We start from the raw sequence: 52,127 nt of genomic DNA, 5'->3' as shown, positions 1-52,127 counted from the left end.
GAGGAAGGAGTACGCAAAACAACTATTCTTCGGCATAATTATATTGCAATAACCACAAAAGATGATATTCCCGGAGAAGTGGAAGTGCATTATAGTATACTGGGCAATAATGGTCAAAATGAAGTCAAAACAGAGACCCTTTCATACTAATATTGCCGCGAATCGAAAATATATACACGTATGAAACTATTGAAATACGGCTTTTACTTACTTGCTATCGCAGCATCGGCAGTATCGTGTACACGCAAGGACGGCGATTGGGATCCGATCAAGACGGACTGTCGGGAAATAACCGTTCCGCCGCAGGGAGGCTCGGCCGTCGTGACGATGAAAAATTACAAAGGCTGGTGGATTTCCACCGTCCAATACGAAGCGAAGGGCGAAAACCTGATGATTCACGGCGAGGATTTCGGATTTATGAAGTTCGAAAACGAGTGGTGCGAAATCGTCGTGCCGTCCGAAAGTCCGAACAAATTGTATATCGCCCTGAAAGAGAACGATGGACGGGAGCCGAGGAAAATCGGTATAGGAATGACGGTCGGCGATGCTTTCACAAGTATCGATATTACACAGGGAAGTGCACTTCTGACCACTCCGAACGAATGATTCTGGCGTGCATTCTCTGCATCTTCCTGTCGTATCGGCGGCGAAGGCGGCTGTTCGGAAGCAAGTGAACGGATACCTCCGAAATTGTTTCGAAGGCGGATTCGGGCGATTGCGAAGCCGATTTCTCCGTTTCGGTAAGATTCTGATTGTATAGCCGTTTTATGCCAGATATTTTTGCGACAAAAAATATGAGCAAGATGATTATCGAAACGATCGAACGGCTGTCTATCGATGTATTCGTTACAGCCATGGCGATTACGGCGGTTGTCATTGCGACAATCGCTCTTTCGCTTTTGGCGAGTCCGTTTTGCCAATAATCCCAACAGTCATGGAACGAAAAGAAACATATATCGAAATCCTGCGATTGAATATATATTATGTGGAAACAAAAATTGAAAATCTGCGGCATCAATCTGACAGCATATAGTGTGGCTCTTGTCATCATGCTGCTGTTGTCTGTTTGCTCAAAATCATACGGGCAGGAAAAACGTGTACTTTCCTTTGACCGTACAAAACAGACCGTGACGGGCATAGACACGACCAAACTGTCGGTTTATGAACATGAGAAGGCATTTTTGTTTCCACATTTTGATGCCATTCCCCAAATGCCCGGAACGCTTTTGGACTTTCGTCCTGATTATACACGGAGTTTTCCCGTTGACCGTTCATCCCTGCATAAAGGTGAATACAATGTCGGCGGGATTATCCATCGGTTTAACAAAGTGGATGTTTGGGGGCGTGGCAGGCAGGAAAACATCATAGGAGTCGGCGTATCGAACTATGCCGAAGTCAAAACGGTGTATTCTCCAAACGAGAAATGGAAATTGGGGCTGTGCCTCTATGCGCATAAACTGAGCATTCCCCGTTCGAGTAGCAATACATTCGGAATCGGCACCGATGTTTCCTGTCAATTCCTCCCCCAAACATCACTCCATCTCTTTGGCACATATTATCGCATCTATTTGTCGGGAGTAAAACCGATGAAGAGGCTGGACGGCTACCATTATGGAGGTTACCTCTCTTTCGATTTGGCAGAACGGTGGGCAATGGACGTGGGCATGAGAAGCTATGGCGGCAATGGGTCTCACCAGCAATGGACTGTACCGATAATACGTCCGTCGTATAAGCACAACGGGCGCGAAATAAACGCGGATTTTGGTGGAATGTTCCAGCAAATCGTGAAAGGTCTATTCTTTAATCATTGATAATATGAAACAGAAAAAAAGCAAAATAACGACTGTTGCTATATGGATTCTGCTATGCGGATGGATAATGTGCATGAGTTCATGCGGGAGTCTGCTTTATAATCCATCCAACAAAGCGGAACAAGTGACAGTGACTATTAAACAGCCTATCAAATAGGCTTAAACCATAAGAAAAAGGATGAGAAATATTGTAACAATAATTTTAATCTGCTTTCTCTCTTTTCCTGCCTTTGGGCAAGAGATTGAGAATTCGCACAAAGATAAAACGTACAAGAACATTTATTTGGAACTATTGGGCGCTTCAAATATGATTGGTGTTTCTTATGACACAAGAATAAAGCCCGGTTCAGCTTTCGGCTATCGTGCCGGAATATCCTATTTTTATGGGACGAACTACAATTCCAATGAAGGACATGGTTTTTCCGTGCCATTGGAGTTTAATTGCATTTTAGGTAAACGGCGCAGCAAGTTTGAAGCCGGAACAGGCATCAATATGGGGCTGTATTCCATAAAGGAAACTTATTGGGTTAACAGCGAGGGAAATGTCAGCATTATCGAACCGGTTACTCAGATAGTTGAATCACGGAATACTTTCGGATACTATATCTTTTTAAATATCGGATACCGCTATCAACGGGAAAGTGGTTTTATGTTCCGTGCCGGCATCAGTCCTTCATTCAATTTTGGAGACAAATACGGATTGCGTAAAACCCCGCTATTGTATCCTTATCTGAGTTTTGGCTATACTTTCAAATAACGCCAATAGTTCAAAATGGAGAATCCGCTTTCTTTGAGACTTATAAAAGAAGAACAAGAGTCATCAGAAAAACTGTTGGAACTACTGGTGTCATCAACGCATTCTCCCAAAGGCAGATTTTCAAAAGAGGACAGTTACATTATGCTGAAAAGAAAGATGGAAACAACAAAAAAAGAAAACACCGTGAAACTGGTATTGCCATTTCCCCATTTCTTGTGGATGATTGGCACTAACCCCGGCATCTCCAAAGAGAAAGCAGTGCTGCATGAGCCGCAAACGGAACAAGAAAATATAAACAGAGAACATACAAATTATGAAGAAGACAAATGATGCAGATATGCTGGCCGCTATAGTCCGGGCATCGAACCGTTATGCCATGCGTCCGGCACTGGTTATTGACGACCGGACTTATACCTATCAGGAATTGTTTGGATTGGCAGGAAGCATTTGTGAAACGCTGAGGAATCTCAAAGAAGACATCATCGGCATCACGGCTGAAAACCGTATGGAAACCTACGCATCCATTTTGGCGGTGCTGCTTTCCGGAAAAACATACGTCATGTTGCATCCCGATTATCCGGCAGAACGCAACTGCCGGATAGCCCGGCAATCCGGCATCGGTCTGTTGCTTTACAGTGGAGAGAACGGCGATATACTTCCTCCTGACATCAGTGCCGGACGGGTGTGCGTCTCCTCACACCGGCAAACCTCGCATTCCGGCGTGGTGACGTATGACGTTAATCCCGACGTGCCTGCTTACATCATCTTCACGTCAGGAAGTACGGGCGAACCCAAAGGCGTTCCTATATCCCGAAGGAACTTGAATGCTTTCTATAAGGCTTATCGCGCTTTAGGATGGGAGTTGGACGAAAACGACCGTATGCTTCAGATGTTCGAACTGACATTCGATGTTTCAGTCGTCTCGTTCCTTTATCCCCTCACCTTCGGGGCGTGTGTCTATGCTGTTCCGCAGAAAGGAATGAAATACCTGAACGTACTGGACATCATGGAACGCCATCGCCTTACGTTTGCGGCAGTGGCACCTTCCGTACTTCGGTTATCACGCCCTTATTTCGGGGAAATCAGTTTTCCGGACTTACGCTATCTCATAGTCACAGCCGAAGCCACTGACGTGAATCTGCTTGATGAATTTCGCCCTTGCATACCCAATGCCACGGTAATCAACCTCTACGGACCGACCGAAGCCACCATCTACTGCACTTCGTATGTCATTCCGGCTGAAGGAGCCAAACACCATAACGGCATGGCGGCAATCGGGAAGCCTTTTCCGGGTATGGACTACATGATTGCATCCCCGTCGGGCAAGCAGCTTCCTGCCGGAGAGACCGGCGAACTGTGGATTGCCGGACCGCAACTCATGTGCGGATACTGGCGTACTCCCGAAAAGGCGGCCGGATGTTTTGTTACGACTCCCTTTGGAAAACTCTATTACCGTACCGGAGACCTCTGTCAAGTTGATGCTGACGGGGATATTATTTATTGCGGCCGTAAAGACACGCAGGTAAAGATACAAGGTTTCAGAATAGAATTGGGTGAGATTGAATACCACGTTAAAGCGTTTTACAAGCATGGCTGTAACGCTGTGGTATTGCCGGTTTATGCTACGGACGGAAGTTGTGAACTGCACCTTGCCGTAGAAAAGGAGGCGGAGGATACGGAAAGCCTCGAACGGTATATGCAAAGCCATCTGCCGCCTTATATGTTGCCCCGGCGCATCCACTTCATTCCTTGTTTCCCACAAAACAACAGCAACAAAATTGACCGGAACCAACTATTAAAGTACATCACTCAATAAATAAACAATCAAGTATATGGATACAACAGAATTATTGGAGATACTGAACGGAATATTCAGAAAAGTGTTAAAGAGAGACGACATTACATTGACCGAAAGCACTACTGCCCACGATGTGGACGGATGGGATTCGCTGACCAATATGGTACTAATCACAGAAATAGAGAATAAGTTCGGCGTGCGTTTCTCGTTCCGCGAGATAGTGAAACTGAAAAATGTGGGCGACCTTTGCCATACCATCAAGAATAAAGCCAAATAGGAATAGGAGGAAAAAGTAATGTCATTCATTTCCCTTGAATTTGTCCTGCTGTTCCTGCTCTGTTTCACATTATACCATTTTATCAGTGATAAAGGACGGAAGTTAGTTCTGCTTGCGGCAAGCGGAGTTTTCATCGGATACTTCAATCCCGCATTCCTTGTCACGGCACTGGTCGTAAGCCTTTTTACATACGGCGCCGCGATACTTATTGAGCAAGCCCGTGAAAAAGGAAGAGGTTTCCGTTTGATTTACTGGGGCGGCATATCCTGTCTTGTCCTCTGCTGGATTGGTTTCAGGTATGCCAACCGGCTAACCGGAGACTCAGGTTTTATTTTCCCATTGGGAATGTCTTTCTATACATTCCAGGCCATCGGTTACTTGACGGAAGTCTATTGGGAGGAGGAAAAGGCGGAACGCCGTCCGATAGATTTCCTGCTTTATATGCTTCTGTTCATGAAGTTCTTGTCAGGTCCCATTGAGCGGTCTGCCGATTTGCTTCCGCAAGTCCGGAAACTCTCTCCGGCATCCTATTCCATGATGACTTATGGTTTGAAACTGATTGTGGTGGGATTGGTGAAAAAATTGGTACTTGCCGACCATATAGCACCCTATATTGACGGTGTGTTCAGTTCGATGCACACCGCATCGGGTGTACAACTGCTTATGGCCTGCCTTCTCTATCCCATCGAACTTTATGCCGATTTCTCCGGCTACACGGATATGGCGATTGGAATAGGAATGTTGTTCGGATTGAAACTGTCATCCAACTTTGCGCATCCCTTCGCCGCCCAAACCACGGCTGAGTTCTGGCGCCGCTGGCACATCTCCCTTTCCTCCTGGGTACGGGATTACCTTTTTCTGCCCCTGTCATCGTTCACACGCCGTTGGGGACAGTGGGGTGTGGCGGCAAGCCTCATGGTGACATTTATCGCTTTGGGCGTATGGCACGGTGCAGGATGGACATTTGCCGTCTATGGATTTATACAGGGACTTGTGATTGTATGGGAGCTAAGGACTGAAAGAATACGGAATAAGGTAAGGAAACATATCGGGGGACGGCTGTTCGCCATGCTCTCGGTCATCCGCACCTACCTCATTTTTGCCGTATCGTTGGTGTTCTTCAAAGCAAAGTCCGTTTCCGACGCATTCTATTTCCTGCGGAATATCTCTTTTCAGACCCATGCGAGCTGGAAAGAAATCAATATCGGTATGTCAGACCACATCTGCATCGTGGCAGGTGCCGCGTTATTGCTGATGCTGCTTTATGATTTTTTTATGTCTAAAGGCGACTTGCACCGCCGTCTTGAAAGGCAGCCTATTCTGTTACGCTGGACTATCTACTATTTAATCGTATTCGCGCTGTTCGCCTATGGCAAGTTCGGCACGGAGAACTTCATATATCTGCAATTCTGATGGAAAATATACAGGAAACTATTACTGGCGAAAGCCTTCGCAAACGACAGGCTTTCCTTCGCCTTGTCCGAAAATCGGTACTGTTCGCCATGCCGTTTTGGGCTTTGATTGCCCTTTATGTTTACGATGACCCTTTCATGGTACTTCGCAAATATGAAGTATATGATTCGGATGTCATGCTCAACGAACAGCAGGTAGGTTGGCAGATATACCGGAACCATAAAGATAGTGTGCATTTCAATTCTTTTATCTTGGGCAATTCATGTGCGATGGCATTCCGATGTGGAGAATGGGAAAAATATCTTGCTCCCGGCGACCGTGCCATCCGCCTTTTCGGCAATGCAGAGAGTATGAAAGCGATAAGCCTCAAACTCCGTGCCCTTGACCGTGAAGGCGCGGAGATAAAGAATGTGCTGATGATTCTCGACCGGACTTCCCTTTCACGTTTTGAACTCCTGACGGGAGCCGGCCATATACTTCCGGCAACTGTATCGGGGCGTAATCCGCTTACCATGCAACTGGAGTTCTTACAGGCATTCGCAACGCCCGATTTCTTGTTCCCTTACTTGAAATACCGCATAACAGGAAATGTAGAACCGGACATGAAGCGGATGAATCCTCATGGAAGAATACGTGATTCGAAGAACAATGATGCGTTCAATCCCCGTGAGAAGCAGATAGAACAGGAAGGCGAGGCGTATTGGGAAAACCGCAAAAAAGAGTTTCCCGAACGGGATGGCACCGCTACGATAGCTGAACCTGCCATATTCCACAGGCAACGGATGGTGTTGGATGAAATCATGGAAGTCCTGCGCCGCCATGGCACTTCAATACGTGTCCTAATCAGTCCGGATTATAACCAGAAAAAACTGCACCCGGATGACAGAGACATCTTGCAAGGCATTTTCGGGAAAGAGAATGTGTATGATTTCAGCGGCATTAACGAATTTACAGAAGATTACCACAACTATTACGAAGCGGGACATTATCGTCCCTTGTTGGGCAATAAACTGTTGGAGAGAATATACAAACGTCAATGACAGCCGATAGACAAGAAAAGAAGAATGAAACGGGTAGCAGGATGCTATCTGAATAGAAAGAAAAAAAATGAAACCTACATTTAGGGTAAAATGTACATAAACACCTAATTTTTTTTGTTATTTTATTCAAAACGATAGCAGCGGCATTGTCAAAAGTATTACATTTGTTCTCCGAACCATATAAAGACAAAAAACATGCCTGCTCCCTCGCCATCACCTTTACATGATATTTTGCGTTACGATGATGTGGCGGTGAAGTTTTTGTTTGAGCATTACTATGTACCTCTGGTGATTTTTGCTAAAAACTATCTTCCGGATATAGAAGACTGCAAGGATGTCGTGCAGGGAATATTTCTCCATATCGTTGAAAACAGGGAGAAATTTACTTCCATAGACAACCTGAAAGCCTATCTCTACCAGACTACTCAAAACCGTTGCCTGAAACAACTACGGCATGAAGGGGTGAAGCAACGGTATATTTTCGAATCGCAGGCGATGGGGGAAGAAGCTTTTTATTTGGACCATATCTTAGAGGAAGAAGTGTATACACAACTCATCCGGGCCATCGATGCTTTGCCGGGGCAATGCCGGAAGGTTTTCCGGTTGGTACTCGAAAATAAAAGCAATCAGGAAATTGCCGAAATCCTTTCCCTTAGTGTGGAAACGGTCAAATCCTATAAAAAACAAGGAAAAGCTTTATTATACAAGCGTTTGAAAGACGTTATTCCTTTGGCCCTGCTGACTTCCATCCTACAATTTTAATTTTTTTCCGCATTTGTATACCCTCTTTTCGTTTCCTTAAGGGTCATTATATTGATTTGATAAAATTATGGAAACGAAAGAAATTGAAATATTCCGGCTATCGGAAATAATTGCCCGTTCGATGCGGGAAGAACTCTCTGACGATGAACGCCGGGTATTGGACGAATGGTTGGCCCAGGATGAACGCCATCGGACGATGTATGCCGCTTTTGGCCGGGAAGAGGTATTGGCGGAACAGGTGCGGTTGCGTCAAACGATTGACTGGCAGGGAGATTGCCGGATGTTTATGTCGAGACGGAAATCTTGGCGTCGCCGTAAGCTGTTGTATCGCTCTTTGCGTTATGCGGCCCTGTTTATTTTGTTGCTTTCCGGAGCGACAGTGTGGTGGGTGAATTCGTCCCGCACAGATGACCTGGAACAGGGGAGTCGATTGACAGATACCCGCCACCGGGCATTCTTGACTTTAGCGGGTGGCGAGCAGATTGTGTTATCGCAAAACGATACGCTAACCGTTCCCGTGCTTTCCCAAAAGGGTGCGAATATTGAAATCCGGGAAAACCAGATTACTTATTCCACAGTATCGGCTGTCAACGACAACATTCCCTGTAATACACTGACTACACCGCGGGGCAGAGAGTATCTGCTGACCCTCTCGGACGGTACCAGGGTGTGGCTTAATACCGAATCACAGCTGCGCTATCCGGTGCAATTTACCGGGGAACGACGCACGGTTTACTTAGTCGGGGAAGCCTATTTCGATGTACATCCCGACGCCTCACACCCGTTCACCGTTATTTCCGGTCCTGCCGAAGTCACGGTGTTGGGCACGAGTTTCAACCTGCGGGCTTATCCGGAAGAGGATATTGTCACGACATTGGTTTCCGGGGCCGTGCAGATGTCCGAAAAGGTCGGCGGACAAAGTGTGCGCCTGACACTCGGCGAACAGGGGTGTTTGGAGAAGACAAACGGTTACATGACCAAACGGGAGGTCGACACTTATCTGCATACCGCCTGGAAAGACGGGCGGATTGTTTTCCGCAATATGCGGTTGGAAGACCTTTTTACCACCCTTGCCCGTTGGTACGACTTGGAGGTGTTTTATCTGAATCCGGAGGTGAAGGACATCCGGTTTACGGGTGATATGGACAAAACCGAACGTTTCGGGGATATCCTCCGCATCATCGAACAAAACCGGCGTGTGCATTTTCACGTCAAAGGCCGGACGGTCTCCGTTTCATGGCAATAAATCATCAGTCAAAATAAAAGTCTAAATCAAATTCAATGGAAAACAGAACTGAAAACAGCCGTCGCTATGGTGGGCGATGGCGCAAAACACAAAAGATTATGAAACTTTGTATGTTGTTTCTGTGTGCTGCTTTTTTACAAGTCTCGGCCAACACATACTCGCAGGAGGCGAAATTAGACCTGAAAGTGAACAATGCTTCATTAGAGCAGGTGATGAACAACATCCGCCGGCAATCGGAGTTCAGTTTCTTCTTCGACGATGCTGCCGTAAAAAATATCTCCAACATCACGTTGGACGTGCGGAATGCCCGCATCGAAGAAGTGCTCGCTGCTTGCCTGAAAGGAACGGGTTTCTCTTTCCGCATTTTAGACAAAACCATCATTCTGTTTCGTGAACAACCGCAAACGGTGGAACAACAGAAGTTTTATAAAGTACAGGGAAAGGTGGTGGACGAAAAGAACCTGCCGATGCCGGGTGTTACCGTTCTGTTAGACGGTACGCAAATGGGGGTGTCCACGAATGTGGACGGAGATTTCACCTTATCGGTACCGCAGGAAAAAGGAAAATTGGTCTTTTCGTTCGTAGGCTACAAAACCGTAACGGTTAATTATACCGATGGAAAGGCCGTTTCCGTAAAGATGGAACTCGAAACGGCCAGCCTGGAAGAAGTGCAGGTAGTGGCCTACGGTGCACAAAAAAAACGTACCGTCGTCAGTGCAATCTCTTCCGTGAAAGCCGACGAACTCAAGGAATTGCCTACCCATAGCCTCGAAAACCTCTTGCAGGGACACATGGCGGGTGTGGAAATCAGCAACATTTCCGGTTCGCCGGGCGGTGGCGGTTCATTGGTAGCCATTCGGGGATATAACTCTTTGTTTGTGGAAGGAGAGGGCGATGACCGCAATTACGGCACCCCGCTTTACGTCATCGACGGCGTACCCATGCAGTCGTTTACTTCACCGGTCACCGGTTCGAATACGTTGTCCGACTTAGACCCGTCGATGATTGAATCCATCGAAGTACTGAAAGATGCCGCTTCTGCTGCTATTTACGGGTCGCGTGCAGGAAACGGTGTCATTCTCATCACGACGAAGAAAGGACAGGCTGGAAAGGCCCGCTTCTCCGCCAATTTTTCCTATTCGGCCTCCTGGTTGCCCGCAGCTCCCGACCAATGGGGCGGTAACTATGAACGCAGGTACCATTTAGAAGCGTTGTACAACACGCTGGCCCCTTATAAAACGGCCGACGGCACCTGGAAATTGCCGGAGTCGTATGAAGAGGTATACGAAAACCGCCAGGACAAGGGCCCCATGTACAACTGGTTTTGGGGTACTACCCGCCCGCAGAATGCCATTGCTTTGCAGGACAGTCTGAATTCGTTTTACAACAACTCCACCCATTGGTGGAAACAAAATTATCAGGTAGCTAAGGTGCTCAATGCCAATCTTCAAGCTTCCGGCGGAAATGAAAACGTACGCTATATGATTGGTGCCGGATATTACGACGAGGAAGGAATCGCCGTCAATACGGGGTTTACCCGCTTCAATGTATTGACGAACCTGACGGCCATGCCGGCTAAAAAATTGCGGATGGACGGCCAATTTTCACTGACCTACAGCGACCGGAGTCGTGGAAGCAATGCCGGAAGCAATGCCAGCAAGATGGAAAGCATTACTTCCGACCCGACGGATACGCCGACGCTGCTTCCCGGTGGCGGGGAGGTGGGGCGGATGATGCTCCAACAGTTGAATGAAACTTCGGAAAAGAATCAGAGCTATTCCGCCCGGTTCAATTTGGTGTTGGACTACGAAATTATCCGCAACCTGCACCTGAAACTATCGGCAGGCGTGGATTTCAACCAGCAGAATCAAAACATTTTCAAACCGAAGGCGTTGGACCCGACCTACCATTTTTCGACCTCGGAAGGAACCATTGCGCGGGATATTTCGCTGATAAACGAAAACCTGCTGAGCTATAATTTCTCTATCAAAAACCGGCACAATTTCGATGTGCTGCTGGGACTTTCTTTCCAGAAAGACCAGAGTTTCAACAATAAAGGTTCGGGTTCCAACGGACCGAACGATCACGTTCACTACGTCGGCGCGCAGGGCTGGGGTGGCGATAACGGTTTGAATAATGTGGGCGACGGCACGAAGGACTTGTTTATCTCCGCTTTCACTTACCTGTCCAATTTCGACGAAGAACGCCTCAACAGTTATTTCGGTCGTGTGACCTACAATTTCAAGGAAAAATACATGTTGGAAGCCACGTTGCGTCGTGACGGTTCCTCGGTGTTCGGCGAAAATGTACGCTGGGCCACCTTCCCCTCCGTTGCTTTGGGCTGGGCCTTTTCGGAAGAGCCGTTTATGAAACGCTTTTATTGGCTGAGCTTTGCTAAAATACGCGGTAGCTGGGGTGTCTCCGGACAGAAATTCCACCAACCTTACTTAGCTCACGGACTGTTGTCGCCCGACCGTTACACTTTTCACGGCAATGCGGGTATGTTGCCGAATACGAGTGCCGGCGTTATCAACAAAAACCTGAGTTGGGAAGAAACCAACCAATACGACGTCGGATTGGATATCAGTTTGTTAGACTATCGCTTTAAAGTCAATCTGGACTATTATTACCGCTACACCAAAGGCCAGTTGAACCGCATCACCCTGCCGGGAAACACACAATACCTCAATTTCCAGTGGCAAAACGGTATGGCCATTTCCAATCAGGGAATTGAACTGGAGCTCATAGCCGATATTTTCCGCGAAACAGCCGTGCAGTGGCGTATGAAATTCAATCTTTCGCGCAACTGGAACCGTTTTGAGAAGAGCGCGGACGGCTTCGATTTCAACAGCCAGATTATCGGCCGGCCGCTCCACCAGTTGATGGTGTTCAAAACCGACGGCTTCTACAACAGTATGGACGAAGTGCCCAAATATTATACGGCCAACAAGGAAGTGCAATTGATTTACGACAACGACACCCGGATGGTATACCTGCCGGGTGCGCGTAAACTCGTGGACCTCAACGGTGACGGACGCATCACTGCCGCCGATAAATATGCGGCTGCCAGTCCGCTGCCCAAAGCACACGGAGGATTCATCAATGAAATCCGCTGGAAGAATTTAGACCTGAACATCTTCTTCAATTATTCCATCGGTCGCCATGCGCTGAAAATCTACGATGATTTCAGCCTCAAACCCGATGCCTCTTCCGTTCCCCTCTTTGCCGACGTAACCAAACTGAACGCCTGGAGCAGTGCGGCAAGTACACAGGCGGCCTACCCGAAACCCCAGGGTTACGGGTTGCATTACCAATACTCCGGTCTGTTCGACTGCGACATCGAAAAAGTACATTTCCTGCGTTTGAAACAATTGACGTTAGGTTACAACTTAGAAGAGAAGATTGTCAGGAAAATCGGCATCAGTAGTGCGCGTTTCTTCGTGACGGCCGAAAACCTCTTCCTGCTGACCAATTATTCCGGTATCGACCCGGAGTTGATAGACCCGACCAACGGTATGGACAACCTTGCTTCCTATCCGTTGCCCCGTAAGTTTACCGTAGGATTGACCGTTAATTTTTAATATGCCGACGAGATGAAAAAGATATATCTGTTTTTGTTATTCCTGCCGCTTCTGTCTTGTAACGACTGGCTGGATATCTCTCCCGAAAATTCTGTGACGCTGACAAATTACTTTCAGAGTGAAGCCGATTTGGAGTCTCTTCACACTTCCATGATGGCCCGCATGAAGTCGGCTTGCAAGGGCAAACAACCCTATTATTATATGTCTGTCGATGCCGACGAGTTGAAACCCAACATTTCCGGTTTCCGCGAATTGGATGTGGCGACGCATACCACCCAGACCCTTATCGGCGGAATACTGAAAAGCACATGGCGTGACCATTATTCCCTGATAAGCCTGGCCGACCTGATGATTGACAACGAGTACCGCTTTCAGAATATTCCGGCGGAACGGGCGGCCTTTTGGCTCCGACAAGCCCATTTTGTCAAAGCGATAACCTATTTCCGGATAGCCCAGATTTGGGGGGATGCGCCCATTTCTCCGGGCTCGGAGTCGCTCATTGCCTTAGCTAAAAAACCGGCTCTCGAAGTGTTGCAATACGCTGCCGGAGAAGCGGAACAAGCCCTCGGTTTACCGGCACACGATAAAATGACGGATGCCGACGGCCGTACCATTACGTCCCGGCAATACGCCAGCCGAGGGTCGGTCAATACCCTTCTCGCCAATATCTATGCCTGGATGGGCGGACTGACGCAAGACGCCAAATACTGGGAACAGGCGGAACACTATGCCTCACAGGTTATCGACGAATTTGCCGGAGACTACGAACTCGAAAACATGACGGACTTAATCGGTAATGTGTTCGGCAAAAACCGCCACAGCAAGGAAACCATCCTCAGCATCGACAACGACATATTGGATGATGCCCATACCTACGATACCCGTTTTACGGGTGAACTGCCGGGACAGGAATTGATCGATTACCCTTATACCAATGTCAGTCCGCAATCCCTGTCCACCGATAAAAATCAGGAATACAACCGGATTTCAGTGAAAACGGTGAAAGAAATCTATCCCGAAGAGAATGATTTGAGGCGGAAAGAGTTCTGGTACGATTTGGGCCATGTCAGCTATACGGTGGAAGGAGAAGAGGTGACCTCTCCGTATGCTTTTATCCACAAATGGCGTGATTACCATTATCAAACCAATTCGGAGATGTTGGAAGGTCAGGGGAAAGTACCTGTAGCCACCGACTGCGATTATGTTTTCTGGCGGTTGGCCGACGTCGTGTTGCTGCGTGCCGAATGCCGCGCGCGGCTCCAAAAGACGACGGCGAAAGACGACCTCGACCGGATTCGGAAGAGGGCCGGATTGGAAGCATACGCCGGGAGTACCGAACCGGAAGCGCTGCGCCGGGAGATTTTCAACGAACGCCGGCGTGAATTGTTCGGCGAGGGGCAGTACTATTTCGACATTGTGCGCAACGGTTACTACCGGGAGATGCTGCGCGGTAAATTCAAAACCCTCACCGACGAAGAGGTCCGCAACGGTGCACTCTATACCTGGGTTAGCTCCGACGCTTTTGAAAAGAATACATTAATGACTCAAAATACATATTGGTTATGGCAAAAATAAAATCTTACATACATATAGCTCTTCTTTTGTGTATCGGTCTGGCTTTAGGCTCCTGCACAAAATGGAATTATCACGACGGTGGCGTTGCTTACGGCGTACACGACTGTTCCATGTGGGACTATTTCAAAAAACAGCCCCGTGACTGGGATTCCACCCGGGTGATGATTCAACATGCCGGGTTACAGGATTTGTTCGAGGGCAAAGGCGAATACGGTCAGATTACGTTTCTGGCTCCCAGCAATCTGGCCATCATGACTTATATGTTCAATAACAATTTCAGGCGGGTAAATGAAATTCCCGCCGCAGAGTGCCGGCGTCTGTTGGAAAAACTCATCATTCCGCAACGCATCCTGACGAGCGACGTACCCCGTGGTTCCCGTTCCGAGGCTACCGGCGAGAAGACAGGCGGCAAGACCTACACCCTGATGGACGGAAGTGAAGCCTTCTTGTGGACGTTTCAGGAGTCCTACTTGGGTGTTGGGAATGCAGGGGCCGTGCATCTGTGGTTCTTTATCGAAAAGTTTGCCACCTCCCGGAGAATCTACTCCAGCAACATTCAGACCGAAAACGGGGTGGTGCAGGCTTTAGGACATGATTTCTTATTTGAATAACCCTTAATTTATCGGACATGAATAAATATACCCTATATCTCCCTCTCTTTTTCGCCCTGTTCGCTTTGGCAGGATGCGAAAAGGAACACACGGGCTACCTGTTTACGGAAAATGCCCGCTATCCCATAGACAGTCTGAAAATTATCCGCTATGAGGATTATAACCAAGAAGTAATCCGCTTAGAAGAGCAACTCAACAGCTATTCCGGGGAGATTCTCGATTCCCTGAACGCTTACCGCACCATCGAAGCGGAAGAGGAGAAAATCATCGAAGAACTCGACCGTTTGGAGGGTATTATGAATAAACACGGAGAAAAGTTGAACGCCTATTTAGACCAGTTTGAGGATGAATCCGACGCCGACCCGGACCGGGTGCAGGAATTGACGGACAATTGCGAAAAAGCATACGAGGCTTGGGTGACATACGAGTTAGAGGTGTACCAGCCTGTATACCAGATTAGGGACCGGATAGAGAGAAAAATCAAAGCCCTCTGCCAGGAAGCCGGTTTGGAAACTCCTTTCACCATTGCCCGGGAATTAGAGAAATTGCAGAAACAGCAAGCTTTGGATATTCCCTGGACCACCTCGTGTATCGAGCAGTTGTTGGGAACGGAACCGATTACCTATACCTTGGTAAGCATCCGGAGCGACCGGGGAGAGGCGGCAGCAGCCGATTTCGGCCGTTACCTCTCCGTTATCGGAGGCGGACGGATGTATGTGGATGCCAAAGTCAACTCTCCGGCCGGGAAATACATGGTTTCTCTGCGGGTCAGCAACGAAGGCTATAGCGTAGTGCTCCCCGATATATTCACCTTTATCCTGCAATAAATCATTCCTGAAAATATGAAACAGTTGAAACTCTTGTTTGTTGGTCTGCTGCTTGTGGCGGCCAACGGTTTGTTTGCCCAAATCACGTTTACCGAGGGTACTTTTGAAGAGGCTTTGGCCAAAGCCAAGGCGGAAAAGAAGAACCTTTTCATTGATTTTTATGCCAATTGGTGCGGTCCCTGCAAGGTGATGGCCGCCCAGGTGTTCACCATTCCCCCGGTGGGAGACTACTTCAACGAACATTTCATCAATTGCAAATTAGACTGCGATGCGGCCGCCAATAAAGAGGTGGTGAAACGCTACAAAGTGGAATCCCTGCCCACCCTGATGTTCCTCGACAGTAAGGGGGAAGTATTGAGGACCCTTGTGGGTGCCGTCACTCCCGATGTGCTGATGCTTGAAGCGCAGATTGCGACAGGCGAGGAACTCCCTTTTGAGAAACTGTACGAAAAATCGCGCAAAGAAAAGAAAAACACCGAACTGCAACAAAAGTTGCTGATTCGTGCCCCCCATTTTATCGGCACCCAGAACGGGTATAATCAGGAAAAATGGAAAGTGCGCATCGATGCCCTTTTCCCGGAGTACCTCAAAACCAAGAAATTGGAGAACATGATTAACCCGACCGATTTTACCATCCTTTCGCTTTATCATCCCGAAATGGAAAAACAAGACGGGATATTCGATTTCGTGGTCAAAAATTACGACCGTTACGGCGAAGCGGTAGACAAGGAAACGGTGCAAAATTACCTTATCGGACTTTACAACACGTATATCCTGCGGCTTTGCAGTACCGGCAAGACCGACTACAGGCAGGCCCTCGGACGCATCGGCGGTGACCTCCGGGCCATTTATGCCGGCATGCCGTTCGGCGACCTGACGGCGGTTGAAGCGGTGACCCTGCTGGCAGACAGTTATTTCAACCTGTTCCGCCACAACCTGCCTCTCTTTTTTGAGAACATGGACAAATATTTCGCAGGAGCCGGAAAGGCGTTGAGTATTAACGATTACACTCAGCCCATCGAAGACCTCTACGGCATTTACCAAGGCAATCCGCCGGACAATACCCGTCCCATGCTGATTCAATGGTTGGACCGTGCGCTGACGTTTGACATGACCGCCCAACTGCGCGCCCGCCTGTTGATGTTATTAGCGGAAAACCAGCAGAAAACCGGCGATTCGGCCAAGGCGAAACAAAGCCTCAACCAGGCCTTTATCGTTTGTGCCGGCATTCCGGAAGAAGCCGTAAAAGTGCAGTTGCAGAATATGATTCGTGAAAAACTGAACGACCTATGAGAATATTCCTTCTGACATTTCTGACCGTCTGCGTCTTCCGCGTGTCGGCAGCCCCGGAAACGCCGTTCCGTCACGGGCGGTTGGATAACGGACTGACTTATTACATCCGTGCCACGGGTGCATCCGCAGGGAAAGCCGACTTCTATTTGGTGCAGAACGTGGGTGCCCTGATGGAAGAGGAACATCAAAACGGACTGGCCCACGTGCTGGAGCACATGGCTTTCCATGCTACGGAGCATTTCCCGGAAGGCGTACCCGCTTTCCTGAAACGCCGGGGCATTCAGGATTTGAATGCCTATACGGGTGCGGATGAAACCGTGTATCACATCGACGGCGTTCCCACGACGGACGGCGGGCTGGTAGATTCCTGCCTGCTTATCCTGCACGATTGGTCGGGCTTCCTGCAACTGCGCGCCGACGAAATGGAAATCGAGCGCAAAGTCATCCTCGAAGAACGCCGTCAGGGAATGGACCTTTCGCAACGGATGCAGAGCCAACTCAACGCTTATCTCTACAACCACAGCAAGTACGCCACCCACGACGTTATCGGTACTCCGGAAGTCCTGAACCACTTCACTGCCGACGAAGTGCGCGCCTATTATCACGATTTTTACCGTCCCGACCAGCAGGCGGTCATTGTCCTCGGCGACATCGACCCCGATGCCGTGGAGGCCGGAGTGAAACGCCTCTTTGCCGGCATTCCGAAGCGCGTGAATGCCAAACCGCGGGTGACATATGCCATTCCGGACAACGAAGAGCCCCAGTATTGCCGGCTTATCGACGAAGATATTCCCCAGAACGCCGTCGTACTGATGAAACGTTTCCGCAAGCCGGAATTCCGTACACTCGGCGAACAGGTGAAAGACCAGTTGTGCCGGGAGTTTTACAATCAAATCGTCGGCGAGCGCCTCAATGATTTTATTCAGGAAGAGGATGCCTTGTTCCTTAGTGCACAGGCCGGTGTACACGACCTTGTGCGTCATTACGAGGGGCAGAATATCGCCATTACCCCTCTGCCCGGCATGGAAAAGGAAGCGGTTCGGCAAGTGCTGGAACAGCTTGAACGCATTCATCGTTACGCCATCACGGACCAGAAGCTAAAGGAGTTGACGGACAACTATCGTCTCGGGTTGAAACAGTCTGCGGCTATGCTCCGTCGTATGCCCAACAGTGTCTACCTGAAAGTCTATCAGGACCATTTTCTGCTCGGTTATCCGCTGGCCGAAGTGGCTGAGAAATTAGACGCCGCCTGGCACCTGCTCGATTCCATTGACAGCCGCGCCGTACATGCCTGGCTCGACCGTTGGAATGCCGGAGACCTCAACCGCATTTATGCCGTACAGGGCAATAATCCGGATTATCCGTTCCCGGACAGCGAAACCTTGACACGACTGCTCCGCGAAGCCCGGCAATCCTCGCCGGCACCTTACGTGCAGGCTGTTGCCGATACGCTGCCGTCCCTGATGGATTTCACTCCTGTTGCCGGCCGCATTGTCAAGACCAAAAGGCTGAAAGGTCCCGGTGCGGAGGAATGGACCCTGAGCAACGGCGCCAAGGTCTACTACAAACACAACGATTATGAAAGCGGTGCTTTCAATCTCTTAGCTGGAAGTCCCGGAGGCCGCTCCCTGCTGCCGGCGGAAGACCTGCCCTCGGCCGATGCGTTGAATACCCTGTTCCTGCAATACGGGCTGTACAAATACCCCGCCCGGCTGCTCAACGCTATCATGCGCGGACACAATATCGACATCAATATCGACCTCGGCGAACGGTCGGAAAGTATCAGTTGCAGCAGTACACGCGACGATGCGGAGATTGCTTTCCAGTTTTTTCACCTGACCGTTGTACATCCCCGGTTCAGCCGTCCGGATTTCGACAAATATGTGCGTGCCAACAAAATTCAGCGCACCTACGCCAAACCGACGACCGACGACTCGATAGCCTCCGTCATGCAAGAGCTGCACACCCTGCCGTCGCCCCGCATCCGCAAAACGGATACGGCTTACTATGCGGCGATGGATTACGACCGGATGGTGGAAATTTACGACGAGCGTTTCCGCAACGCTGCCGATTTCGCTTTCTATCTCGTCGGTGACCTCCCCCGTGAAGAGGCCCGCAGGTTAGTGGAGCTTTACATCGCTTCCCTGCCGGCGCGCAACGTCCGCGAGACGCCGGTGCACCACCGGTATGCCAGCACGGCATCCGCTACACGCGACATCCGTTTAGGATTGCCCGAAGAGAAGTACATGGTCAGTATCGAATACAAAAACCACCTGAAAACCAAGGCGTCGGATAAAATCTGTTTCCACGTCCTGCAGAAGCATTTCGACAACCTCTTCCGGCAAATCATCCGCGAGGACGAGGGTGGTTCCTACGGGGTACAACTCCACACGGAAGCGGAGGATTACCCGTTCTACGACCAGACCTTTGCCGTGCAGTTCGAAAGCTCGCAGGCCAAAGGTCCCCGGATGCGCCAGATTGTCCACGACCAAATCCGGCAGTTCATAGAGGAAGGTATCTCCGAAGATGACGCCGAATACTATCTGTTGGTGCTTAAACAAGAACACCAAAAGGCGTTTGCCGAAAAGAATGTGGCCTACTGGACGGAAAACCTGCAATTTTACAACCGCACCCATACCCAGCTCGATGACCCCCGCTATTTCGACGGTATCATCGACCAAATCCGTGCGAAAGACATTGTGGCATTTGCCCGCAAATTTTTCGACACGGCACAATGTATCGATGTGGTAATTTATTAACCTTTTAAAATTTAAAGTTATGAAGAACATTTAGATTATGCTGCTGATGGTATGCAGCGCATGTGCTTTCACCGCCTGCTCGGACAATGACGACGAACCGACGCCTCCCGTTGCTCCGACCGCAACCCTGCCGGAAACCTTCACCGCCGGTGAGGAAGTCACCGTTAACGGCAAAGACTTTGTCACAGCTGCCAAACTCATTCTCAAAAACAGTGCGGATGCTACCAAAACCTTAGACATCGAAGGGGCAGCGTTCACGGCTACAAGCGTGACCTTTACCGTGCCTGCCGACGCAGAAGCCGGTAACTAGAAGGTCATCGTGCGCCAAAACAATGAGGAGTATGAATTGGGGACGGTGGAAGTGATTGTGAACAAAGTGGAGAAAACGCTCACCAAAGTCATCTTTTCGGATTATTTGGGCACGATAGAATATACCCTGACTTATGGAGAAGGCGGACAAATTGAGAAAATCGGATATACCGTAGAAGCAGAGGGCGAAACGCAAGAAATGATTTACAATGTAAAACGGGAAGGTGAACAGATTCTTATCGCTGATGAAGAAGAAGCCGAAACATTCACTTATGTCCTGAAAGACGGTAAAATAGCCAGTTATGTGGATGCTTACGGCACGTCGTTCAGATTGGAGTATACCGATAACTACCTTACTTCTGTGATCGGAGTATATGAGGGAGAGAATGAAGATGGAGAAATAGAAAAGGAGGAGTATCCGGTAGAATACAAATATACCGATAACAACTTGGTTGCCATCGACGGAGGCGGACTTAAATTCGGAGAACAAAAGAATATCACGAATGGCGTAGACCCCGTTATTTGTATTTACAAATTTATCCTTACGGCCATTACGGAAAATAGTGATTTTTTCCCGCACCTTTTAGGGCTTTGCGGAAACTCCTCTGCCAATCTTCCTACCTCTTCGGATGTAATCTACGGTAATTTACCGTTCACCTATACATACGAAGAATGGGGTGGCATAAAGTCGATTACCTGTACGGATGAAGAGGATGTATCCACCATCAGTTTCGAATACAAGGATTAATCGATAACAATTCAAACGTTCTTTCCTTAAAAAATCAGGATATCGAAAAATATTTGCCTGCACATCCTCCCGAAGTGAGATAAAAACTTTGGGGGGATGTTTTGAATAAAATAATAACTTTGCTTTCCATTAATCAAGCAACTTTATAACTATGGACATAACGACGATATTCTTTGATTTCGACGGTGTAGTGGCGGATACGGAGCCGCTCTACGATATTTTCTGGAGACAAGTGGCGGAAAAATATCATATCGGTATTCCGGATTTTCCGGCAAAAATAAAAGGGACGACTTTACAACGGATTTATGAACTTTATTTTTCGGATTATTCTTCCGAAGAACTCGGGAAGATTACCCGGGCCTGTGATGAATACGAAGAGACGATGGATTTTCCGGAAGTAAAAGGAGCCGTTCGGTTTTTGCATATGCTTAAAACAAAGGGATATCGGGTGGGCCTGGTAACCAGTTCTTATCGGATTAAAATAGAGCGTGCTTTAAAGCTCATGGACATAGAGAAGGTTTTCGATACGATTGTAACGGCCGATCGGATAACGTCCGGCAAACCCGATCCGATGTGCTATTTGCTGGCTGCCCGGGATTTGCAGGTGGATCCCGGAGAATGTGTCGTTTTCGAGGACTCCTTTTCCGGAATACAAGCGGGTACGGTTGCCGGGATGCGGGTGATCGGATTGGCGACGACGAATCCTGAAGAGGCCATTGGCGATAAAGTTTCAGCTGTCATTCCTGATTTTAGCCGGCCGGAAAAGGTTTTAGAGTTGTTGTCTTGAAATTTGCTTTAAGTTTATTTAAAAACCAAACTTTTTGCTTTCTCCTTTCGTTGAGTATGTACAATACGATAAAAACAAAAGATTATGAAAAGCGAGAATTCAAAACTATTGTTAGGTTTGGGGATTGGAGCACTTGTCGGAGCCGCTGTCGGCTACCTGATGACAGGTGAACATCGCCAGAAACTGGAGGAAGAGCTGCGGGAAGTGGGACATGGGATCAAAGACGGTGCCCGGTCGGTATTCTCAAAAGTAAAAGCAAAAGCTGAACATGCCGGTTCGAAGTTTGCCGGTAAGGCCGGGGAATGGTCCGAAGAGGCTGGCGATAAAGCACGCCAGTGGGCCGGTAAAGCCGGGGATAAAGCCGAAGAATGGGCTGAGGCCGCCGGTAATAAGGCTAGTGCTACCGCCGACGACCTTTCTCAGAAAGCAAATGATTTCCGGCAAACGATGGACAACAGGGCTGAGGCTGATGAACAAAAACAAGCCCAATATGCCGAAAGTTACCGGAAAGACGTGAATAACCTGAAAGATCGGGTAAAGAACTCTGAAAAGTCGGTTAACTGACCAGGGAGGTGATGGAGAATACTGCAGGGAAAATATTTACTGAATTGAAGGAAGATATTTCAACTTATGCCAGGTTGAAACTCCGTCTACTGAAATTAATGGCTATCGAGAGGACTGCTATCGTTCTTGCAGTTCTCTCACATAGCCTTATCTTGTTATTACTGTCCTTTTTTACGGTTCTGTTTCTGTTTGTCGCCTTAGGGTGCTATCTGGGGGAATTATTGGATAGTCCGGCGCTCGGTTTTCTGATTGTCGGAGGTTTTTACCTATTGTTCACTTTGATAGTCTGGGGAATGAAACATGGAATCCGGATCGGGATAATGAATATGGTTATCGAAGCTTTGCAAGCGAATGACGATGAAGACGACAAAGGTCAATCCCAAAACCCCTCTCGGCCAGGTTATCCTGGAGAAGCGGGAGATCCGACGGCTGTGTCAGGAAACGGAGGAGAAAATTTCCGCTGACTGGCAATATATCCGCTCTCATGCCGGACGGTTGATGTGGTCAGAAATTTCTGCCGTCCTTATGCCACACCGGAGGAATAATGGTGAAAAGCAGGGTGGCCCGGGCTTTGCGGGTAATCCATGGATCAATATGGCCTGGCAATTGGGAAAACCGATTCTTTACCGTTGGATGGGAGAAGTGGGATGGCAAGTCTTTAAAAGTATGTTCTGTCGTCGCCGCGCAGAGTGAAAACACTAAAAACGGATAAAGCGGATCAGATTTTTTTGTTTTTCCAGTTTCCTTTTTTCATATACCAATAGGTTAATGAAAACATACAAACCAGGTAGATGTATTCGGTTGTCCAGCAAATAGCGACGTCGGCTTTTAGGTAGATCACCAGATAGATCACCGACAGGACATAGGCCACCAAAGCGATCAGCTCGATAAAAAGTGCCGAACGGGTATTTCCTGTTCCGGATACGGTATTGAATAAAATATTAGCCGGTACACTGACCAGATAGACGAAGATCATCACATAATAGGCCGGTACCGCGCTTTGGATAAGAGCGGAGTTGTCTGTATAGATCCGCATGACGCTGTTGGGGAATAAAGCCATCACGAATATCAGGGGGAGGATAAAAACATAACATAGCCGGGACACTTTTTTGAAAGTATCCATTACCCTGCCGGAATCTCCGGACCCCATCAGGTTACTTACCAATGAACTGGCGGTAGTGGCGAAAGCACTGACGATAATAAAGAAAAGGGAGGAGATATTCCTTAACACATTGGTAATGGCTAAAGGCCGTTCTCCGAGGTGTTCGACAGCGATAAAAAATAAAAACCAGGTGCTGATAGAAATAAATGCCTGCACCATTGTCCAGATCGAGATACCCAAAATCCGTTTGAGTAAGTGGATTTCTATGCGGTGGAAACGGTAAAGACGATATTTCTGCCGGTCGATCTTCAAGCCGGTGTATACGATAAAAAAGAGCAACGACGTGACTTCTGCAAGGACGGAAGCAATCGCTGCCCCTGCAATTCCTAAAGCAGGAAAACCCAGTTTCCCGAATATCAGGATATAGTTGAGCACAACATTCGTACCGACCATCACCAGGGAGTTGGCGGTTAGTGTCCGCGTATCGGCAATTCCGACATAAAAGGCACGAAACATCAACGCCGTAAACGAAAAGAACAAACCGAAAATTCTCCGGTTCATATACTCTAAAGTAGCTTCGTATACCTGTGGCGAGTCGATCAGATGCCGGAGTAGCAAAGGAGAGCCGAAACGGGTAGCAAAAAAGATAAAAGTAGCCAGAAGAAATTGGAATACGAATCCCTGGTTGAACAGCTCGCCGATCGCCGTATAATTTCCTTCTCCGTTTCGCCGGCCGATCATAATCTGTACCCCTGTACTGAAACCGAAACCCAGCATGAAAATGGCCAGATAATACACTCCTGCCAGGGCTGAAGCTCCCAGTTCTACTTCTCCGACTCTTCCCAAAAAAGCGGTATCTGTCATTCCGATCAGATGTTCCATAAGGACACTGACGAGTATCGGACCTGCAATTTTTAAGATTTGACGATTTGTAAAACGCATATGGATTCTGTTTATATAAAACCAGGCGTATTTTTAAAGATCGGACCGGCAAAGATAGCAGAAAATTGTGTATTTTCGTCTGAATCTATCTATTCGTTATTTTATGAAAAGGCGTCTGGTGTTTTTGGTACTCTTGCTCTTTTTGGCGGCAGGCGGAATTTGGTATCTGGTTTTCCGTCAATCCGGTATGTATCGCGTCAGGGAAGGGATTCCTGAAGATGCGGTATTTATTGTCGAGACCCCTTCTTTTAATCGAATACGTGACAAATTATACCGGAATCGGATTTGGGCATCTCTGAAAGCATATCCTTACTTCGAAGAATATCATGCCAATCTGAATCTGGCCGATTCGTTGAGCGAGGTATATCCCGGATTGAGAAAATTACTGACAGACCGCCCTTTTGCGGTGTCCTGCCATTTGGTTTCTGCAACCGATTATGACTTATTGTATGTCTGCGATCTTGGGAAACTGAATGTTATCCAGGCATTCGACGGCTTGGTGGGAGGGGTGCTGGGCGACGGACAAATGAGCAGGAAGGGAGACGTTACCGGGATCAGGATCGGGGAGCTGAAATTATATTATGCGATTAAAGCCAATCTGTTGTTTATCTCCTTTTCTGAAAAATTAGTCACCCGGGCCTGGAAGACTTGTGGGCGACATCCGGCTTTCCAGGAACAAAGCAATACCGGGGATATCCGTCTGGAACTCGAACATACCCGGTTCGAAAAATGGATGAAGATGCTTTGGGGTGAAGCTGCCACCAATGCCGATTCTTCTGCTTTCGAGACGACAGCGTTAGCTTTGCAACTGCAGGATAAAGCGCTTGCCTTTTCGGGGAAAACCTATCCCAGCAGGCATAACTTTTCACTATGGAGTGCTTTAAATCTGGTGGAGGGTAATAAATCGTCGGTCAGAGAGATTATCGGTAATCATGTGGCGGCATACGTATCGGTATGTTACAGTTCGTTCGAAGAGCTTGAGAATATATTGCTGGAAGATTATAAGGTAAATAACCTGAAAGAATTTCAGGGATATGAAAAGACCGTAACCCGCTTGAATAAATTTCTGGGATTGGATCTGGCCGGATTATTCACTTCGTGGATGGGGAATGAAATAGCGATTGTCAAACCGGCAGTCGATCAGGAAAACCGGCTGGATAACCTGATACTGGCCATCCGGGCCAAAGATATCGATCTGGCTAAAGATCAGCTGGCTTATCTGGCTGAACAAATCGGGCGGAAGACCCCTGTGCGTTTCCGGAATATCGATTATAACGGACATACAATCGGTTATCTCAGCCTGAAAGGTTTTTTCAATATGTTTCTGGGGAAATGGTTCAGTAAGTTCGACAAGCCCTACTATACCTTTATCGGCGATTATGTGGTATTCAGTAATTCGTCGTCTACCCTGGCTGCTATGATAAAAGATTATTCCTTGGGGAATACCCTCGTTCAGGACGAAAAATACAATGATCTGATGAGTGAATTGGGTAACCGGAGTAATATATACGGATATGTCAGTTCGCCCGAGACCTACGAATATCTCTTTCGTTCTTTGCCACCGGAAGATCGTGCTGAATTTGTAAAGAATAAGGGGGCTTTTCAGAGTTTCGAGGCCATCGGTTTCACTTTGACCAATGCTGGAAGTGGGTATGAAACGCATTTGGTGGCTATTCACAATGTCGATGCTGCCCGGGATTACGAGATCCGCGAACTCAGTCGGTCACTCGAAAAACAGGCCGACTTGATCGAGTCCGGGTATTATCATGTGGTGATTCCCGATAGCATCGCCGTGAGTACCCGGGGAGATTATGCTTATCGGACTGAGCAACTGGACTATGCCGGCAAACTAAGTAACGGTGACCCGGAAGGCATTTGGAAGATTACCGATCGGCAGGGGCAGGTTGTCGCGCAGTTGCTCTACCGGGAAGGTAAGCTGCAGGGAGAATCCCGTTTTTTCTATCCGGATGGGGTAGTTGCTGTACAGGTGACATACGATAATGGTAAGATTACGGCTTATAAAGAATTTTTTTCCGATGGAACTTTGAAAACCGAGTTGGAGTATAATAGGGGGCTGAGGCACGGTGAGGCCCGTTTCTATTATTCTACCGGCCATCTCTTCGGAGAAGGAAAATATAAGAAAGGACGACGCACAGGAACCTGGAAATATTATAAAGTAACCGGGGAAATAGAAAAAAAATTGAAATTTTAATCCCCGACTAAATAACGCTCTATGACACAGACAAAAAATCCTCATGTACTTGAAACGGAATCCATCGGCAAGTTGTTGATACAATATTCGATACCTGCCATCATTGCGATGACCGTTACGTCTGTGTACAATATCGTAGACAGTATTTTTATCGGACATGGAGTGGGACCTCTGGCTATTTCGGGACTGGCCCTGACTTTTCCGCTGATGAATCTGATTATCGCTTTCAGTACACTCATCGGTGTCGGTGGCGCTGCGATCAGTTCTATTTACCTGGGACAGAAGGATGATCTGAAGGCGACCGAAGTGTTGCATAATGTTTTGATATTATGTATCCTGACAGGGATATGTTTCGGAGGAATCACCTATTATTTCCTGGATGAAATATTGATTTTTTTCGGAGCAAGTACTTCCACCTTACCCTATGCCCGCGATTTTATGCAGGTGTTGCTATTGGGAAATCCTGTTTCTTTTTTATTTATCGGTTTGAACAATGTGATGCGTGCAACGGGGTATCCTAAAAAAGCGATGTTATCGTCCCTGCTGACGGTAGGAGTAAACATCATTCTGGCTCCGATTTTTATCTTCCACCTCGATTGGGGAATCCGGGGAGCTGCGACGGCTACGATCCTGGCGCAGATGGGAGGGCTGGCATGGGTGTTGAACCATTTTCTACATAGTTCCAGCTACATCCATTTTCGAAGAGGGTTTTACCGCTTGAGAAAACATGTCATCATGAGTATTTTCTCGATCGGAATGGCTCCCTTCCTCCTGAATGTGTGTGCCAGTGGGATAGTGATCGTTCTGAATCATAACTTCAAGATTTATGGAGGAGATTTGGCCATCGGTGCTTATGGCATTGTCAACCGGGTGGCTACTTTATTTGTAATGGTGGTGATCGGATTGACGCAAGGAATGCAACCGGTCGTCGGATATAATTTCGGTGCGAGGCATTTTGAACGGGTTCAGAAAACGTTGAAGAAAGTGATCCGGATAGCTGTGACTATTATGGGATTAGGTTGGGTGTGCAGTGAGCTGTTGCCCGGGCATATCGTGGCGATGTTTTCGGACGATGCGGAACTGAATAAATTAGCGGAAGTCGGCCTGCGTATCACCATCTTGTCTTTCCCGATGGTAGGGGCACAGATTGTGATAACTAATTTTTTCCAGTCTATCGGGAAAGCAAAGATTTCTATTCTTTTGTCTTTGGCCCGGCAGTTACTGTTCTTAATCCCCTTGCTTTATACGCTGCCCCATATGGCCGGTTTGGATATTTACGGAGTTTGGGGAAGTATGCCGCTAGCCGATACATTGGCTTTTATAGCTGCTATTCTGACATTACGCTGGTATCTGAAGAAAACCCATGGCCTGCAGACGATAGCTTAATTGCAGGCTGAAACAAAGGGACGGGGGTAATGTTTCATATAAGTGTAAATATGTATATAACAGCCATCTTTTTTAGTAACATGGAAATCAGATAAAAATTATTTACTTGTTTAATAATTGTGTATCTTGCAAGCCCGGAGCAAATTTGCTCCGGGCTAAAAAACTGACAGGATAGAAGGATCTTGCCGATAAGGTAAAAAGAAATGAGACTTTTTAAAAGTAAAGAAAAATTATCCGAGAGTGAGTCTGTGTATTTGGCTGATATAGAACAAAAAATCAAGGCTTACAAAGCGAAGGGATACCGGGTCCCTACCCGTAAAATGATTAAAACGGCGGCCCAGATAAAAGGGATTCGCCGCAGTGCCGCTATCAATACGGCGGTTTTGGATTTGGTGGCTGCCCATATCCATGAAGGTATGACGACGGAAGAAATCGATACATTAGTCTACAATTTTACGATCGCTCACGGAGCTATTCCTGCTCCCTTGAATTATGAGGGATTTCCGAAGAGTGTGTGTACCTCGGTGAACGACGAAGTATGCCACGGTATTCCTTCCAAAGACGTTGTATTGAGAAATGGGGATATTATCAATGTAGATGTTTCTACGATTCTGGATGGTTATTTTTCGGACGCTTCGCGGATGTTTATGATCGGTAAAGTAAGTCCTGAAATGCAGCGTTTGGTGCAGGTAGCCCGAGAATGCCTGGAAGTCGGTTTGCAAGCCGCCCGTCCCTGGGGCTTCCTGGGGGATATCGGAGCTGCCGTTCAAGAACATGCTGAAGGCAACGGGTATTCTGTCGTACGGGAATTCGGCGGGCATGGGGTGGGACTCAAATTTCATGAAGATCCTTTTGTCAGCCATGTCGGACGCCGCGGTACCGGTGTTTTGCTGGTACCGGGAATGGTATTTACTATCGAACCGATGATCAATATGGGATCCCGCAAAATTTTTATCGATGCCGATAACGACTGGACGGTATTGACAGACGACGGCATGCCTTCTGCACAATGGGAGTATACGGTGCTGATCACCGATACCGGGGCGGAGATCATCACCGGATAGATCAGAGATAACGGATTATTTCTTCCGGACGGTCTACAATATGACAGGCTCCGTTTTCTGTCAGTTCCTGACGGGGACGGAAGCCCCAGCTGACGCCGATGGAAGTGATGCCACTGCGCCGGGCTGTTTGCATATCTACCCCCGAATCTCCGATATACAACGCATCCGCAGGAGTTATTCCGGTTAGGTGTAAGATCTCGTAGACAATTGCCGGATCGGGTTTTGCAGGTATGTGCCCGCGTTGTCCCAGTACAACCTTGAAAAGATCCGTGCCGAAATAATGCCGGATCAGCTCGACGGTCCCCTGATGATATTTATTGGAAGCAACAGCAAGCTGTATACCTTTGGCCGATAAGTGTGACAATAATTCCGGGATACCCGGATAAGGGCGGGTCAGGTCTGTCTTGTGTCGCTGATAATAGCCTACAAATTCTTCCCGTAACTGCAGGATAGTCGGTTCACAGCGTTCCGCTTCGGGTAAAGCCCGTTCGATCAATTTTGTAATACCGTTTCCGACAAAATAGCGATAAGCCGGCAAGTCATGTTCCGGATAGCCATGTTGCCGGAGAGCATAGTTGGCACTTACAGCGAGATCGTCGATGGTATTCAGTAGCGTCCCGTCTAAATCGAATATAACCAGTTTTTTATTCATCTTGTTTTCAATTCTTTATACATCATTTCATAAGTAGGTACAGGAAGGTGGAGGGCTTTACCGTTTTCAACCACATAACCGGTCAGCGTCTCTAGTTCTGTCGGTTTGTGCTTCCTGAAATCCGTATGCATCGAAGTGGTGGCGTCATAAGGCATTTTCTCCTGGTCGGCAATGACTTGCCGGATCATATCTTGAGGTAGATGTATCCCCTGTGCCTGTGCTATTGCATAAAGTTCTTCGCCCAGCTTTTCATAACCGGAACGATGAAATTCGAGTACTTCTCCTATGCTTTGATCGTAGTATGAAGTGAGGGTGGCACTCAGAGAGATCAGAAAGAATTTTCTCCAGATCCGGTCGTGTATGTCTGCGGGATTTAAAGCTGAGATACCTGCCCGGCTCATCAATTGCAGCAATTCGGCCTGACGCAGACGGTCGCCTTCCGGATCACCGAACCAAAGCCGGTCCTGTTCTGTAAATTTACTGACTGTTCCCGGAGCCGAAAGCCGGGCTCCGATATACACACAACCGTACCAAACCTGGTGTCCCGGGACTAGCCGCCGGATTTCTTCCGTAATATTCGCTCCGTTTAATAAAGGAATAATAACGGTCGACGGCCCGATAAGAGGACGTATTTCTTCAAGATTTCCGGCTAAATCATAGCTTTTGGTGGTACAGAACAGATAGTCGACCGGGCCGATGTCCTTCGGAGAATGAGTCGCCAGGGTCGGATGGACGATGATTTCTTCGTGCAGAGTCTGAATTTTCAGTCCTTTGCGTGAAATGATTTCCAGATTTTCCCCCCTCGAAATAAAGTAAATTTTAATGTTTTCTGATTGCCGGTAAAAATGAGCCAGTTTGCCCCCATAGTAACCCCCGACACCGCCGATCCCTGAAAATGCAATTTTAATCTCCATACTACTTTCTTTCCGATTCGACTCCAAAAGTATGTTTTTTGTCAGAAAGATCAAAAATGAGGGGGAATTAAATAATTGTAACGAATAAGTGACAGAATGATTCTATGATAAAGGATCCTGAGGGCGCTTTGTTTATGGCCCTATGTTGGCCGCCGGGGACTGTGTAAGTCCCGCGGACAAGGTGCCCGCAGGATCCGAAGACTTTATAAGCTAAAACGTTATGCCGAAGCTGAACATACCGATGTGTTCGTAAATTGTGCTGAGCAGGCCTAATATCAGAATACCTGCCGTGCAGACAATCAGGCTGAGACGGGTATAGATATCGGAACGGACAGGGGCGATAGCCTCTTCGGTTTTGTTGATAAACATGGCTTTGACAACCAGCAGATAGTAATAGAGGGAAATGATCGTATTCAGCAGGGCGATGAATACCAATACATAAAATCCCTGTTCGGCTGCGGCGGCAAAGATGAAAAATTTACTGAAAAAACCGGCAAACGGAGGAATCCCTGCTAAAGAGAATAAAGCCAGCATCATGACGATACTTAACTTCGGATTCGTGGAATACAGACCGTTGTAGTCGTCGATCGTGATCTTGCCTGTCCGGTTTTCGATGATGGCGATCACCCCGAAAGCAGCCAGGTTGGAGATCATATACACCAGGATATAATATACCAGTGACGTCATCCCGATAGCGCTCCCGCTGATCACTCCCAGCATAATATATCCGGCTTGTGAAACCGAAGAATAAGCCAGAAAACGCTTCAAATTCTGCTGGCGGATGGCAAACAGGTTGGCTACGGTGATGGTTGCGATAATGATTACATACAGGATTGCCTGCCATTCTGTCACCAGATTACCGAATACTTTAAATAATAGAGTCATCAGTACGAAAGCTGCCGACCCTTTGGAAATTACCGAAAAATAAGAAGTCACCGTAGTCGGTGCACCTTCATAAACGTCGGGTGTCCATTGGTGGAAAGGCACCAGTGAAATCTTAAAAAACAATCCCACGATAAAAAATCCGAAGGCCATATATTGGAGCGGATTCCCTGAAATTCCTGCCGGTATGTCGGCAAAATAAAGTGTGCCGACCGTCCCGTAGATCAGGGAAATACCGTAAAGCGACAATCCTGAAGCGAAAGTAGCCGAGAGAATATATTTAGCCCCGGCCTCTGCCGACTGGTGTTTGTATTTGTCGAATGCAGACAACACGGCCATCGGTATAGAGGCTGTCTCCAGACCGATGAAGAATAACAGAAAATTGCCCGCAGAAATCATGAAATACATACCCAGCAAGGAGGAGAACAGAATCAGGTAAAATTCTCCCCGGCGGATCAGTACCGACTCGCTGTTTACCCAATTGTAAGCCTGGAGCAGGACAATAAGCGTACCTGTGTTCAGGATAGTTTTTACGATCGAACCGATGGGGGTACACACATACATCCCTCCGAAAGCCTCTGCCGTCCCGGCAGGAAAAAGATTCAGCAGTGTATGGGCCAGAAACAATACACAGGCTACCGGATGAAAATATTTCAGGCTTTTCTGAGAGCCGAACAAGTCGTATACCAGCAGGATCAACATGACGGCGATCAGTGAAAGCTCTTCTTTTAGGAACAGAAAATTAGAATATCCCATATTTAATAATTTTACGATTTACGATATCTTAAAACGGCCACAATCCGTTTAAACTTTCCCGGATCATATCCGATATCCACAACGGAGCCAGCCCTATCCCTGCAATGGCGAGGATCAGGACGATGGCCGAAAAACGTTCGTACCATACGGCATCGGTCAGTTGCAGGTGGTGTTCGTCGACCACTTTACCATAGAGTAGTTTACCGACAACCCGCAGGATATAGACGGCAGTGATCACAATCGAAGTGCAGGCCAGGATAGTCATCACCCGGTGGAATACATCGGCATGCTGGAAGGAACCGACAAAAATAGTCATCTCGGCTACAAAACCGCTTAGACCGGGAAGTCCTAATGAAGCCAAACCGGCGATCACATAGCAGGCCCCCAGGAAGGGGATGATTTTCATCAGGCCTCCCATTTCCCGGATATCCCGGGTATGGGTCCGTCCGTAAATCATACCGATCAATGCGAAGAACAATGCTGTCATCAGTCCATGGCTCAGCATCTGCATAATGGCTCCTGTCACGGCCGTTTGATTAAGCATCAGGATTGCGAATAATACCAGACCGCAATGGCTGACCGAAGAATACGCATTGATGTATTTCAGGTCGGTTTGGACGATAGCCGAATAAGCACCGTAAACCACACTGATACCCGTCAGGATAATGAATATCCACGAAAGTTCTTTAGCTGCTTCGGGCATAAGGCAAATGGCCACCCGGAAACAACCGTAGCCTCCCAGTTTCATCAGCACGCCGGCATGAAGCATCGACACCGCTGTGGGCGCTGAAGCATGACCGTCGGGACTCCAGGTGTGGAAAGGAAAGAGAGCTCCCAGTACACCAAAACCGATAAAGGTAAGCGGGAAGAACCACCGTTGCAATTCGTCCGGAATATGCTGACGCGCAATGTCAAGAATGTTCATGCTTGTCGCTCCCGAATTGAAATAGATACCCAATATCCCGACGAGCAGCAGGGCCGAACCACCCATCAGCATCAGGGTCAGCTTCATGGCTGCATATTCTTTTTTACCGGTGCCCCAAACTCCGATCAACAGGTACATCGGGATGAGGGCGATCTCATAAAACATAAACATGGTGAAGAGGTCGGTGGAGATGAAAAAACCGAAGACACCGATACTCAACAGACAAAACCACATAAAGTATTCCCGGGGCAAGAGTTCCATCTTCCACGAAGTGAATATGCCGGTGAATACGATAATGGAAGATAATAATAACATAGCGACCGAAATGCCGTCGACCCCCACCGAATAATGAATATGAAACGGGGCATACCACACGCTGCTGGCGGTGAAAAGCATTTCTGCCGTATTTCCGCTGTTCCTTTCTCCCAGAAACAATACCGTCAGTGCTACGGCAAGAAGCAGCAGGAGGGAAGCTCCTGTCGCACAAACTGCACGAATTTGTTTGATGTCCGATGCCAAAAGTAAACCTCCTAACATCAAAACCGGGATCAGAACGAATAAGGATAAGAAATTCATAATGTTCAATTTTATAATTTACGATCCTATATCAACACCACTAATAAAACAAGCAATAAAGTGCCCACCAGGAAAACAAAAGCATATTGCTGGATTTGTCCCGACTGTAATCCGCGGATAGCGTACGACACCCGTTGGGTAATATAGGCCATTCCGTTCATGGTACCGTCGATGATGTGGCGGTCGAACCAGGCGATCGGGCGGGATACACCGTTGAAAATGATTCGTTTGGTGATAAACAGGTAAAACTCGTCGATGTAAAAACGGTGATAGGCTGCTTTATAGAAATGGGCATACATATGTTGCAGCCGGTCGGGAATATCGCACTTCGATTTGTAAAAGAAAGTGGCGATACCGATGGCGATTAAAGCGATTATAATGCTGGGAATGGCGACACTCCAATCCAGGTGGATGTGGTAAACCAATCCGTCGCTGCTCACAAAATGCCCGAACGGGATGAAACCTGCAAAAAGTGTGATCGCGGCAAGGATCATCAGGGGAATGGTCATCGAGCGGGGAGCTTCGTGGGGAGTATGTGCGTACTGTGACGGAGTGCCCCAGAAGATATTGTAGTAGAGCCGGAACATGTAAAAGGCTGTCAGACCGGCAATAAAACTCATCAGGATACCGAAATTCGGGTTGAAATCGAAAACGGCTGTCAGAATCTCGTCTTTACTGAAAAATCCGGAAAAAGGAGGAATTCCCGATATGGCCAGACAAGCGACGAGGAAGGTCAGATGCGTAAAAGGCATATATTTACGCAGACCACCCATGCGGCTCATTTCATTGCTGCCGATGGTATGGATGATGGCTCCTGCGCAAAGGAAGAGCAGGGCTTTGAACATGGCATGTGTGAAAAGGTGGAACATCGAAGCCATATAGCCGAGTCCCTGATGGCCTCCCATACCCGAGACTCCGAGCGCAACCATCATGAAACCGATCTGAGAGATGGTAGAAAAAGCCAGTACCCGTTTGATATCGGTTTGTACGCAGGCTACTACGGCTGCATACAACGAAGTAAAAGCCCCCACATAACCGATGCCGACCAACACATCCGGGGCTGCACTGACGTATACAGGGAACAGACGGGCCACGAGAAAAACGCCGGCAACCACCATCGTTGCTGCATGAATCAGAGCCGATACCGGGGTAGGACCTTCCATCGCGTCCGGTAACCAGATGTGTAATGGGAACATTGCCGATTTTCCGGCACCACCGATGAATATCAGAGCCAAGGCCCAGCTCATCACGGAAGCTCCCATGAAAGTGACACCTGCAGCTCCTGCAAAAACGGAAGCATCACCGGAAGTCAATAATTCGAAGCTGAATGTCTTGGTGAAATACGACAGCAACAGAATGCCCAGTAAAAAGCCCAGGTCGGCAAAACGGGTGACGATAAACGCTTTTTTCGAAGCTGCGATGGCTTCGGGTTTTGTATAGTAGAATCCGATCAGCAGGTAGGAAGAAACACCCACCAGCTCCCAGAAAATATACATCTGGAAAATATTGGGAGCTACTACCAGACCTAACATAGAAAAGGTGAACAAGGATAGAAAAGCGTAGTAACGCTGAAAACCGCGTTCGCCTTTCATATAGCCCATACTATAAATATGTACCATCAGCGATACTGTTGTGATGACCACCAGCATCATGACAGAAATCGGATCCAGCAATATACCCAGATCGATGTGGAGGGCTTCTGTGAAACGCAGCCATTCGAAATCGACAGGCATTATCCGGGCAAATACTCCGTCTACCCGGGGAGCTGAAAAATAAAGTCCTGCAGTGATATAGGCCAGGCCTGTTGTGACAGCCAGAGAGAGGCTGCCGATATAGCCGGCTGTGTTCGGACGGAGTTTCATCCCGAATAATCCGAGCACCAGGAAAGTGAGCATCGGAAGCAGGAGGATCGATATTGTATATTCCATAATCTGAAGTTTAGTCTTTCAATTTATTTAAATTCTTCACCTGAATATTCCGGATGTTCCGGTATATATTGATAATGATTGCTATGGCCACTGCTGTTTCACAGGCCGATATTCCGATAGCGAACAGGGTGAAGAAAAAACCTTCCAGTTGGTCCGGGAATAAAAAACGGTTGAAAGCCACAAAATTGATATCTACAGAATTCAGAATCAATTCAATAGAAATCAATACCGCTAACATATTCCTGCGGGTCATAAATCCGTAGATTCCGGCGAAAAACATGATCGTGCTGATCACCAGATAATATTCCATCGTTATTTCCATACTATTCAATTTTCATGTTTAACGTTTCCGGGCGATCAGGATACCCCCGATAATACAAGCCAACAACAAAACACTGATTACCTCGAAAGGTAACAGATACTGGTATTTCTCCGTCCCCATCAAAGCGGTTCCGATCACTTTCTGGTTGATCTCACCGGGTACGAAATGCGATACCGGGAACGAGTGGGTAAGTGTGATGAAGATACAGAGGGCTGCACCTCCTACCGCAGCCAGTATGCCGGCAAAAAATTTGCTGTTTTTGATCTTGTCGGCTTTCTTATTGTCGGAACTGGTCAGAAGAATCGAGAATACGTATAATACAATGATACCTCCGGCATATACAGTCAGCTGTACAGCTCCCAAAAAGGAATAGTTCAACTCGAAATATATACCTGCCGTAGCAAATAACACGAACAGCAGATAAGTCGCCGAACGCAATATCCGCTTCGTGGTGACGGTCAGTATGGAGCAGACGACGATCACTGCTGCCAAAAATAAAAAGACCGCTTGGGGGAGAGTTATATTCATAAGATTTCTTTTATAATATACTTAATTCAATCTTTTGCCGGTCAGGCTTCATTTTTGGTTTCCAACCTGGAACCTTCGTGGTTTAGTTGGAGTACCAGTTTCTCACGGGTAAAAACGGCGTGTTCGTAGGTCGGGATAAAAGTAATGGCCTGATGGGGACAGCTCCGCACACATAGCTGGCAATACAGACAGCTACCGTGGTCATACAGATACCGCACCAGTACCTTTTTCTTTTTTCCGTCTTCGGTAGTTACCATTTCCGATTCGACACGGATGGTATCGTTCGGACAATTCATTTCACAGATACCACAGGCGACGCAATGGTGTTCGTTGCGTTCGTTGTGGGGCATCGTCAGCTCACCCCGGAAACGGTCGAACATTTTCAGGGTAGCCCGGTTCTCCGGATATTTTTCAGTAGTCTTGGGGGTGAAAAATTCCCGGAGGGTAATGCTCATTCCTTTCAGTAATGAACCTAAACCATTGAAAAATGAACTGAAATATTCTTGTGTACTTCTCATAAATCTTGCTAAAAATGTAATTTGAATACCACCACAAAGACCATCAGGAACAGGTTACACAAATTAATGGGCAACAGGTATTTCCATTCCAGTGTCAGCAACTGGTCGATACGCAGGCGGGGGAATGTCCATTTAAACCACATGATGATAAATACCATAACGGCACTTTTTCCCAGAAACCAAAAGATCGAAGGGATGTAGTCCATCACGGTGTTGAAATTTTCCCAACCCGGTATATGTAAAGGCATCCAGCCGCCCCAGAATAAGGTAGTCGCTACGGCTGCCACAATAAACATATTGACGAATTCGGCCACGTAGAAGAAACCGAAGTGCATGCCCGAATATTCGGTATGGTAACCTGCCGTCAGTTCCGATTCGGCTTCGGGTAAGTCGAAGGGACCGCGGTTGGTTTCTGCCGTACCTGCGATCAGATAGACGATAAAAGCGATTAAAGCCGGGAGATGGCCTTTAAAGATAAACCAGCCGTCTGCCTGGCTTTCGACAATCGTCGAGAGCTGCATGCTGCCGGTAAGCACTACCATCGTCAGGATCGATAACCCGATCGATAACTCGTAGCTGATCATCTGGGCTCCGCTTCGCATGGCCCCGATCAGGGAGAATTTGTTGTTACTGGCCCAACCTGCCAGCAAAATACCGACAATACCGATGGAGGATACTGCGATCAGGAAAAATATCCCGACATTGAAATCGATAATCTCCAGCCCTTTGGCAAAAGGTATACAGCTAAAAGCCAATAAAGAGGCTATGATGACAATGTAAGGAGCCAGGTTGAACAGAAAACGGTCTACATGATTGATCTCGATGATCTCCTTGATCAGCATCTTGATCATATCGGTGACAGTTTGTATCATTCCGAAAGGACCTACCCGGTTCGGACCCAGACGGCATTGGAAGAAAGCACAGACTTTCCGCTCTGCATAAATCAGGCCGAGTGCCATGACTGCATAAGCGACCAATAAACAGACACCGACCAGGACAAATTCAGTGGTGGTGACCAGCGAGGCGGGCAGATATTGGTGTAGGGTGGCGTCGACCCATTGTGTTACTACTCTAAAATCAAACATATCTTATTCTCATTTATCTTTCATCTATCATCTTTCTTTTCTTATCGGTCGATGTCCGGAACGACATAGTCCAGTGAGCCGCCGATAGCGATCAGGTCGGCAATTTTGTTGTTGCTGGCGAGCAGATCGACTACCGATACCAGCGGAAGACCCGGCGAACGGAATTTCACCCGGTACGGGAATTTATCTCCGTGGCTTTCGATATATACACCGAATTCTCCCCGGGCGGCTTCGACACTTTTGTAGTATTGGCCTTCCGGAAGTTTGATGATCGGTTTGGTCTTAACGGCGAAATCTCCCTCCGGAATATTGTCGACCAGCTGCTCCAGGATGTGAAGCGATTCGACGATTTCATCCATACGCACCATGTAGCGGTTGAATGTATCTCCATGGTTGTAAGTGATTTCTTTGAAATCGACTTTATCGTATACCCCGTAAGGATGAATTTTACGGATATCGCATTTCCAGCCTGAGGCACGTCCTGAAGGACCGGTTACTCCATAGGAAATAGCATCTTCCAGAGAAAGAATACCGATGTCTTTCATCCGCTGCCGGGCGATAATATTACCGGTGAAAACACCATGATATTCTTTTAGCATAGGGGGCAGGTATCGGATGAAATCTTTGATCCTTGTGATCAGATTCGGATGGATGTCGGCCATGACTCCTCCGATGCAGTTGTAATTCTGAATCAAGCGGCCCCCACAGGTTTCTTCGAACATGTCCAGGATCTTTTCCCGGTCGCGGAATCCATAGAAGAAAGCGGTCAGGGCTCCCAGGTCCATACAGAAGGTGGACCAGAACAGAAGATGGGAAGCGATACGGGTCAGTTCGTCCATAATCGTCCGGATATATTTGGCCCGTTCCGGGATTTCCAGCCCCATCGCCTCTTCGATACACATACACAAGGCGTGACGGTTCATATGGGCCGAAAGGTAATCCAGCCGGTCGGTCAGTGCCAGAGTCTGGGGATAGGTGAGGGTTTCACACATTTTTTCGATTCCCCGGTGGATATATCCACAGTTGACATCCACTTTTTTTACGATTTCTCCTTCCAGGGATACCCGGAAACGGAGCACTCCATGTGTGGCAGGGTGTTGGGGGCCGATGTTTACGACGTATTCGTCATCTTCGAAAATAACGTTTTCCCTTTCTTCGATCGTCCCTTCTTTTGTCAATTCCAGGGTAGGGGTTGCATCCGGGCTGCTTTCACTTTCCAGACGGATGGGGTTGATCTTTTCGTCCGCATCGTAATCTTTACGCAACGGATAACCGATCCAGTCGTTCCGCAGGAATAACCGGCGCATGTCGGGATGGTTGATAAACCGGATACCATAAAAATCGAATACTTCACGTTCGTTGAGGTTGGCTGTAGCCCAAATGTCCGAGACACTCGGCAATTCGGGATTCTCCCGGTTTTCGGTTTCAACCCGTAAGGCCAGGTCGTGACCGTATTTGCTGGATCTCAGATGGTACATGACGCCCAGGGTTTCGCCCCAGTCCATACCGGTCATACATACCAGAAAATCGAACGAAGTATCCTCGTCATTGCGCAAACGAAGGGCCAGATCATGAAAAGAGGTACGTGGAACGCTAACGAACCATATTCCATGTTTTTCTTCCAGGATAGCTTCCGGTACAATACTTAATATCTTCTCTTTCATAAATTGTTCGGATTACATTGGGGGGTAGCTTCGTCATTACTGTTCCTGGGGTCTTGCTGTTTGTTGGCTCCTCCGAGGAATTTCTCGACTTTGATTTTCCGTTGCAGCTGCATCATGCCGTAAAGCAGCGATTCAGGACGGGGAGGACAACCGGGAACATAGACATCTACCGGTAATATTTGATTTACACCTTTTACGACATGGTAGGATTTCTTGAACGGTCCGCCCGATATGGCACATCCCCCCATAGCGATGACATATTTGGGTTCGGCCATCTGATCGTACAACCGCCGTAATACCGGAGCCATTTTGTAAACGATAGTACCGGCAACGATGATTACATCCGCTTGCCGGGGACTGGCCCGGGTGACTTCAAACCCGAAACGGGCAAAATCATAACGTGCCGCACCCACTGCCATAAATTCAATACCACAGCAGCTGGTGGCAAAAGTAAGAGGCCATACCGAATTCGAACGCCCCCAGTTGATGAGATCGTCCAGGCATCCCACAATGATGTCGGTGCCGTTGGCCCTAAGTTGTTCGAGGTACTCATTATCTTTAAAGTCCTCATATTTCATTGATTTTATCTTGGGTTGTTTCATCGTTTTTCCGTTATTTTTTGTTCTGACTTTCCCCTTCTCTTCCTCTCCAGCCTTTTGCTTTTAGCCTTTTACTTTTACCTTTTTTTACTTCCATTCCAGTGCCCCTTTTCTCCAGGCATAGGCTAATCCGAGGATCAGGATAACCATGAAAAACAAAATGTTGATCAATCCGTCGATACCTGCGTCCTGTACGGTGACGGCCCAGGGAAATAGAAATACCGCTTCTACATCGAACATCAGGAACAGGATCGCAAACAAATAATAACCGGCTTTGAACTGCATCCACGAACGGCCACGGGTTGGAATACCGCATTCATAAGCTTCTCCCTTTTGCCGGTTATAAGAACGGGGAGATACGATGCGGGCGACGCCAAGGGCAATCCCCACTAAAGCAATAGCCGTAAGAATTACGACAATTAATAAGGTCAAATTCATAACAGAATATGTTTAAAAAATACCTAAAATACTGAACTATCGCCGTCCGTTTCCAGACGACACTTTTTTATTTGAACGAATCGGCGATTTAAATAATAACTTTTTGTAGTGTATAGATGTAGTAGTCGGTGTGATCCGGTCCGGTGAAAACTGCTTGCCGGGGAATGAATTTATTCAAGGGATCTTCTGCCGGTGATTGTATTTTATTATGCCTGGCCTGAGTAAATAACCTGATAAAAGCTTTTTTATCCGGCATTTTTTTTGTGTGTTCTTCCGTAAGGTCACCTGCATTGAAATGCAGGAAAGATACGAGCGAGGCCAGCATATTATCCGCTTGATTAATAATCGTAGTGCAGGACTGGACAGGAAGACATACCTTGGAGGCATCGTTGGCTTTACAGGTCTCTGACAAACAGTTACCTGTTACGAATAATAATATGATCCATTTAATAATTTGCACACTCATTTTTTTGAACGTGCGAATATACGATTTAATTTTTAGGTTTGGGATACAATTTATATTAAAAAAAACTGAATTAATTCAGCAATATTCCTTTACCTTTGCCGGTGATTACTGAGTGGGAGGCCTATCTTCAATCCTCTGTTTAAATAAATCACTATGGATAAATTACTTTCTCCGATGCAGGATTTACAACAACAATCGGCCATGCTGCAAAAAGAATACGAATATGAAAAAGAGTTGTATCGTCAGCAGACCCGTGAGGCCGGTATTCCGAAGCGAATCCAGCAGGGAGTGTGTTGGTTTCCGGTGAAGCTGGGGGCCGATCGGTATAATTCACTCAACCAGCTGACAGTCGAAGTAACGCGTACAGAGACGGAAGAGACTGAACATAGCTTTGAATACGGATGTCCTGTTTGTTTTTTTAGGATTTCGGCTGATAGGCAGATCCGTTATTTCAACTTTTCTGCCGTGATCAGTTATGTACAGGATAATAAAATGGTAGTTGTACTTCCCGGACCGCAGGTATTGCCGGAATTAGTCGTTACGGGTGAGTTGGGGGTACAGTTGTATTTTGACGATACTTCGTATAAGACGATGTTCGCTGCCCTGCGTGAGGTGGCAGAGGCAAAGGGAAATCGTACGGCTCGTTTGCGGGAGGTATTGCTGGGTAAAGCACCTGCACTTCGGCGGGAGACCGGTCCGGTGCGTTTCCCTTGGCTGAATGTTTCGCAGGAGAAGGCAGTGAATCAGGTGTTGTGTGCAAAAGAGGTGGCTGTCGTACACGGACCTCCTGGAACCGGTAAGACGACGACATTGGTGGAGGCTGTTTATGAAACCCTTCACCGTGAAAATCAGGTGATGGTGTCTGCCCAGAGTAATACGGCGGTGGATTGGATTGCAGAAAAACTGGTCGATCGGGGTATCCCCGTGCTTCGTATCGGAAATCCTACCCGGGTAAACGATAAGATGCTCGCTTTTACTTACGAACGTCGTTTCGAGGCACATAGCGACTATCCGGAATTGTGGCAAATTAGAAAGACTATACGGGAGATGACCGGCCGTTTACGTAAAAGCGGGCGTGAAGACCGGGAGCGTTTGCATAATCAGCTGACTAAATTGCGGGTAAGGGCGACCGGCTTGGAGATACGTATCGATACGGAGTTGTTTACCGAAGCCAGGGTTATCGCCTGTACCTTGGTGGGTGCGGCTAGCCGGGTATTGGAGCGCAAACGCTTTTCTTCTTTGTTTATCGATGAGGCTGCCCAGGCGATCGAAGCGGCTTGTTGGATCGCGATCTCCCGGGCCGACCGGGTGATTCTGGCCGGCGATCATTGCCAGCTACCGCCGACGATCAAATGTATAGAGGCTGCCCGGGGAGGGCTCGGCCGTACTTTGCTGGAGAAGGTGGTGCTGCACAAACCGGAGACCGTGTCTTTGTTGAAAATCCAATACCGGATGCATGAAGATATTATGCGCTTCCCTTCCCGCTGGTTTTATCATGATGAGTTGGAAGCGGCACCGGAAGTGAAATACCGGGGTGTCCTCGATTTCGATACGCCTGCCAGCTGGATCGATACTTCCGAACTGGATTTACAGGAAAAAGCAGTGGCAGAAGGAACCGGACGTCTGAATACCGGAGAAGCCGAATTGTTAGTCCGGGAACTGAAAAATTATATGGAACGGATCGGAATCCGGCGTATTTTGGAGGAGCATATCGATTTCGGGGTGATATCACCTTATCGGGCACAAGTCCACTATTTAAGGCATCTGTTGAAAAAAGAGCCGTTCTTTCGTCCTTGCCGTCGCCTGATCACCGTGCATACGGTTGATGGTTTTCAAGGGCAAGAGCGGGATGTGATTATGATCAGTCTGGTCAGGGCCAACGAAAAAGGGCAGATCGGTTTCTTGCGGGATCTGCGGCGTATGAATGTAGCCATTACCCGGGCCCGGATGAAATTACTGATTTTGGGCGAAGCGGTGACGTTGACCAGACATCCTTTTTACCGCGAGTTGTATGAATATATCGGTGGGCTCCGGTGAGATCAGAATAATTCTTGCCGGATATGTTCGATATCTGCTTCGTCGATGGTGTCGATGATGTTATCGAATATCATGTGAAAGCCGAAAATACCTTCAACCATTTCATCGATGGCATGTTGTTTGGGAACATGCTGAAAAACCATTCGGTACATGGCTGCTACGGCTCCTGTCCGGTCGCTGCCATGCCAGCAATGAAAGAGTAGGGGACCTTTCCGGTCGCGGATGATCTGCATGGCAGTGACCAGATCGTCCAGCCTGAGCAATGTGGCCCGGGTGGGGAGGTGATGCAGGATCAGCGAGGTGCCCTGTGCTTCTTTGGTGTCGGTGTGGTAGCAACGGAGATTCAGTATTTCCCGCATACCGAATTTTTCCAATTCCCGGAAGCAAGCTGCGGACGGCTGGTCCGAACGATATACCCCGTCTCCGATCCGGTAGAAGTTTTTCAACCGGCATTTATTACCCAGGGTGATTTTCTCTGTCTTCAGGTCCGGTAGGTGAATGGTGTATGGATACATGGTTGGTTTGGATTTCATTTGTTTTTTTATTGATCAGAATAAATCCGGTCACGATCAGGGCCAAAGCAATCGGATCGTGCCACGAAAATTTCTGTAGTCCCATCAGGATGGAAACAGCAGCACCGGTGACCGGCAGGACGTATTTATAAGCACTTTCTACGAAGGGGGTGATGTAGTTTAGGGCGTAAACACTTAAAAAATAGCCGATCACGGTGGCAACGAAAAGTATATAACAAATTTCGAGCCAGATGTGAAGGGGTGCCTGGGCGGAAAATAAAGGTGATCTGACCAGATCTGACAGCCCGAAAGGTAAGCTGATGATCATCGAAGATAAGCTCATCCATTTCATGACGGTGACCGAATCGAATTTTTGGGTATAAGGTTTGATCAGGATCAGAAAGAAGGAGTAGGAAACCGAAGAGCAGAAAACCAGGACATCGCCTCCGAACGAGTCTTTCACCAGGCTTCCGGTGTGGGGCATAATGGAGGCATAAAGGGCGCCTGCAATACCGAGTAGAATACCGAAGGCTTTGTATTTGGTAAATACGGTATGCAGAAAAATAACCGCCAGGGCAATGACGATGATCGGTTGGGTGGTGCGGATGACAAAAGCATCGATAGGCCCGGTCAGTGAAAGTCCATTGATATAAAACAATAAGTTACCTCCTAAGCCGAGTATACCGCCCAGTATCATCATCCCGATTTCTTTTTTTTGGGGGTGCGGATGATCGGAAGAAGTCGGGAAATAAAGGCCGATTAGCCAGAAAACCAGGGTGCTGGCAGAGCAACGGAGTAACACCAACCCGTTGGGACCGATCCATTCGGGAATGATGACTTTCATAAAATTGGTGTTGAAACTATAAATGAAAGTGGTGGCCAGAATCATCAGATGACCGATATAAGCTTGGGATTTGGGCATATGTTTTTTTTAAGTTACTCAGCGATTCGGTAACTTTTTAAACGTTGGAAACTTTACTTTGTTACAGAACGTTTAATAAGCAATATACGATTTTATAAATAATAAAAATAAAACATATGAAGACAGTGATTGATAGGGCGAATACACGGGGACATGCTGATTACGGCTGGCTGAATACCTGGCATACTTTTAGTTTTGCAGACTATTATAACCCACAGCGGATTCATTTCGGGGCTTTACGGGTGCTGAACGACGATACCGTTACCCCCGGAATGGGGTTCGATACCCATCCCCACAAAAATATGGAGGTGATCTCGATTCCTTTGAAAGGTTACCTGAGGCATGGAGATAGTCTGGAGCACAGTGAGGTGATTAGTCCCGGGGATATTCAGGTGATGAGTACAGGTAGCGGGATTTATCATAGTGAATTCAACGATAGTAAAACTGAAAATCTGGAGTTTTTACAGATTTGGGTTATTCCTCGTGTAAACAATACTAAGCCGGTCTATAAAAGCTATGATATCCGCCAGGTAGACATGAAAAATCGTTTTGGCTATATAGTGGCTCCTGATGGCACTGCTCCTGGCGGTATTTTACAGGATGCCTGGTTTGCATTGGGAAAGTTAGAGAAAGGTAAAAAGATCGGGTATCATCTGCACCAGAAGAATACAGGCGTTTATTGTTTTGTCATCGAAGGTGAAATCTGTATCGAAGGTACTGATTTGTCGCGGCGCGATGGTATGGGTATCACGGAGACAGACCATTTTCAGGTGGAGGCACGGAGTGAGGCTTATGTGTTGTTGATAGAAGTGGCTATGATTTAGCGTTCATCGAAGACTAAAGTTTGTAAAAATGATTTTCTTGTAAAGAAAAAACTTTATTTTTGAATGAAGAAAATGGAAAACAGGAAAATCATACACATCGATATGGATGCATTTTATGCTTCTGTCGAGCAGCGTGATCATCCCGAATACCGGGGAAAACCTTTGGCCGTAGGACGCCCGGAGGAGCGGGGTGTGGTGGCTGCTGCCAGTTATGAAGCCCGTAAGTTCGGTATTCGTTCGGCAATGTCTTCTATGCAAGCTCTTAAATTGTGTCCTGATTTAATTTTTGTACGGGGACGTATGGAAGATTATAAAGCCGTGTCGGAAGAGATCCATCGGATCTTTCATGAATACACGGACCTGATAGAACCTTTAGCTTTGGACGAAGCTTTTTTGGATGTCACCGAAAATAAAAAGAATATTCCTTTAGCCGTAGATATTGCCCGGGCTATTAAAAAAGAGATTCGCGAGAAATTGGGGTTGGTGGCTTCGGCCGGAGTCTCTTATAATAAATTCCTGGCGAAGATTGCTTCGGATTATCGCAAACCGGACGGTCTTTTTGTTATCCATCCCCGTAAAGCAGCTGCTTTTATCGCTCGTTTGCCTATCGAAGTATTTTGGGGGATTGGTAAAGTGACTGCCCATAAAATGCATGCACTGGGGATACATAACGGAGCACAACTCCGCAATTGTTCGTTGGAATTTCTTAACCGGAATTTTGGGAAGGCCGGCCAGTTGTATTACGATTTCTCGCATGGGGTAGATCTTCGTCCTGTGGAGGTGGTCCGGATACGTAAATCGGTTGGGTGTGAGAATACTTTCGAAAAAGATCTGACAACCCATACTGCACTGATTATTGAGCTGTGGCATGTGGCCGATGAATTGATCCGGCGTTTAGGGAAAGCCGGATTCAAAGGACATACGTTGACGCTGAAAATCAAATTCCACGATTTTACACAGAAGACCCGTAGCATCAGTGTAGGACACGAATTGTATACAATGAAAGAAATTCTGCCTTTAGCCAAGCAGTTGTTAGCCGGTTTGCAGCTGACTCATTACCGTATCCGGTTGATGGGACTTACCGTATCTAATCCGGTTTCTTCTCCCGATGATCCGGAACAAGGGATTCCGACCCAGTTGGAAATTAATTTTTAACCGCTAGCAGTAAGGTAACCGATTTACGCATTTTCAATGCGGATGGGAGAATCGTCCGGCCGGTCTGGGACCGGAGTCTTGTGGATCTGCATCGGAAATGCGTTGGTCAGAAGGGGAAAAGGCCGCTTACACTTTGTAGCTATAAGTCAGTCCTTTGTTGGGAGCAGCATATAAGTTAGTGATTTCAAAATTAATATCGCCTCCCTGGATATTGTTTTCTAAACGGATTTCGATACGATGGCGGCACTGAGGTTGGATGGTATATTCCCTGAAATAAACGAGACCGGGATTATGCCGGGTCTTTTTGAGATGGAAGGTCAGATCGGAATTGTTTTTCAGGGTAATAACGATGCTTTTTTCATTTCGTTTTATATCCTCGATGTCGATCGATTTTTCGAATAACTCTTTCAGCCATTGTTCTTCGGCGATAACTTTCTCATCCATATATACTGCAGTCCTGCGATGTAATAAAGCTTCACGGATTCCTTCAGCCGAACGTTCCCGGACAAATACGAAGGTCATCGTACGGTGTTGGCCCCGTGCAAAATCGATATCTGTCTGGATGGGTTGATGGATATCCGATGTACCGATCATGGTCAGTTTCTTTTCCATACACCAGCGTTGTGCTTCCGGGGAGTATTTTTTTCCATTAGCGACTTCTATACCCTGCATATATCCTTCTTCATACAGACGGGTATGTTCATTCCACCAGAGGGTCGTATCGGGTTGTTGACGGTCCCAACCCGGATGATTCCAGAAAATGAATGCATTTTGCCGGCGTGCTGCTTTGAACGAATCCATATATTCCTTTTGTTCCAGGGCGTCGCAGTCGCTTAGAAAAATGGCATTGAAATGTCCGGGAGCCATCGGGCGGGTAATTTCGCTTCCTCTGATTAAAATTACCTGGTTATTCCGGGCTGTTTTCTCTGCAATTTCATAGGATCGGTTGTGCGAAGCAATAATATCCTGGCGATGGGGACGGTACTCCAGGTGTTCGGTCAGGGCGATCGCATCCAACCCCTCCCGGTAAGCTTCGTCGACACGTACCGTCGGCCAGACCAAACCATCGGAAAATACTGTATGTATATGGAAATCACATTTCAATGTCCGGTATCCTTCCGGATCGGGTACACGAATTTCATTTCTGACTTGAGCTTTACCCCAAAAAGCAAAACAGAGAATTAACACACCGATAATACTACTTTTTTTCATAATAGAGTTATTTAATCATTTATCCGGTTTCAAAAGTAAATCCTGGAAATGACAGAGTGGTTGCCAAAAAGTGAAGAAAATAATAAGTAAGGCAGTTATATACATATTTACACTTATAAGCGTACAGTTAGGATAAACATGTATATAAACACCATAAGTAAATATTAGCTTGGTGGTCAATGATATGGGAGAATAAGTAGAGTTTTCACAGATTATTCATTGTATTTTTGTGTTTAAAATTTTGCAGCGAATAGAAAATGTCCTATATTTGTACCCGCAAAACAAAAGAGAGTTCTTTAAAACAAGGGCAGTTACCAGAGTGGCCAAATGGGGCTGACTGTAACTCAGCTGGCGTAGCCTTCGGTGGTTCGAATCCATCACTGCCCACAGATTTTAAATTGCGACTGTTTCTGACAGTCGTTAATTAAAAAAAGCTTTTATCGTCAGAAGTTTGATTTTGTAAGGTAAAAACTTTTTTAATCAGTAAGAAAGACAATGTCTTTCGTAATTTAAGGTTTGTTTATGCCTCTCCCTTCGGATCGGCGGGCATAGCGAGTCCATCCAGTGTGTGAGGGAAATATTTTGCGGAAATAGCTCAGTCGATAGAGCACTAGCCTTCCAAGCTGGGGGTCGCGGGTTTGAGTCCCGTTTTCCGCTCTCATTTTAAAGCACTTACGAAGGTAGGTGCTTTTTTGTTTTAGGTGGTTTTAGTGGGGTTTCGGACATTTGTTTAAACCAAGGTTTAAACCGAAATTTAAACATGAATGCTTCTATTTCAGTAGTTTACTACACTTCAAAGACTTTAAAGAATGGAAATCATCCGTTAATGCTTAGAATTGCCAAAGGAGGTAAACTTAAATACCGTAGTATAGGTATCGACCTTCATCCTGATTTTTGGGATTTGGGGAAGAAGTGTCCCCAAAAGAGCTGTCCCAATAAAGAACTTATAAATAAAATTATTGCGGATAAAATCGCAGAATACAACCAGCAAGCACTTGAATTTAAAGCAGAGCAAAAAGAATTCACCGCAGCTTCATTAATCGAAAGTAAGCAATCCAAACTACAATTAAAGACGATTCGTGAATTTTACACCCAACTAATAAAGGAGTTCAAAGAAACTGAACAAGTTGGCAACAGGCTCATCTATAAAAACTCCTTCAACTCTTTAAAAACTTATACTAACAATAAACTTGATATATATTTCAGCGATATTGACGTTGAATGGTTGAAAGCATACGAGAAATGGCAACGTAAAAGAGGAAACAAAGAAACTACCATCAGTTTACAATTCAGAACTTTAAGAAGTGCTTATAACAAAGCTATTGATGCAAAAGCAGCAAACCAAAAGTACTACCCGTTTGATGAGTATAAAGTGAGCAAATTCAACACCAAGACAAGAAAGAGGGCTATAACGAAAGAAGAGGTAATGAAGATTATCACAACAGAAACAATAAACGCAACCAAATTGAGGGTACTCACCCGTGATGTTTTCACTTTCGCTTACTTGAGTGGTGGAATTTCATTTGTAGATATAGCAAACTTGACATCCAACAATATTTATAGAGGGAGATTACGGTACTCTCGTCAAAAAACACACCAAGATATTAATATCAAATTGCGTGAGCAAGCCAAAGAGATTATAGAAAAGTACACTTACCACAGGAAAAAGGCAACCTACCTCTTCCCTATTCTAAATGCGCAATCACATAAAACTGCCATGCAGAAACAAAACAGGATTCATAAAGTACTGGGACAAATCAATGGAGAATTGAAAGTACTTGCTTCTGAATTGGAAATTGAAGCAGACATGACTACTTACGTTGCAAGGCATTCATTTGCTTCGATATTGAAAAACTATGGGGTCAATGTTTCTCTTATCAGCGAAATGTTGGGACATACAGATTTGAAAACAACTCAAATTTATCTCGATAGTTTTGAGAATGAGCAGTTAGATTATCTCACTTTTATCAATCACTTTTTCAACCACGGTTTTAGGTTTCTTGGCAGTACTTTGGTTGCGTATGTACTGGTAAGCAAAAAACTCCGCAACTTTTTTATCTAGCGTCCAACTAACTCCTTGGTGTTCTTTCGTGCTTTCCTCTACTGTCATTCCCCTGTAAATAGTTACTTTATCGGGAAGATTCTTCAAGAACTCTAATTCTTCCGTGGTCATTAACCTTTCCTTCCGCAGAGAGGCATACGTGAAAGCTTTTCTTACAACCCCACGGTAATAATATAAATTATACGAAGGCTTAAAGAAACCTCTAACCTCTAATAATCTAGATTGGATATTAAGAAAGTGTGAACTTAGGCAATTTAACGTATCTATTATAGGACAAGAAACATATGACCTTTTGTACAATTTTAGAGAAAAATACAAGCCAACAGTATCAGAATGGGCAAATACTTTGAAACATCGAAGAATGATTAAATACGAAGAATTATCAAAACAAAAGTATAGAGCTTGCTTTCAACAAATAATTACAAAAAAAGATGAAAGTATATTGGATGCAATGAAAAGAGGGGCTGATTGTACTTACAATTCATCAAAGACTCTGAATATGTATAAAATCAATGACGTAATAAACAAATTATTTGAATATCACAAAGATATTTGTGTATTATCCAAGATGATTTTTGATAAGATAGAAATATAATGGCATAATTAATTGGTTTTACTGCTAGATAGAATTATGCAGACCATAGAAAAATCATCAATTAACTAATTATCAAAATTATATGCAAATTGTTTTAATACAATCATATATACAGGGTTAGCTTGGAGAAAAGCAAGCCCTTTTATATTCTATGTGAGTTTGATGTGTAATATTTCAATAGGTGAGGAATTATAAAGTATTAAGATTTATATGCCAGCTCTGAGGAAAAGTCACCAACTCAAATATTTAACCATTAGTTGCTCATAACATCATGGTTTTCTTGTCAACATTCATTATTTTTGCAAAAAGAAAATAACTATATAAATTTATTTGATTGAATTAATATTGATAGGATAACTATTTTTGATGCATATTTTATAAATTAAAGCCATAGGATCATATCAAATATGTGAGTGGGAAAATAATGTTTCGATTAAATATGTTATAATTCAAAAATTGCAACCCAATAATGAAAAAATAAAGATAATATTAATGCTAATATTTGTAGCCTTTAACTTATGTGTTAAAGCGCAGACTATTGGCTACACGTATAAGGCACTTGCTGCAGAAGGTTGTAGTATAAAATATAGTGTCACTAAGCAAGATTCAGTATATTACATAATAGTAATTGTAAGGTCAGACAGGTTAAACTTCTTAAAAGAATCTACTTTTTGGCTTAAAACTTTTGATGGTGATATAATAAAGTTAAGAGGTGAAGTTATTAGTAATGGCTCGGAAACTGGAGGAATTATTTCAGGTAACATTGTAATCCCAGTGACAGCAATCTATTCTACTGCACAATTTAAGATTACCCCAGAGCAGTTTGAGTTACTAAATAAAGGAATTTCAAAAGTTCGTTTGTCTACAACTCCCATTGAACACGAACGCACATTCAAAAAGGACAAAATAGGCAAAAAACTCTATCACTTCTATTTGAAAAAGAAGAGTCAAGATAATGAGTTTTAATGATAAATAAAGTTCTTATATCTCATTTAAAAAGAAAAGTATCCAGAAATTGAATGGAAAGTTATAATTGGAATGCGCCATGTTCTAGTATATGGTTATTATCAAATCAGTGATGAAATTGGTGTGGGCTACAATTCAAACAGAACTATTGCCATTAAAAGAGAAGGTTGAGTTATACAAACGTAAATTAGAATAAAATATCATCATAGATAAAATATACTGGCAATGGATTCATTTCTATTGCTTTTTTTATTTGGTGGAGAATTATAGCAAATTTAGTTATATATACCCAACAGAAATATTATTCACTAACAACAATATTACAAATAGAGATACAAATTAAGTTGGAATTTAATGTACAACCAATTAATAACAGAAAGTATGTGTATAAAAATCATATCCCAACTACCATAATTTAGTGGTAAGTTGCTTGTATATAAGCTATATGTTGCTTATATTTGAGTATAAAATAAGAGTGAGTTCATTAATAGTATTAATCAGCCTTGAACAAATAAATGTTTAAACCAACATTTAAACCATAACTAAAAATAAAGGCATTTTTGCAAGTGCAAAAGAGGGAATAGCTCAGTCGAAGCAAGGGAAAGCGAAGCTTTTCATTGCCGAAGTAGAGCACTAGCCTTCCAAGCTGGGGGTCGCGGGTTTGAGTCCCGTTTTCCGCTCTCTGAATGAGGTAGTTACGAAAGTAGCTACCTTTTTTATTTTGT

Annotated in this window: 50 protein-coding genes and 3 tRNA genes; 36 read left to right on the top strand and 17 right to left on the bottom strand. The window is 46.3% G+C overall.

From position 1 onward, the window contains the following. Positions 1-180 precede the first annotated feature (180 nt). From AC5RDS_RS14655 to AC5RDS_RS14545, 23 genes are all read left to right on the top strand, one after another. Positions 181-606 carry a hypothetical protein gene (locus tag AC5RDS_RS14655; protein ID WP_013611731.1) on the top strand — a complete coding sequence of 142 codons (426 nt, stop codon included), beginning with the start codon at positions 181-183 and terminating at the stop codon, positions 604-606. A 188-nt stretch (positions 607-794) separates the two neighbouring features. Next, the gene (locus AC5RDS_RS14650) at positions 795-923 is read left to right on the top strand and encodes a hypothetical protein (RefSeq protein WP_256316197.1); all 129 of its coding nucleotides are present in this window, start codon (positions 795-797) and stop codon (positions 921-923) included. A 60-nt stretch (positions 924-983) separates the two neighbouring features. After that, positions 984-1,811 (top strand): hypothetical protein, encoded by an 828-nt coding sequence (locus tag AC5RDS_RS14645; RefSeq protein WP_118944663.1) that lies wholly within the window; start codon positions 984-986, stop codon positions 1,809-1,811. Between the two features lie 307 nt (positions 1,812-2,118). Next, complete coding sequence (locus AC5RDS_RS14640; RefSeq protein WP_229039676.1) at positions 2,119-2,568, top strand: hypothetical protein; 450 nt, start codon at positions 2,119-2,121, stop codon at positions 2,566-2,568. 15 nt (positions 2,569-2,583) lie between these two features. Continuing rightward, complete coding sequence (locus tag AC5RDS_RS14635; protein ID WP_306443790.1) at positions 2,584-2,898, top strand: hypothetical protein; 315 nt, start codon at positions 2,584-2,586, stop codon at positions 2,896-2,898. Further along, on the top strand, positions 2,882-4,384 hold the full coding sequence (locus tag AC5RDS_RS14630; protein WP_368323669.1) for an amino acid adenylation domain-containing protein: 1,503 nt from the start codon (positions 2,882-2,884) through the stop codon (positions 4,382-4,384). The genes AC5RDS_RS14635 and AC5RDS_RS14630 overlap by 17 nt, the downstream gene beginning before the upstream one ends. A 16-nt stretch (positions 4,385-4,400) precedes the next feature. Further along, positions 4,401-4,643 carry an acyl carrier protein gene (locus AC5RDS_RS14625; protein WP_013611724.1) on the top strand — a complete coding sequence of 81 codons (243 nt, stop codon included), beginning with the start codon at positions 4,401-4,403 and terminating at the stop codon, positions 4,641-4,643. An 18-nt stretch (positions 4,644-4,661) separates the two neighbouring features. Further along, on the top strand, positions 4,662-6,056 hold the full coding sequence (locus AC5RDS_RS14620; protein ID WP_013611723.1) for an MBOAT family O-acyltransferase: 1,395 nt from the start codon (positions 4,662-4,664) through the stop codon (positions 6,054-6,056). Beyond that, positions 6,056-7,096 (top strand): histidine kinase, encoded by a 1,041-nt coding sequence (locus AC5RDS_RS14615; protein ID WP_494222387.1) that lies wholly within the window; start codon positions 6,056-6,058, stop codon positions 7,094-7,096. The genes AC5RDS_RS14620 and AC5RDS_RS14615 overlap by 1 nt, the downstream gene beginning before the upstream one ends. 195 nt (positions 7,097-7,291) lie before the next feature. Continuing rightward, entirely contained in the window at positions 7,292-7,858 is a 567-nt protein-coding gene (locus AC5RDS_RS14610; protein WP_013611721.1) for an RNA polymerase sigma-70 factor, read from the top strand. 67 nt (positions 7,859-7,925) lie between these two features. Beyond that, positions 7,926-9,104, top strand: coding sequence for a FecR family protein (locus tag AC5RDS_RS14605; protein WP_494222386.1), 1,179 nt, complete (start codon positions 7,926-7,928; stop codon positions 9,102-9,104). 35 nt (positions 9,105-9,139) lie between these two features. Continuing rightward, positions 9,140-12,685: a SusC/RagA family TonB-linked outer membrane protein gene (locus AC5RDS_RS14600; RefSeq protein WP_087381831.1), complete on the top strand. Its 3,546-nt coding sequence runs from the start codon at positions 9,140-9,142 to the stop codon at positions 12,683-12,685. 12 nt (positions 12,686-12,697) lie between these two features. Continuing rightward, on the top strand, positions 12,698-14,260 hold the full coding sequence (locus AC5RDS_RS14595; RefSeq protein WP_337778816.1) for a RagB/SusD family nutrient uptake outer membrane protein: 1,563 nt from the start codon (positions 12,698-12,700) through the stop codon (positions 14,258-14,260). Beyond that, entirely contained in the window at positions 14,248-14,871 is a 624-nt protein-coding gene (locus AC5RDS_RS14590; RefSeq protein ID WP_013611717.1) for a fasciclin domain-containing protein, read from the top strand. Before AC5RDS_RS14595 ends, AC5RDS_RS14590 begins: the two co-directional genes overlap by 13 nt. Positions 14,872-14,888: 17 nt before the next feature. Then, on the top strand, positions 14,889-15,698 hold the full coding sequence (locus tag AC5RDS_RS14585; RefSeq protein WP_013611716.1) for a hypothetical protein: 810 nt from the start codon (positions 14,889-14,891) through the stop codon (positions 15,696-15,698). A gap of 15 nt (positions 15,699-15,713) precedes the next feature. After that, entirely contained in the window at positions 15,714-16,991 is a 1,278-nt protein-coding gene (locus AC5RDS_RS14580) for a thioredoxin family protein (protein ID WP_118122254.1), read from the top strand. Next, the gene (locus tag AC5RDS_RS14575) at positions 16,988-19,750 is read left to right on the top strand and encodes a M16 family metallopeptidase (RefSeq protein ID WP_087381840.1); all 2,763 of its coding nucleotides are present in this window, start codon (positions 16,988-16,990) and stop codon (positions 19,748-19,750) included. The genes AC5RDS_RS14580 and AC5RDS_RS14575 overlap by 4 nt, the downstream gene beginning before the upstream one ends. 37 nt (positions 19,751-19,787) lie before the next feature. Beyond that, positions 19,788-20,060: a hypothetical protein gene (locus AC5RDS_RS14570; protein WP_087381843.1), complete on the top strand. Its 273-nt coding sequence runs from the start codon at positions 19,788-19,790 to the stop codon at positions 20,058-20,060. 9 nt (positions 20,061-20,069) lie between these two features. Continuing rightward, positions 20,070-20,807, top strand: a complete 738-nt coding sequence (locus AC5RDS_RS14565) for a hypothetical protein (protein ID WP_013611712.1) — start codon at positions 20,070-20,072, stop codon at positions 20,805-20,807. Between the two features lie 151 nt (positions 20,808-20,958). Then, positions 20,959-21,594 carry an HAD family hydrolase gene (locus AC5RDS_RS14560; RefSeq protein WP_013611711.1) on the top strand — a complete coding sequence of 212 codons (636 nt, stop codon included), beginning with the start codon at positions 20,959-20,961 and terminating at the stop codon, positions 21,592-21,594. 84 nt (positions 21,595-21,678) lie between these two features. After that, positions 21,679-22,158: a hypothetical protein gene (locus tag AC5RDS_RS14555; protein ID WP_013611710.1), complete on the top strand. Its 480-nt coding sequence runs from the start codon at positions 21,679-21,681 to the stop codon at positions 22,156-22,158. A gap of 8 nt (positions 22,159-22,166) precedes the next feature. Next, complete coding sequence (locus tag AC5RDS_RS14550) at positions 22,167-22,622, top strand: hypothetical protein (RefSeq protein ID WP_370751983.1); 456 nt, start codon at positions 22,167-22,169, stop codon at positions 22,620-22,622. Then, positions 22,516-22,851, top strand: coding sequence for a hypothetical protein (locus tag AC5RDS_RS14545; RefSeq protein ID WP_147349921.1), 336 nt, complete (start codon positions 22,516-22,518; stop codon positions 22,849-22,851). The genes AC5RDS_RS14550 and AC5RDS_RS14545 overlap by 107 nt, the downstream gene beginning before the upstream one ends. A gap of 25 nt (positions 22,852-22,876) precedes the next feature. On the opposite strand, the gene AC5RDS_RS14540 is transcribed toward AC5RDS_RS14545, so the two are convergent. Next, positions 22,877-24,202 (bottom strand): MATE family efflux transporter, encoded by a 1,326-nt coding sequence (locus AC5RDS_RS14540; protein ID WP_013611708.1) that lies wholly within the window; start codon positions 24,200-24,202, stop codon positions 22,877-22,879. Between the two features lie 103 nt (positions 24,203-24,305). Here AC5RDS_RS14540 and AC5RDS_RS14535 point away from each other — a divergent pair, with 103 nt between their 5' ends. The 3 genes from AC5RDS_RS14535 to map all read left to right on the top strand — a co-directional run bounded on the left by AC5RDS_RS14535 (position 24,306) and on the right by map (position 28,864). Next, entirely contained in the window at positions 24,306-26,414 is a 2,109-nt protein-coding gene (locus AC5RDS_RS14535) for a DUF3352 domain-containing protein (protein WP_046405367.1), read from the top strand. A 21-nt stretch (positions 26,415-26,435) separates the two neighbouring features. Beyond that, entirely contained in the window at positions 26,436-27,800 is a 1,365-nt protein-coding gene (locus AC5RDS_RS14530) for an MATE family efflux transporter (RefSeq protein WP_046451002.1), read from the top strand. 203 nt (positions 27,801-28,003) lie between these two features. Next, the gene (gene map / locus AC5RDS_RS14525) at positions 28,004-28,864 is read left to right on the top strand and encodes a type I methionyl aminopeptidase (protein ID WP_022161440.1); all 861 of its coding nucleotides are present in this window, start codon (positions 28,004-28,006) and stop codon (positions 28,862-28,864) included. Between the two features lies 1 nt (position 28,865). Here the strand turns inward: map and AC5RDS_RS14520 are convergent, their stop codons facing one another. The 13 genes from AC5RDS_RS14520 to AC5RDS_RS14460 form a co-directional block, all read right to left on the bottom strand. Beyond that, the gene (locus AC5RDS_RS14520) at positions 28,866-29,516 is read right to left on the bottom strand and encodes an HAD family hydrolase (protein ID WP_013611704.1); all 651 of its coding nucleotides are present in this window, start codon (positions 29,514-29,516) and stop codon (positions 28,866-28,868) included. After that, positions 29,513-30,430 (bottom strand): ketopantoate reductase family protein, encoded by a 918-nt coding sequence (locus tag AC5RDS_RS14515; protein ID WP_494222385.1) that lies wholly within the window; start codon positions 30,428-30,430, stop codon positions 29,513-29,515. The genes AC5RDS_RS14520 and AC5RDS_RS14515 overlap by 4 nt, the downstream gene beginning before the upstream one ends. A 210-nt stretch (positions 30,431-30,640) precedes the next feature. Further along, a complete protein-coding gene (locus AC5RDS_RS14510; protein WP_046404773.1) occupies positions 30,641-32,068 on the bottom strand; it encodes an NADH-quinone oxidoreductase subunit N in 1,428 nt (475 codons plus the stop codon). Between the two features lie 28 nt (positions 32,069-32,096). Next, positions 32,097-33,569 carry a complex I subunit 4 family protein gene (locus AC5RDS_RS14505; RefSeq protein WP_022161437.1) on the bottom strand — a complete coding sequence of 491 codons (1,473 nt, stop codon included), beginning with the start codon at positions 33,567-33,569 and terminating at the stop codon, positions 32,097-32,099. A 26-nt stretch (positions 33,570-33,595) separates the two neighbouring features. Beyond that, positions 33,596-35,497: an NADH-quinone oxidoreductase subunit L gene (nuoL, locus tag AC5RDS_RS14500; protein WP_013611700.1), complete on the bottom strand. Its 1,902-nt coding sequence runs from the start codon at positions 35,495-35,497 to the stop codon at positions 33,596-33,598. 10 nt (positions 35,498-35,507) lie between these two features. Further along, a complete protein-coding gene (gene nuoK, locus AC5RDS_RS14495; protein ID WP_041557249.1) occupies positions 35,508-35,807 on the bottom strand; it encodes an NADH-quinone oxidoreductase subunit NuoK in 300 nt (99 codons plus the stop codon). Between the two features lie 30 nt (positions 35,808-35,837). Next, complete coding sequence (locus tag AC5RDS_RS14490; protein ID WP_013611698.1) at positions 35,838-36,347, bottom strand: NADH-quinone oxidoreductase subunit J family protein; 510 nt, start codon at positions 36,345-36,347, stop codon at positions 35,838-35,840. Positions 36,348-36,388: 41 nt separating this feature from the next. Further along, positions 36,389-36,865 carry a 4Fe-4S binding protein gene (locus AC5RDS_RS14485; protein WP_013611697.1) on the bottom strand — a complete coding sequence of 159 codons (477 nt, stop codon included), beginning with the start codon at positions 36,863-36,865 and terminating at the stop codon, positions 36,389-36,391. A gap of 8 nt (positions 36,866-36,873) precedes the next feature. Next, the gene (nuoH, locus tag AC5RDS_RS14480) at positions 36,874-37,950 is read right to left on the bottom strand and encodes an NADH-quinone oxidoreductase subunit NuoH (RefSeq protein WP_013611696.1); all 1,077 of its coding nucleotides are present in this window, start codon (positions 37,948-37,950) and stop codon (positions 36,874-36,876) included. Between the two features lie 41 nt (positions 37,951-37,991). Next, positions 37,992-39,614 (bottom strand): NADH-quinone oxidoreductase subunit D, encoded by a 1,623-nt coding sequence (locus AC5RDS_RS14475; protein WP_013611695.1) that lies wholly within the window; start codon positions 39,612-39,614, stop codon positions 37,992-37,994. Next, on the bottom strand, positions 39,611-40,216 hold the full coding sequence (locus tag AC5RDS_RS14470) for an NADH-quinone oxidoreductase subunit B (RefSeq protein ID WP_013611694.1): 606 nt from the start codon (positions 40,214-40,216) through the stop codon (positions 39,611-39,613). Before AC5RDS_RS14470 ends, AC5RDS_RS14475 begins: the two co-directional genes overlap by 4 nt. 84 nt (positions 40,217-40,300) lie before the next feature. Then, on the bottom strand, positions 40,301-40,651 hold the full coding sequence (locus AC5RDS_RS14465) for an NADH-quinone oxidoreductase subunit A (protein WP_013611693.1): 351 nt from the start codon (positions 40,649-40,651) through the stop codon (positions 40,301-40,303). Between the two features lie 88 nt (positions 40,652-40,739). Beyond that, positions 40,740-41,111 (bottom strand): hypothetical protein, encoded by a 372-nt coding sequence (locus AC5RDS_RS14460; RefSeq protein ID WP_147347708.1) that lies wholly within the window; start codon positions 41,109-41,111, stop codon positions 40,740-40,742. A gap of 159 nt (positions 41,112-41,270) precedes the next feature. Between AC5RDS_RS14460 and AC5RDS_RS14455 the strand changes: the two genes are divergently transcribed. Next, positions 41,271-43,154: an AAA domain-containing protein gene (locus AC5RDS_RS14455; RefSeq protein WP_494222384.1), complete on the top strand. Its 1,884-nt coding sequence runs from the start codon at positions 41,271-41,273 to the stop codon at positions 43,152-43,154. Positions 43,155-43,156: 2 nt separating this feature from the next. Here AC5RDS_RS14455 and AC5RDS_RS14450 read toward each other — a convergent pair whose 3' ends face one another. Together AC5RDS_RS14450 and AC5RDS_RS14445 are read right to left on the bottom strand one after the other, a co-directional pair. Further along, positions 43,157-43,669, bottom strand: coding sequence for a tyrosine-protein phosphatase (locus AC5RDS_RS14450; protein WP_013611690.1), 513 nt, complete (start codon positions 43,667-43,669; stop codon positions 43,157-43,159). After that, positions 43,611-44,588, bottom strand: coding sequence for a DMT family transporter (locus AC5RDS_RS14445; RefSeq protein WP_113028657.1), 978 nt, complete (start codon positions 44,586-44,588; stop codon positions 43,611-43,613). The genes AC5RDS_RS14450 and AC5RDS_RS14445 overlap by 59 nt, the downstream gene beginning before the upstream one ends. Before the next feature lie 116 nt (positions 44,589-44,704). On the opposite strand from AC5RDS_RS14445, the gene AC5RDS_RS14440 reads away from it, so the two are divergent. Continuing rightward, a complete protein-coding gene (locus AC5RDS_RS14440) occupies positions 44,705-45,412 on the top strand; it encodes a pirin family protein (RefSeq protein WP_022161428.1) in 708 nt (235 codons plus the stop codon). A gap of 72 nt (positions 45,413-45,484) precedes the next feature. Continuing rightward, on the top strand, positions 45,485-46,567 hold the full coding sequence (dinB, locus tag AC5RDS_RS14435) for a DNA polymerase IV (RefSeq protein WP_046451007.1): 1,083 nt from the start codon (positions 45,485-45,487) through the stop codon (positions 46,565-46,567). Positions 46,568-46,693: 126 nt separating this feature from the next. Here dinB and AC5RDS_RS14430 read toward each other — a convergent pair whose 3' ends face one another. Further along, a complete protein-coding gene (locus AC5RDS_RS14430; RefSeq protein WP_046404765.1) occupies positions 46,694-47,779 on the bottom strand; it encodes an Sb-PDE family phosphodiesterase in 1,086 nt (361 codons plus the stop codon). Between the two features lie 305 nt (positions 47,780-48,084). Between AC5RDS_RS14430 and AC5RDS_RS14425 the strand changes: the two genes are divergently transcribed. The 7 genes from AC5RDS_RS14425 (at position 48,085) to AC5RDS_RS14395 (ending at position 52,082) form a co-directional block, all read left to right on the top strand. After that, a tRNA-Tyr gene (locus AC5RDS_RS14425) sits at positions 48,085-48,166 on the top strand. A gap of 197 nt (positions 48,167-48,363) precedes the next feature. Further along, positions 48,364-48,436: transfer RNA gene (locus tag AC5RDS_RS14420), tRNA-Gly, on the top strand. Positions 48,437-48,539: 103 nt separating this feature from the next. Continuing rightward, positions 48,540-49,841, top strand: a complete 1,302-nt coding sequence (locus AC5RDS_RS14415; RefSeq protein ID WP_494222383.1) for a tyrosine-type recombinase/integrase — start codon at positions 48,540-48,542, stop codon at positions 49,839-49,841. A 361-nt stretch (positions 49,842-50,202) separates the two neighbouring features. Beyond that, positions 50,203-50,436: a hypothetical protein gene (locus AC5RDS_RS14410; protein WP_118160554.1), complete on the top strand. Its 234-nt coding sequence runs from the start codon at positions 50,203-50,205 to the stop codon at positions 50,434-50,436. A 492-nt stretch (positions 50,437-50,928) separates the two neighbouring features. Then, entirely contained in the window at positions 50,929-51,402 is a 474-nt protein-coding gene (locus tag AC5RDS_RS14405; protein WP_306444624.1) for a hypothetical protein, read from the top strand. Positions 51,403-51,474: 72 nt separating this feature from the next. Beyond that, a complete protein-coding gene (locus tag AC5RDS_RS14400; protein WP_229053076.1) occupies positions 51,475-51,573 on the top strand; it encodes a hypothetical protein in 99 nt (32 codons plus the stop codon). Between the two features lie 405 nt (positions 51,574-51,978). Further along, positions 51,979-52,082, top strand: a tRNA-Gly gene (locus AC5RDS_RS14395). Positions 52,083-52,127: the final 45 nt, after the last annotated feature.

It is taken from the genome of Odoribacter sp. (assembly GCF_985060555.1).
The sequence above is the reverse complement of the archived record's forward strand: the minus strand, read 5'-3'. Positions and strand labels throughout refer to the sequence as shown.

Coding starts and splice junctions, on each gene's coding strand:
- AC5RDS_RS14655 (WP_013611731.1), top strand. CDS start 181: ATGAAACTATTGAAATACGGCTTTTACTTACTTGCTATCGCAGCATCG.
- AC5RDS_RS14650 (WP_256316197.1), top strand. CDS start 795: ATGAGCAAGATGATTATCGAAACGATCGAACGGCTGTCTATCGATGTA.
- AC5RDS_RS14645 (WP_118944663.1), top strand. CDS start 984: ATGTGGAAACAAAAATTGAAAATCTGCGGCATCAATCTGACAGCATAT.
- AC5RDS_RS14640 (WP_229039676.1), top strand. CDS start 2,119: ATGATTGGTGTTTCTTATGACACAAGAATAAAGCCCGGTTCAGCTTTC.
- AC5RDS_RS14635 (WP_306443790.1), top strand. CDS start 2,584: ATGGAGAATCCGCTTTCTTTGAGACTTATAAAAGAAGAACAAGAGTCA.
- AC5RDS_RS14630 (WP_368323669.1), top strand. CDS start 2,882: ATGAAGAAGACAAATGATGCAGATATGCTGGCCGCTATAGTCCGGGCA.
- AC5RDS_RS14625 (WP_013611724.1), top strand. CDS start 4,401: ATGGATACAACAGAATTATTGGAGATACTGAACGGAATATTCAGAAAA.
- AC5RDS_RS14620 (WP_013611723.1), top strand. CDS start 4,662: ATGTCATTCATTTCCCTTGAATTTGTCCTGCTGTTCCTGCTCTGTTTC.
- AC5RDS_RS14615 (WP_494222387.1), top strand. CDS start 6,056: ATGGAAAATATACAGGAAACTATTACTGGCGAAAGCCTTCGCAAACGA.
- AC5RDS_RS14610 (WP_013611721.1), top strand. CDS start 7,292: ATGCCTGCTCCCTCGCCATCACCTTTACATGATATTTTGCGTTACGAT.
- AC5RDS_RS14605 (WP_494222386.1), top strand. CDS start 7,926: ATGGAAACGAAAGAAATTGAAATATTCCGGCTATCGGAAATAATTGCC.
- AC5RDS_RS14600 (WP_087381831.1), top strand. CDS start 9,140: ATGGAAAACAGAACTGAAAACAGCCGTCGCTATGGTGGGCGATGGCGC.
- AC5RDS_RS14595 (WP_337778816.1), top strand. CDS start 12,698: ATGAAAAAGATATATCTGTTTTTGTTATTCCTGCCGCTTCTGTCTTGT.
- AC5RDS_RS14590 (WP_013611717.1), top strand. CDS start 14,248: ATGGCAAAAATAAAATCTTACATACATATAGCTCTTCTTTTGTGTATC.
- AC5RDS_RS14585 (WP_013611716.1), top strand. CDS start 14,889: ATGAATAAATATACCCTATATCTCCCTCTCTTTTTCGCCCTGTTCGCT.
- AC5RDS_RS14580 (WP_118122254.1), top strand. CDS start 15,714: ATGAAACAGTTGAAACTCTTGTTTGTTGGTCTGCTGCTTGTGGCGGCC.
- AC5RDS_RS14575 (WP_087381840.1), top strand. CDS start 16,988: ATGAGAATATTCCTTCTGACATTTCTGACCGTCTGCGTCTTCCGCGTG.
- AC5RDS_RS14570 (WP_087381843.1), top strand. CDS start 19,788: ATGCTGCTGATGGTATGCAGCGCATGTGCTTTCACCGCCTGCTCGGAC.
- AC5RDS_RS14560 (WP_013611711.1), top strand. CDS start 20,959: ATGGACATAACGACGATATTCTTTGATTTCGACGGTGTAGTGGCGGAT.
- AC5RDS_RS14555 (WP_013611710.1), top strand. CDS start 21,679: ATGAAAAGCGAGAATTCAAAACTATTGTTAGGTTTGGGGATTGGAGCA.
- AC5RDS_RS14545 (WP_147349921.1), top strand. CDS start 22,516: ATGAAGACGACAAAGGTCAATCCCAAAACCCCTCTCGGCCAGGTTATC.
- AC5RDS_RS14540 (WP_013611708.1), bottom strand. CDS start 24,202: ATGCGTTTTACAAATCGTCAAATCTTAAAAATTGCAGGTCCGATACTC.
- AC5RDS_RS14535 (WP_046405367.1), top strand. CDS start 24,306: ATGAAAAGGCGTCTGGTGTTTTTGGTACTCTTGCTCTTTTTGGCGGCA.
- AC5RDS_RS14530 (WP_046451002.1), top strand. CDS start 26,436: ATGACACAGACAAAAAATCCTCATGTACTTGAAACGGAATCCATCGGC.
- map (WP_022161440.1), top strand. CDS start 28,004: ATGAGACTTTTTAAAAGTAAAGAAAAATTATCCGAGAGTGAGTCTGTG.
- AC5RDS_RS14520 (WP_013611704.1), bottom strand. CDS start 29,516: ATGAATAAAAAACTGGTTATATTCGATTTAGACGGGACGCTACTGAAT.
- AC5RDS_RS14515 (WP_494222385.1), bottom strand. CDS start 30,430: ATGGAGATTAAAATTGCATTTTCAGGGATCGGCGGTGTCGGGGGTTAC.
- AC5RDS_RS14510 (WP_046404773.1), bottom strand. CDS start 32,068: ATGGGATATTCTAATTTTCTGTTCCTAAAAGAAGAGCTTTCACTGATC.
- AC5RDS_RS14505 (WP_022161437.1), bottom strand. CDS start 33,569: ATGAATTTCTTATCCTTATTCGTTCTGATCCCGGTTTTGATGTTAGGA.
- nuoL (WP_013611700.1), bottom strand. CDS start 35,497: ATGGAATATACAATATCGATCCTCCTGCTTCCGATGCTCACTTTCCTG.
- nuoK (WP_041557249.1), bottom strand. CDS start 35,807: ATGGAATATTATCTGGTGATCAGCACGATCATGTTTTTCGCCGGAATC.
- AC5RDS_RS14490 (WP_013611698.1), bottom strand. CDS start 36,347: ATGAATATAACTCTCCCCCAAGCGGTCTTTTTATTTTTGGCAGCAGTG.
- AC5RDS_RS14485 (WP_013611697.1), bottom strand. CDS start 36,865: ATGAGAAGTACACAAGAATATTTCAGTTCATTTTTCAATGGTTTAGGT.
- nuoH (WP_013611696.1), bottom strand. CDS start 37,950: ATGTTTGATTTTAGAGTAGTAACACAATGGGTCGACGCCACCCTACAC.
- AC5RDS_RS14475 (WP_013611695.1), bottom strand. CDS start 39,614: ATGAAAGAGAAGATATTAAGTATTGTACCGGAAGCTATCCTGGAAGAA.
- AC5RDS_RS14470 (WP_013611694.1), bottom strand. CDS start 40,216: ATGAAACAACCCAAGATAAAATCAATGAAATATGAGGACTTTAAAGAT.
- AC5RDS_RS14465 (WP_013611693.1), bottom strand. CDS start 40,651: ATGAATTTGACCTTATTAATTGTCGTAATTCTTACGGCTATTGCTTTA.
- AC5RDS_RS14455 (WP_494222384.1), top strand. CDS start 41,271: ATGGATAAATTACTTTCTCCGATGCAGGATTTACAACAACAATCGGCC.
- AC5RDS_RS14450 (WP_013611690.1), bottom strand. CDS start 43,669: ATGTATCCATACACCATTCACCTACCGGACCTGAAGACAGAGAAAATC.
- AC5RDS_RS14445 (WP_113028657.1), bottom strand. CDS start 44,588: ATGCCCAAATCCCAAGCTTATATCGGTCATCTGATGATTCTGGCCACC.
- AC5RDS_RS14440 (WP_022161428.1), top strand. CDS start 44,705: ATGAAGACAGTGATTGATAGGGCGAATACACGGGGACATGCTGATTAC.
- dinB (WP_046451007.1), top strand. CDS start 45,485: ATGGAAAACAGGAAAATCATACACATCGATATGGATGCATTTTATGCT.
- AC5RDS_RS14430 (WP_046404765.1), bottom strand. CDS start 47,779: ATGAAAAAAAGTAGTATTATCGGTGTGTTAATTCTCTGTTTTGCTTTT.
- AC5RDS_RS14415 (WP_494222383.1), top strand. CDS start 48,540: ATGAATGCTTCTATTTCAGTAGTTTACTACACTTCAAAGACTTTAAAG.
- AC5RDS_RS14410 (WP_118160554.1), top strand. CDS start 50,203: ATGATTAAATACGAAGAATTATCAAAACAAAAGTATAGAGCTTGCTTT.
- AC5RDS_RS14405 (WP_306444624.1), top strand. CDS start 50,929: ATGCTAATATTTGTAGCCTTTAACTTATGTGTTAAAGCGCAGACTATT.
- AC5RDS_RS14400 (WP_229053076.1), top strand. CDS start 51,475: ATGCGCCATGTTCTAGTATATGGTTATTATCAAATCAGTGATGAAATT.